51 protein-coding genes (2 of these 51 cut by a window edge) are annotated in these 56,346 nt (G+C 69.3%); 25 read left to right on the forward strand and 26 right to left on the reverse strand.

The features are described 5' to 3' along the window. The 5 genes from ACFV9C_RS16400 to ACFV9C_RS16420 all read right to left on the reverse strand — a co-directional run. Positions 1-921 carry the 5' portion of an ABC transporter permease gene (locus tag ACFV9C_RS16400; protein ID WP_380194391.1) on the reverse strand. The gene continues 90 nt to the left of window position 1, outside the view, so 921 of the gene's 1,011 nt are visible here — the first part of the coding sequence; its start codon is at positions 919-921; its stop codon lies beyond the left edge, outside the window. After that, the gene (locus ACFV9C_RS16405) at positions 921-1,901 is read right to left on the reverse strand and encodes an ABC transporter permease (RefSeq protein WP_380194392.1); all 981 of its coding nucleotides are present in this window, start codon (positions 1,899-1,901) and stop codon (positions 921-923) included. Before ACFV9C_RS16405 ends, ACFV9C_RS16400 begins: the two co-directional genes overlap by 1 nt. Beyond that, complete coding sequence (locus ACFV9C_RS16410) at positions 1,898-2,914, reverse strand: ABC transporter ATP-binding protein (RefSeq protein ID WP_380194394.1); 1,017 nt, start codon at positions 2,912-2,914, stop codon at positions 1,898-1,900. The genes ACFV9C_RS16405 and ACFV9C_RS16410 overlap by 4 nt, the downstream gene beginning before the upstream one ends. After that, positions 2,911-4,593, reverse strand: a complete 1,683-nt coding sequence (locus ACFV9C_RS16415; RefSeq protein WP_380194396.1) for an ABC transporter substrate-binding protein — start codon at positions 4,591-4,593, stop codon at positions 2,911-2,913. The genes ACFV9C_RS16410 and ACFV9C_RS16415 overlap by 4 nt, the downstream gene beginning before the upstream one ends. 151 nt (positions 4,594-4,744) lie before the next feature. Beyond that, positions 4,745-5,758 (reverse strand): LacI family DNA-binding transcriptional regulator, encoded by a 1,014-nt coding sequence (locus tag ACFV9C_RS16420; RefSeq protein WP_380194398.1) that lies wholly within the window; start codon positions 5,756-5,758, stop codon positions 4,745-4,747. A 224-nt stretch (positions 5,759-5,982) separates the two neighbouring features. Here ACFV9C_RS16420 and ACFV9C_RS16425 point away from each other — a divergent pair, with 224 nt between their 5' ends. After that, positions 5,983-7,164 (forward strand): ROK family transcriptional regulator, encoded by a 1,182-nt coding sequence (locus ACFV9C_RS16425; RefSeq protein ID WP_380194399.1) that lies wholly within the window; start codon positions 5,983-5,985, stop codon positions 7,162-7,164. Positions 7,165-7,192: 28 nt separating this feature from the next. On the opposite strand, the gene ACFV9C_RS16430 is transcribed toward ACFV9C_RS16425, so the two are convergent. Continuing rightward, complete coding sequence (locus ACFV9C_RS16430) at positions 7,193-8,419, reverse strand: ricin-type beta-trefoil lectin domain protein (RefSeq protein WP_380194401.1); 1,227 nt, start codon at positions 8,417-8,419, stop codon at positions 7,193-7,195. Between the two features lie 224 nt (positions 8,420-8,643). On the opposite strand from ACFV9C_RS16430, the gene ACFV9C_RS16435 reads away from it, so the two are divergent. The 4 genes from ACFV9C_RS16435 to ACFV9C_RS16450 are packed head-to-tail and all read left to right on the forward strand — an operon-like array spanning position 8,644 to position 13,075. After that, the gene (locus ACFV9C_RS16435; RefSeq protein ID WP_380194402.1) at positions 8,644-10,500 is read left to right on the forward strand and encodes a ricin-type beta-trefoil lectin domain protein; all 1,857 of its coding nucleotides are present in this window, start codon (positions 8,644-8,646) and stop codon (positions 10,498-10,500) included. Continuing rightward, the gene (locus tag ACFV9C_RS16440; RefSeq protein WP_380194404.1) at positions 10,497-11,858 is read left to right on the forward strand and encodes a lectin; all 1,362 of its coding nucleotides are present in this window, start codon (positions 10,497-10,499) and stop codon (positions 11,856-11,858) included. Before ACFV9C_RS16435 ends, ACFV9C_RS16440 begins: the two co-directional genes overlap by 4 nt. Before the next feature lie 38 nt (positions 11,859-11,896). Beyond that, positions 11,897-12,712 carry a MerR family transcriptional regulator gene (locus ACFV9C_RS16445; RefSeq protein WP_380194405.1) on the forward strand — a complete coding sequence of 272 codons (816 nt, stop codon included), beginning with the start codon at positions 11,897-11,899 and terminating at the stop codon, positions 12,710-12,712. Positions 12,713-12,718: 6 nt separating this feature from the next. Further along, complete coding sequence (locus ACFV9C_RS16450) at positions 12,719-13,075, forward strand: VOC family protein (RefSeq protein WP_380194407.1); 357 nt, start codon at positions 12,719-12,721, stop codon at positions 13,073-13,075. Here ACFV9C_RS16450 and ACFV9C_RS16455 read toward each other — a convergent pair. Continuing rightward, the gene (locus ACFV9C_RS16455; RefSeq protein WP_380194408.1) at positions 13,063-13,614 is read right to left on the reverse strand and encodes a TetR/AcrR family transcriptional regulator; all 552 of its coding nucleotides are present in this window, start codon (positions 13,612-13,614) and stop codon (positions 13,063-13,065) included. The two genes, ACFV9C_RS16450 and ACFV9C_RS16455, sit on opposite strands and share 13 nt — an antisense overlap. Positions 13,615-13,647: 33 nt before the next feature. Here ACFV9C_RS16455 and ACFV9C_RS16460 point away from each other — a divergent pair, with 33 nt between their 5' ends. Further along, on the forward strand, positions 13,648-14,385 hold the full coding sequence (locus ACFV9C_RS16460) for an SDR family NAD(P)-dependent oxidoreductase (RefSeq protein WP_380194410.1): 738 nt from the start codon (positions 13,648-13,650) through the stop codon (positions 14,383-14,385). Here ACFV9C_RS16460 and ACFV9C_RS16465 read toward each other — a convergent pair. Then, positions 14,365-15,087: a 6-phosphogluconolactonase gene (locus ACFV9C_RS16465; RefSeq protein WP_380194411.1), complete on the reverse strand. Its 723-nt coding sequence runs from the start codon at positions 15,085-15,087 to the stop codon at positions 14,365-14,367. The two genes, ACFV9C_RS16460 and ACFV9C_RS16465, sit on opposite strands and share 21 nt — an antisense overlap. Positions 15,088-15,200: 113 nt before the next feature. On the opposite strand from ACFV9C_RS16465, the gene ACFV9C_RS16470 reads away from it, so the two are divergent. Then, a complete protein-coding gene (locus tag ACFV9C_RS16470) occupies positions 15,201-15,779 on the forward strand; it encodes an NADPH-dependent FMN reductase (protein WP_380194413.1) in 579 nt (192 codons plus the stop codon). Here the strand turns inward: ACFV9C_RS16470 and ACFV9C_RS16475 are convergent. The 3 genes from ACFV9C_RS16475 to ACFV9C_RS16485 all read right to left on the reverse strand — a co-directional run bounded on the left by ACFV9C_RS16475 (position 15,776) and on the right by ACFV9C_RS16485 (position 19,901). Next, positions 15,776-18,442 (reverse strand): ABC transporter permease, encoded by a 2,667-nt coding sequence (locus ACFV9C_RS16475; RefSeq protein WP_380194415.1) that lies wholly within the window; start codon positions 18,440-18,442, stop codon positions 15,776-15,778. The genes ACFV9C_RS16470 and ACFV9C_RS16475 overlap by 4 nt on opposite strands. Then, entirely contained in the window at positions 18,439-19,224 is a 786-nt protein-coding gene (locus ACFV9C_RS16480; RefSeq protein WP_380194416.1) for an ABC transporter ATP-binding protein, read from the reverse strand. The genes ACFV9C_RS16475 and ACFV9C_RS16480 overlap by 4 nt, the downstream gene beginning before the upstream one ends. An 80-nt stretch (positions 19,225-19,304) precedes the next feature. Beyond that, positions 19,305-19,901: a TetR/AcrR family transcriptional regulator gene (locus tag ACFV9C_RS16485; RefSeq protein ID WP_380194418.1), complete on the reverse strand. Its 597-nt coding sequence runs from the start codon at positions 19,899-19,901 to the stop codon at positions 19,305-19,307. Positions 19,902-20,006: 105 nt separating this feature from the next. On the opposite strand from ACFV9C_RS16485, the gene ACFV9C_RS16490 reads away from it, so the two are divergent. The 4 genes from ACFV9C_RS16490 (at position 20,007) to ACFV9C_RS16505 (ending at position 24,365) form a co-directional block, all read left to right on the forward strand. Continuing rightward, positions 20,007-21,008, forward strand: coding sequence for a hypothetical protein (locus ACFV9C_RS16490; protein ID WP_380194419.1), 1,002 nt, complete (start codon positions 20,007-20,009; stop codon positions 21,006-21,008). Positions 21,009-21,201: 193 nt separating this feature from the next. After that, positions 21,202-22,599, forward strand: a complete 1,398-nt coding sequence (locus ACFV9C_RS16495) for an extracellular solute-binding protein (protein WP_380194421.1) — start codon at positions 21,202-21,204, stop codon at positions 22,597-22,599. A gap of 18 nt (positions 22,600-22,617) precedes the next feature. Then, a complete protein-coding gene (locus tag ACFV9C_RS16500; RefSeq protein WP_380194423.1) occupies positions 22,618-23,541 on the forward strand; it encodes a carbohydrate ABC transporter permease in 924 nt (307 codons plus the stop codon). Further along, on the forward strand, positions 23,538-24,365 hold the full coding sequence (locus ACFV9C_RS16505) for a carbohydrate ABC transporter permease (protein WP_380194425.1): 828 nt from the start codon (positions 23,538-23,540) through the stop codon (positions 24,363-24,365). Before ACFV9C_RS16500 ends, ACFV9C_RS16505 begins: the two co-directional genes overlap by 4 nt. 1,099 nt (positions 24,366-25,464) lie before the next feature. Here the strand turns inward: ACFV9C_RS16505 and ACFV9C_RS16510 are convergent. Next, on the reverse strand, positions 25,465-27,234 hold the full coding sequence (locus ACFV9C_RS16510) for a DUF222 domain-containing protein (RefSeq protein ID WP_380194426.1): 1,770 nt from the start codon (positions 27,232-27,234) through the stop codon (positions 25,465-25,467). A gap of 55 nt (positions 27,235-27,289) precedes the next feature. Then, positions 27,290-27,859, reverse strand: coding sequence for a CGNR zinc finger domain-containing protein (locus ACFV9C_RS16515; RefSeq protein WP_380194428.1), 570 nt, complete (start codon positions 27,857-27,859; stop codon positions 27,290-27,292). Between the two features lie 90 nt (positions 27,860-27,949). On the opposite strand from ACFV9C_RS16515, the gene ACFV9C_RS16520 reads away from it, so the two are divergent. Next, positions 27,950-29,101, forward strand: coding sequence for an epoxide hydrolase family protein (locus tag ACFV9C_RS16520; RefSeq protein ID WP_380194430.1), 1,152 nt, complete (start codon positions 27,950-27,952; stop codon positions 29,099-29,101). Here the strand turns inward: ACFV9C_RS16520 and ACFV9C_RS16525 are convergent. After that, positions 29,094-29,732: a hypothetical protein gene (locus ACFV9C_RS16525; protein WP_380194432.1), complete on the reverse strand. Its 639-nt coding sequence runs from the start codon at positions 29,730-29,732 to the stop codon at positions 29,094-29,096. The genes ACFV9C_RS16520 and ACFV9C_RS16525 overlap by 8 nt on opposite strands. Continuing rightward, complete coding sequence (locus ACFV9C_RS16530; RefSeq protein ID WP_380194434.1) at positions 29,729-30,940, reverse strand: MFS transporter; 1,212 nt, start codon at positions 30,938-30,940, stop codon at positions 29,729-29,731. The genes ACFV9C_RS16525 and ACFV9C_RS16530 overlap by 4 nt, the downstream gene beginning before the upstream one ends. A gap of 149 nt (positions 30,941-31,089) precedes the next feature. Between ACFV9C_RS16530 and ACFV9C_RS16535 the strand changes: the two genes are divergently transcribed. From ACFV9C_RS16535 to ACFV9C_RS16545, 3 genes are all read left to right on the forward strand, one after another. After that, positions 31,090-32,379 carry a sensor histidine kinase gene (locus tag ACFV9C_RS16535; protein WP_380194436.1) on the forward strand — a complete coding sequence of 430 codons (1,290 nt, stop codon included), beginning with the start codon at positions 31,090-31,092 and terminating at the stop codon, positions 32,377-32,379. After that, positions 32,373-33,020, forward strand: a complete 648-nt coding sequence (locus tag ACFV9C_RS16540) for a response regulator (RefSeq protein WP_380194438.1) — start codon at positions 32,373-32,375, stop codon at positions 33,018-33,020. Before ACFV9C_RS16535 ends, ACFV9C_RS16540 begins: the two co-directional genes overlap by 7 nt. Before the next feature lie 247 nt (positions 33,021-33,267). Beyond that, on the forward strand, positions 33,268-33,693 hold the full coding sequence (locus tag ACFV9C_RS16545) for a CBS domain-containing protein (protein WP_380194440.1): 426 nt from the start codon (positions 33,268-33,270) through the stop codon (positions 33,691-33,693). Between the two features lie 42 nt (positions 33,694-33,735). On the opposite strand, the gene ACFV9C_RS16550 is transcribed toward ACFV9C_RS16545, so the two are convergent. Genes ACFV9C_RS16550 through hisN form a run of 3 tightly spaced genes read right to left on the reverse strand, consistent with a single transcriptional unit; the run spans position 33,736 to position 37,165 of the window. Then, positions 33,736-35,082 (reverse strand): M16 family metallopeptidase, encoded by a 1,347-nt coding sequence (locus ACFV9C_RS16550; RefSeq protein ID WP_380194442.1) that lies wholly within the window; start codon positions 35,080-35,082, stop codon positions 33,736-33,738. Continuing rightward, complete coding sequence (locus ACFV9C_RS16555) at positions 35,079-36,362, reverse strand: M16 family metallopeptidase (protein WP_380194444.1); 1,284 nt, start codon at positions 36,360-36,362, stop codon at positions 35,079-35,081. The genes ACFV9C_RS16550 and ACFV9C_RS16555 overlap by 4 nt, the downstream gene beginning before the upstream one ends. A 23-nt stretch (positions 36,363-36,385) precedes the next feature. Next, entirely contained in the window at positions 36,386-37,165 is a 780-nt protein-coding gene (hisN, locus tag ACFV9C_RS16560; protein WP_380194446.1) for a histidinol-phosphatase, read from the reverse strand. Between the two features lie 134 nt (positions 37,166-37,299). On the opposite strand from hisN, the gene ACFV9C_RS16565 reads away from it, so the two are divergent. Further along, a complete protein-coding gene (locus tag ACFV9C_RS16565; protein ID WP_380194448.1) occupies positions 37,300-37,779 on the forward strand; it encodes a DUF2231 domain-containing protein in 480 nt (159 codons plus the stop codon). Here the strand turns inward: ACFV9C_RS16565 and rsgA are convergent, their stop codons facing one another. The 5 genes from rsgA to ACFV9C_RS16590 are packed head-to-tail and all read right to left on the reverse strand — an operon-like array spanning position 37,780 to position 42,581. Further along, positions 37,780-38,763: a ribosome small subunit-dependent GTPase A gene (gene rsgA / locus ACFV9C_RS16570; RefSeq protein WP_380194449.1), complete on the reverse strand. Its 984-nt coding sequence runs from the start codon at positions 38,761-38,763 to the stop codon at positions 37,780-37,782. Continuing rightward, entirely contained in the window at positions 38,763-40,034 is a 1,272-nt protein-coding gene (gene aroA, locus ACFV9C_RS16575; protein ID WP_380194451.1) for a 3-phosphoshikimate 1-carboxyvinyltransferase, read from the reverse strand. Before aroA ends, rsgA begins: the two co-directional genes overlap by 1 nt. A gap of 40 nt (positions 40,035-40,074) precedes the next feature. Further along, positions 40,075-41,229 (reverse strand): hypothetical protein, encoded by a 1,155-nt coding sequence (locus tag ACFV9C_RS16580; protein WP_380194452.1) that lies wholly within the window; start codon positions 41,227-41,229, stop codon positions 40,075-40,077. A 31-nt stretch (positions 41,230-41,260) separates the two neighbouring features. Further along, the gene (locus tag ACFV9C_RS16585) at positions 41,261-41,833 is read right to left on the reverse strand and encodes a DoxX family protein (RefSeq protein WP_380194454.1); all 573 of its coding nucleotides are present in this window, start codon (positions 41,831-41,833) and stop codon (positions 41,261-41,263) included. A gap of 19 nt (positions 41,834-41,852) precedes the next feature. After that, on the reverse strand, positions 41,853-42,581 hold the full coding sequence (locus ACFV9C_RS16590) for a DsbA family protein (protein WP_380194455.1): 729 nt from the start codon (positions 42,579-42,581) through the stop codon (positions 41,853-41,855). 82 nt (positions 42,582-42,663) lie between these two features. On the opposite strand from ACFV9C_RS16590, the gene ACFV9C_RS16595 reads away from it, so the two are divergent. The 5 genes from ACFV9C_RS16595 to ACFV9C_RS16615 all read left to right on the forward strand — a co-directional run bounded on the left by ACFV9C_RS16595 (position 42,664) and on the right by ACFV9C_RS16615 (position 48,487). Next, the gene (locus tag ACFV9C_RS16595) at positions 42,664-43,620 is read left to right on the forward strand and encodes an aminoglycoside phosphotransferase family protein (protein WP_380194457.1); all 957 of its coding nucleotides are present in this window, start codon (positions 42,664-42,666) and stop codon (positions 43,618-43,620) included. Between the two features lie 25 nt (positions 43,621-43,645). After that, entirely contained in the window at positions 43,646-45,931 is a 2,286-nt protein-coding gene (locus ACFV9C_RS16600) for an ATP-binding protein (RefSeq protein ID WP_380194459.1), read from the forward strand. Between the two features lie 93 nt (positions 45,932-46,024). Next, on the forward strand, positions 46,025-46,468 hold the full coding sequence (locus ACFV9C_RS16605; protein WP_380194461.1) for a hypothetical protein: 444 nt from the start codon (positions 46,025-46,027) through the stop codon (positions 46,466-46,468). A 114-nt stretch (positions 46,469-46,582) separates the two neighbouring features. Further along, positions 46,583-47,245, forward strand: a complete 663-nt coding sequence (locus ACFV9C_RS16610) for a DUF4097 family beta strand repeat-containing protein (protein ID WP_380194463.1) — start codon at positions 46,583-46,585, stop codon at positions 47,243-47,245. A gap of 18 nt (positions 47,246-47,263) precedes the next feature. Beyond that, positions 47,264-48,487, forward strand: a complete 1,224-nt coding sequence (locus ACFV9C_RS16615) for a serine hydrolase domain-containing protein (protein WP_380194465.1) — start codon at positions 47,264-47,266, stop codon at positions 48,485-48,487. A 44-nt stretch (positions 48,488-48,531) separates the two neighbouring features. Here ACFV9C_RS16615 and ACFV9C_RS16620 read toward each other — a convergent pair whose 3' ends face one another. From ACFV9C_RS16620 to ACFV9C_RS16630, 3 genes are all read right to left on the reverse strand, one after another. Next, positions 48,532-49,239 carry an alpha/beta hydrolase gene (locus ACFV9C_RS16620; protein WP_380194467.1) on the reverse strand — a complete coding sequence of 236 codons (708 nt, stop codon included), beginning with the start codon at positions 49,237-49,239 and terminating at the stop codon, positions 48,532-48,534. A 114-nt stretch (positions 49,240-49,353) separates the two neighbouring features. Next, entirely contained in the window at positions 49,354-51,888 is a 2,535-nt protein-coding gene (locus tag ACFV9C_RS16625) for an ATP-binding protein (RefSeq protein WP_380194469.1), read from the reverse strand. Positions 51,889-51,900: 12 nt separating this feature from the next. Continuing rightward, positions 51,901-53,124 (reverse strand): ArgE/DapE family deacylase, encoded by a 1,224-nt coding sequence (locus ACFV9C_RS16630; protein ID WP_380194471.1) that lies wholly within the window; start codon positions 53,122-53,124, stop codon positions 51,901-51,903. A 123-nt stretch (positions 53,125-53,247) separates the two neighbouring features. On the opposite strand from ACFV9C_RS16630, the gene ACFV9C_RS16635 reads away from it, so the two are divergent. The 4 genes from ACFV9C_RS16635 to ACFV9C_RS16650 form a co-directional block, all read left to right on the forward strand. Then, positions 53,248-53,685 (forward strand): hypothetical protein, encoded by a 438-nt coding sequence (locus ACFV9C_RS16635; protein WP_380194472.1) that lies wholly within the window; start codon positions 53,248-53,250, stop codon positions 53,683-53,685. 102 nt (positions 53,686-53,787) lie between these two features. Beyond that, positions 53,788-54,897 (forward strand): hypothetical protein, encoded by a 1,110-nt coding sequence (locus ACFV9C_RS16640; protein WP_380194474.1) that lies wholly within the window; start codon positions 53,788-53,790, stop codon positions 54,895-54,897. Between the two features lie 2 nt (positions 54,898-54,899). Continuing rightward, entirely contained in the window at positions 54,900-55,988 is a 1,089-nt protein-coding gene (locus ACFV9C_RS16645) for a hypothetical protein (protein ID WP_380194476.1), read from the forward strand. Beyond that, a protein-coding gene (locus tag ACFV9C_RS16650) for a hypothetical protein (RefSeq protein ID WP_380194478.1) crosses the window boundary here: on the forward strand, positions 55,988-56,346 show its 5' end (the start). The gene runs 1,042 nt beyond the window's last position; 359 of the gene's 1,401 nt are visible here — the first part of the coding sequence; the start codon lies at positions 55,988-55,990; the stop codon falls past the right edge of the window. Before ACFV9C_RS16645 ends, ACFV9C_RS16650 begins: the two co-directional genes overlap by 1 nt.

Below are 56,346 nucleotides of genomic sequence, written 5' to 3' on the forward strand. Positions count from 1 at the left end.
TACCGACCGCCCGTCCTTCGTCTTGACGCGGGTATGACCGCTCGACCGCAGCCGCGGACTGACGAACTCGTCGATGCCGAAGTTGACCAGCGACAACGCCGTACCGAGCACCGCGATCGCGAGCCCGGCCGGGACGAACCACCACCACGCGCCCTGCGCGAGGGCCTGCTGGGACTGCGCCCAGAACAGGATCGTGCCCCAGTTCCACTCGGAGATCGTCGAGATGCCGATGAACGCCAGCGTGATCTCGGACATCACCGCGAAGATCACCGTGCCGACGAAACCGGACGCGATGATCGCGGTCAGGTTCGGCATGATCTCGAACGTGATGATCCGCCAGGTACTCTCACCGGTCGCCCGCGCCGCCTCCACATAGTCCCGCCGGCGCAGCGAGAGCGTCTGCGCCCGCAGCACCCGCGCGCCCCACGCCCACGAGGTGAACCCGATGACCAGGGCAACCATCAGGTCGCCCGCGGACGGGATCGTGGACGCGACGATGATGATCAGCGGCAACGCCGGAATCACCAGGAAGACGTTGGACAGCGCGGACAGCCCGTCGTCGGCCGCGCCGCCCAGGAAGCCCGCGCTGACGCCGATCAGGATCGACAGCGCGGTCGCGACCAGCCCGGCGAGCAGGCCGACGAACATCACCCCGCGGGTCCCGACGAGGACCTGGCTGAAGATGTCCTGCCCGAGGTGCGTGGTGCCGAACCAGTGCTTGCCGGACGGCGCCTGGATCAGGTCGTCGCTGCGCGCGGACGGGTCGTACGGCGCGATCCACGGGCCGATGATCGCGATCAGGCAGAAGAACGCGAGGACGACGAGACCGGTCGCGGCCTTCGGGTTCGCGACGAACCGCAACCGCCGGCGCTTGGCCGGTGCCGCGGCCGCGGGGGTCACCGCGGCGATCGTGGCGGTCATCAGCCCTCCTTCCGGGTGCGCGGGTCGAGGATCAGGTAGGCGACGTCGGCCAACAGGTTGGCAACGAGAACGGACAGCGTGATCACCAGGAAGACGCCCTGCATCAGCGGGTAGTCCTTGGCGCCGACGGCCTGGAACAGGTTGTAGCCGATGCCCGGATACGAGAACACGATCTCCACCAGGAGCGTGCCGCCGACGATGAAACCGAGCGACAGCGCGAAGCCGGAAACGTTCGGCAGCAACGCGTTCCGGGCCGCGTAGCTGACCATCACACGCCGCTCCGGGAGTCCCTTGGCGTGGGCGACGGTGATGTAGTCCTCGGACGCGACCGTCACCATCATGTTCCGCATCGTCAGGATCCAGCCGCTGACCGACGAGATCAGGATCGTGATCGCCGGCAACAGACTGTGCTGTATGGCGCTGCCGATGAAGCCGGAGCTCCACGACGGCACCAGCCCCGGCTCGTACCCGCCCGACGACGGGAAGAAGCTGTCCGGCCCGGCCAGCAGTGCGATCGCCAGCAGCCCGAGCCAGAAGTACGGGATCGACGAGAGGAACGTTGTCACAGGCAACAACCCGTCCATGATCGAGCCACGCCGCCAGCCTGCGATCACGCCCAGCGACGTACCGATCATGAAGCTGGCGAACGTCGTGATGCCGACCAGCGCGATCGTCCACGGCAGGCTCTGTTTGAGGATCTCCGACACCGGTGTCGGGAAGAACGTGAACGACAGCCCGAGGTCGCCGTGGAACACCTGGCCCCAGTAGTCGACGTACTGGCTCCACAGCGACGCGTTCTTGTCCAGGCCGAACAGCACGTACAGCGAGTGGATCGCGTCGGTGCTCAACTGGCCCTGGAACTTGTTGATCAGCGACGTCACCGGGTCGCCCGGAATCAGCCGCGGGATGAAGAAGTTGATGGTCAGCGCCGCCCACGCCGTGAAGACGTAGAACGCCAACCGCTGCAGCAGAAACTTCACTTCGCTGCCTCCTCCGGCGAGTAGAGCCAGCACGCGGCCCAATGACCGGCGACAGGCAATTCGAAGCGGGGCGGCAGGTCGGTCGAGCACTTCGGCATCGCGTGCACGCAGCGCGGGTTGAACCGGCAGCCGCTCGGCGGCGCGATCAGGCTCGGCGGTTCGCCGCCCGCCTGGTCCTCCCGCGTACCCAGCTGACCGAGTCGGTCGGGATCCGGCGCGCTCTCGATCAGCAGCCGCGTGTAGGGATGCGCCGCGTGCTGCGTGACGGTCTCGGAGTCACCGCCCTCGACCATCCGGCCGGCGTACATCACCAGCGTCTCGTCGGCGAAGTACCGCGCCGACGCGATGTCGTGGGTGATGTAGAGGATTGCCAGGTCGAGCCGCTCCTTCAGGTCCCGGAGCAGGTTCAGTACGCCGAGCCGGATCGACACGTCGAGCATCGACACCGGCTCGTCCGCGAGCAGCGCTTCGGGGTCGGCGCCGAGCGCCCGGGCGATCGAGACGCGTTGCCGCTGACCGCCGGACAGCTCGTGCGGGAACTTGTCGAGGTAGCGCTCCGGGGGAGTGAGCTGGACCTGCTCCAGCAACGCGCGCAGGTTCTCCTCGAGATCACCCGCACGCCCGTGGATCCTGAGCGAGCGGGTCAGGTGGTACCGCACGGTGTGCGTCGGGTTCAGCGAGGCGAACGGGTCCTGGAAGATCAGCTGCACCTTGCGCGCGTACGCCCGGAACTTCCGGCCGCCGCGAACCGTGACCGGTTCGCCGTGCAGCCGGATCTCCCCGGCGGTCCGCCCGTACAGCTGGGCCAGCAGCCGCGCGACGGTCGACTTGCCCGAACCGGACTCGCCGACCAGCGCGGTGACCCGCCCCCGGCGGAGCGTGAGCTCGACGTCGTCGACCGCGTGCACAGCCTTGTGCTCGCGGCTGAGCAGGTCGCGCACGCCCCGCCGTACCGTGAAGTGCTTGGTGAGACCTTCGGCTTCCAGCACCACCTCGGTCTCGGTGACCGTCATTGGCCGCCGGCCGGCTTCAGGCTGAGGATGATCTGCAGAGCGTTCTGCTGGGTCGGCTGCGCCGGCCCGTACTGGTTCTGCTCGTCCGGCCAGCCGACCCAGTTCTTGGTGCTGTACAGACCGCCGACGTTGGACGCCGAGGTCGGGATCATCGGCATCTGCTCGACCATGATCTTCTGCAGCGTGTTCAGCGCGGTGGTCCGGGTCGCGTCGTCCGCGGCGTTCGCGTACTGGTCCAGCGCCTTGGTCGCCTCCGGGCTGTTGAACCGCCCATAGTTCCCGCTCACGCCACCCTTGCCGACCGGCTTGAGGATCTTGCCGTCCATGATGTTCTGGTAGATGTCGTACGGCGTCGCGCCGCCGTTGGTCCAGTGCATCGCGGCGTCGAAGTTGCCGGTGTCGATGTTCTTGAACCAGGCGTCCTGGTTGGCCTTGTCGACGGTCGCCTTGATGCCGATCTGGGACAGGTTGTCCTTGATGATCTCCAGGTCGGTGATGTAGTCCGACCAGCCGGCCGGGTCGGTCAGCGTGATCGTCACCGGCTTGCCGGTCGGGTCCTTCAGCGTGTCGCCGTCGAGCTTGAAGCCGGCGTCGGTGAGCTCCTTCTTCGCGGCGTCGGCGTCGACCGCGTGGTTCTTGCCCTTGTACTCCGGCGCGATGAACGACTCACCGGCCGGGGTCGGGATGCCGGTCACCGACTCGACCTTCGGGTAGAAGTACCCGGCCTCACCCTGCTTGAAGATGTCGTCGCGGTTGACCACCAGGTTCATCGCGCGGCGCAGCGCCGGGTTGTCGAACGGCTTCCGGGTGGTGTTGATCCACAGCCCGTGGATGCCGAGGTTCGCCGGGAACCAGAGCTTGTGGTTCTTCGGGTCCTTGTCCTGGTAGACGGCCTTCACGTTCGGGACGAACACAAAGCTCCACTCGGACGAGCCGTTCGCCAGCGCGGTGGTCTGCGCGTTGTTGTCGTTGTACGACGTGTACCGCAGCTCCTTGACCTTCGGGAGGTCCTGCCAGTACGAGTCCCGCAGCGTCAGCGTGGTGGTCTGCGGGGTGAACGACTTGACCGTGTACGGGCCGGTGCCGATCGGGTTCTTCAGGGTGTCCTGGGTCGGGTCCGCGATCGTCGACCACTGGTGCTTCGGGACCACGAACACGGTCAGGATCTTGTTCTGGTTGGTGAACTGGGACCGGGTGAAGGTCAGGTCCACCTTGTTGCCGGAGGCAGTGATCGTGCCGTAAGGGATCGCGTCGGTGTTCAGTGCGTCGTGGTCCTTGCGCAGCTGGAACGAGTACGCCACGTCGTCCGCGGTGAGCGGCTTTCCGTCGGACCACTTCACGCCGTCGCGGATCGTGAACGACAGCTTGGTGTAGTTGGCGTCCCACTTCCACTCGGTCGCCAGCCACGGCTTGCCGGGCTCGGTCGGCTTGATCCCGTTGATCATCACCAGCGGCTCGTAGATCATCCACCGGTAGCCGAGCGAGGCACCCGCGGAGGAGCCGAGGAACGGGTTGTTGTTCTCGGTCTGCGGACCGTTCGGCATGCCGATGTTCAGTACGGTCGCGCCGCTGCCCGAGCTGCTGCCGGCGGCCTTCCCGTCCCCGTTACTGCAAGCAGCCAGGGTGGCTGCGGCGAGCAGGCCCGTGAGGGCCAGCGCGACGGTGCGTCGTGCTCGCATCGGTTCCTCCTGTGTTCCGTTGGCGGATGGCCCACCCTGAGCCGGTGGGCCAGTGCATAGTGGCGTGAAAGCGCTCTCATGGGAAGAGCTCACACCGTTCGATCGAGTCCGCCGGCGACGGAGCAGGGGCAGCCGCCCCGCCGCCGGAGTTCTAGTGGGACGTGAGTTTCGGGGCGGTTGAACTGCGGACGATCAGCGTCGTCGGCAGTACTTGCGGGGCGTCCGGCAGCGGCGTACCGCCGAAGTACCCCATCAGCATCCGGGCGGCGGCCTGACCCATCTGGCGCATCGGCTGATGCACCGTGGTCAGCGGCGGCTCGGTGTGCCCGGCGTACGGGATGTCGTCGAAGCCGACCACGGACACGTCGCTCGGCACGTTCCGTCCGGTCTCCCGGATTGCCTGGATCGCGCCGCCGGCCGACAGGTCGTTGTGCGCGAACACCGCGTCGAACTCGAGGCGTTCGCCGAGGGCCTGCTGGACGCCGCGGCGCCCGCTCTCGTAGGTGAAGTCGCCCTCGGACACGAGTCTCGGGTCGAGCTCGATCCCGGCCGCCGCGTAGGTGTCGCGGAAACCGTCCAGGCGTTCGCGGGTGCAGCCGAAGCGTTCGACGCCGGTGATCACCAGCGGCCGGCGGCGGCCGAGCTCCAGCAGGTGCCGGGCGGCGGACTCGCCGCCGGCGTAGTTGGTGGTGGCGACGGACGGGAACTGCGGGCGGTGGTCGCGGTCGTCGATGAGCACGACCGGCAGACCACGCGCGTGGAGTTGCTCGATGTAGGTGAGCGTGCCCTCGGGCTCGATCACCAGCAGGCCGTCGAAGGACTGCGACGAGACCTGGGAGGCGAACTGCTGCATGGATTCGGCACCCCGGTTGAAGGTGAACAGCAGCAGCCCGTAGCCCTCGCTCTCGACCACGTCGACGGCGCCCTGCAGTACCTCGCCCATCCACGGCCAGGTCAGCGAGGGGACCAGCATCCCGACGATCCGGGTCCGGCCGCGGGCCAGCCCGACGGCGCGGGCGCTCGGGACGTACCCGAGCTCCTCGATCACCTGCCGGACGCGTTCGGCGGTCCGCAGGTCCAGCTCGCCCTTGCCGTTCAGGACGCGCGACACCGTGGTCTTGCTGACGCCGGCTCTGGCGGCGACGTCGGCGATCGTGATGGACACGCTGAAGCTCCCCTCGGGCGGTCGGGGCCGGTACGTCGGAACCGGTTTCGGAAGCGGTTCCGTAGATGAAAGCCGAGCCGGACGGGGGTCGTCAATCACGGAGCGGTAACGAATCGCGTCTTAGTTCACGATCTGGAGGAAGGGGGATCTTCCGCCACCGGGGGCGACGTGATGAACTCGGGGACGAGCGGCCCGCGCGGGGCCCGGGCAGGGTGAGGTCGAGGATGGAAGTACGCCGGACCACGGTGCGCGACATGCGCCGGTCCAACCGCTCGGTGATCCTCACCGGCATCTATCGCGAGGGTCCGCTGAGCCGCCAGGAGCTGACCGTCCGGACGTCGCTGAGTGCCGCGAGCGTGAGCAACCTGGTCGCGGAGCTGATCGCCGAGGGCGTGGTCGAGGAGGCCGGCTCGGTCGAGTCCGAGGGCGGCCGGCCCCGCGTTCTGTTGCGGGTGGCACCGACCTTCCGGTACGTCGTGGGCGCCGAGGTCGGGGAGACCCGGGTCCGGGTCGAGCTGTTCGACCTGGCGATGAACGTGCTCGCCCGGGCGGACCAGCCGATCAGCTCGCCGACGCCCGAAGAGGTCGTGAAGCACGTCCTGGCAGGGCTTTCGACCGTGATCGCGAGTTCCGGCGTACGCTCCGGGCAGGTCCTCGGACTGGGGGTCGCGGTCTCCGGGGTGGTCGAGGACAACGCGGTCGTCGACGCGCAGACGCTCGGCTGGGACGCCGTACCGCTCGCGGCGATGCTTGCCGAGGGCACCGATATTCCGGTGCACGTGGACAACGGTGCGAACATGCTCGGGCAGGCGGAGATGTGGTTCGGCGCGGGTCGCGGCGCGTCCGACGCGGTGGTCGCGCTGGTCGGCTCCGGCGTCGGATCCGCCTTGGTGGCGGGCGGATCCAGCTACCGCGGCGCCCGCAGCAGCGCGGGCGAGTGGGGCCACATGACGATCGTGTACGGCGGCCGCCAGTGCCGCTGCGGCGCACTGGGCTGCCTCGAGGCGTACGTCGGCGCCGAGGGCGTGCTGGACCGGTACCGGGAGGCCGGCGGGCTGGTCGAGGGTGACGAGGAGGCCGCCTTCGTCGAGCTGCTGGCGTCGGAGAAGGAGCCTGCGGCAACGGTCATGGCCGACACCGTCGGCTACCTGGCGGCCGGTTTCGCGAACCTGGTGAACCTGGTGAACCCCGAGCGGATCGTGCTCGGCGGCTGGGCCGGGCTGTTGCTGGGCGAGAAGTACCTGGACGAACTGCGCGTCGAAGCCGCGAAACACGCGCTCCGGCGGCCGTACGCGCAGGTGTCGATCGTGCTGTGCGAACTGGGCCGCGACGCCGTGGCTCTCGGCGCCGCGACCCTCCCGGTGGTGCGTCTACTCCGTGACGGAGGCGTGCTTCCCGGAAACTAATCGCCGTATGGCGACGAATAGTTTCCGCTCAGACGGTCCACTTCTGGTTGGCCGTGCCGGCGCAGGTCCAGAGTTGGGTTGGCGTGCCGTTCGCGGAGTTGTTGCCGGTGACGTCGAGGCACTTGTTCGCCTGCGGATTCACGAGGTCGTGCGCGGAGCTGTACGTCCACTGTTGTGCTCCGCTGCCGTTGCAGGTCCAGAGTTGCACCTTTGCGCCGTCGGCCAGCGAGCCGGCGTTCACGTCGAGGCATTTGCCCAGCGCACGGATCGTGCCGTCGCCGGGGCGGGTCCACTGCTGGGCGTTCGTACCGTTGCAGTCGTACAGCTGGACCGGCGTACCGTCGGCGGAGTTGGCGGCGGCGACGTCCAGGCACTTACCGGCCAGGCCGGTGATCTGGGAGCCGCTGCCGCCGGAGCTGCCGAGGGTCGTGACGCGGACGTAGTCGACCGTCATGGTCTGCGGCATCTGGGTGGACCCGTCCGGGTTGCCCGGCCAGCCGCCGCCGACCGCGACGTTCATGATCATGAAGAACGGGTGGTTGAAGACCCACTGGTTGCCGTTCAGATCGGCCGGCGTACGGCGTTCGTACTGCACGCCGTCGACCGACCAGGTGATCGAGTCCGGCGCCCAGTCGACCGCGAACGTGTGGAAGTCGTCGGCGAACGACCAGCCGTTCGGATGGTTGTACGCGGCACCTATTCCGCCGGCGCCGGAGTAGCCCGGGCCGTGGATCGTGCCGTGCACGGTGGCCGGCTCCTTGCCGATGTTCTCCATGATGTCGATCTCGCCGTCGTTCGGCCAGTTGCCGCCGCCCAGCATCCAGAACGCGGGCCAGAGTCCCTGGCCGCGCGGGATCTTGATCCTGGCCTCGAACCGGCCGTACGTCTGGGTGAAGGTCTGCGACGTCAGCAGCCGTGCCGACGTGTACTGGCACGGTCCGTACCAGCAGTTGAAGCCGCCGCTCTCCTGCCGGGCGGTGATCACCAGGTTGCCGTTGCCGTCCAGCGCCGAGTTGCGGGTCGAGTTGGTGTAGTACTCCAGTTCGTTGTTGCCCCAGCCGCCACCGCCGATGTCGTACCGCCACTTGGCGGGATCGGGGGCCTGGCCGGCCGGGCCGTCGAAGTTGTCCTCCCAGACCGTCGCCGTCTGCGCGGCGGAGGCCTGCTGGTGGCCGCTGGCGGCCGGCTGGAGGAGGGCGGTGCCGACTGCGACGGCACCGATCGCGACGAGCGCGAGGACGCGGGAACGCTTCATGAGTACCTCATTTCCGGGGGCGTCTGAATGAGGGCAGTGATTGGGCGTGAGCGTGCCGTGAGAACGCTCCCACGTCAAGTCCTGGACTAATTCAACGACTTGAAAAAAGTGTCCGCGGGCCGTTGACACCGGTATGCACGGATGGTTATCTCGTGGTGACCACCAGTTGCGGCGCGGGCAGGCGCCGTCATGAACTTCCTTTGAAACAAGGGAGAACCGCCCCCATGAAACGCTTCCTGCCACCGGTCGTCGCCGCGCTCTGCGTGGCCGCCGCCGGCCTCGGCTTCGGAACCGCTGCACCGGCCCAGGCCGCCGGTGAGCAGGTCAACGTCTGGCTGACCACCACCAACGACTCCGGCGGCCGTACCGTGACCCGCGGGCTGCAGCAGCAGACCCCGGTGAACTTCGGCCCGGCCGGCGGCTCCGCCGACCAGACCGTGACGGTCGACGAGAACACGACGTACCAGTCCTTCGAGGGCGGCGGTGCGTCGTTCGCCGACAGTTCGGCGTGGCTGCTGAACAGCAGCGGCGTGATCTCGGCCGCCACTCGGGACCAGGTGATGAAGGACCTGTTCGACCCGGTGAACGGGATCGGCCTGTCGTTCGTCCGGAACCCGATGGGCGCGTCCGATCTGGCCCGGTTCAACTACTCCTACGACGACACCTGCTGCGACCTGAACGACTTCAGCATCCAGCACGACCTGGCGGACGTCGTACCGCTGACCAAACAGGCCCGGGCGCTGAACCCCAATCTGAAGGTGATGGGTTCGCCGTGGAGCGCACCCGCCTGGATGAAGGACAACAACGACTTCGTGCACCGCGGCTGGCTGAAGTGGGAGTACGCGCCGATGTACGCGCAGTACTTCGTGAAGTACCTGCAGCAGAACGAGGCGCAGGGCAACCATATCGACTACGTCTCGGTGCAGAACGAGCCGACCTGCTGCGGTACCGACAGCACCGGGTACGCGTCGATGAACTGGAACGGCTCCGGGCTGCTCGAGTTCACCAAGAACAACCTGCTGCCCGCGCTGCACGCCGCCGGACTCACCACGAAGGTGCTGATCCTCGACTACAACTGGGGCAACTACAACGACCTCGGCTCGGTCCCGCTGGCGGATTCCGCTCTGCGCAGCGACCCGAACTTCGGCGGGATCGCCTGGCACGGGTACGGCGGTGACGTGAACCTGCAGACGCAGATCCACAACCAGTACCCGTCGGTGAACGCGTACATGACCGAGCACTCCGGCGGGACCTGGATCGGGAACCAGCAGACCGAGGACATGAACAACCTGATCGACTACACCCGCAACTGGGACAAGTCGTGGGTCAAGTGGGGCATCGCCCTCGACGAGGACCACCTGCCGTACGTCGGTGCCGGGTGCAACGTCTGTACCGGGCTCGTCACCGTGCACCGCAACGACAGCCAGCGCGGACAGGTCACCAAGACCGTCGAGTACTACACGATGGGCCATCTGACGAAGTTCGTGAAGCCGGGGGCGTTGCGGATCGACTCCACCGCGAACAGCTCGGTCAAGAACGTGGCGTGGAAGAACCCGGACGGCTCGAAGGCCCTGATCGCGTACAACACCACGGGCAGCTCGCAGTCGGTACGGGTCAACTGGGGCTCGCAGTCGTTCGTCTACACGCTGCCTACGCAGACGTCTGCGACGTTCACGTGGTCTGGCTCGCAGAGCACTGGTAGTGCCGGGCAGATCACGGGTCTGGCGGGCAAGTGCATGGATGTTGCCGGTGCTGCGAGCGCTGATGGTACGGCGGTTCAGCTGTACGACTGCAACGGTACGACGGCGCAGCAGTGGCAGCGTCCTGGTGACGGGACCGTGCGGGCGTTGGGGAAGTGCCTGGACGTTTCTGGTGGTTCTGTCGCCAACGGTGCACGAGTGCAGCTGTGGACGTGTAACGGGTCGGCGGCTCAGCAATGGACCTATACGAGCGGGAGAGATCTGGTGAATCCACAGGCGAACAAGTGCCTCGATGTCACGGGCAACGTCTCCACCAACAGCACACCGCTCCAGCTGTGGAGCTGCACTGGTGCGGCCAACCAGAAGTGGACCGTGTCGTGAAGCGGCTGCTGGTAGGGGGTGCGGTGCTCGCACTCGGGCTGACGCTGGCTACACCGGCACAGGCAGCCACAGGTGCTGTCACGGGGTTGGCCGGGAAGTGCATGGACGTGGCGGCGGCTGCGACTGCTGACGGCACGGCGGTTCAGCTGTACGACTGCAACGGGACCGGTGCTCAGCAGTGGTCGCGGTCGAGCGACGGGACGCTGCGGGCGTTGGGGAAGTGCCTGGATGTTTCTGGTGGTTCTGTCGCGAACGGCGCACGGGTGCAGCTGTGGACGTGTAACGGGTCGGCTGCGCAGCAGTGGACGTACACGTCCGGGCGTGACCTCGTGAACCCACAGGCGAACAAGTGCCTCGATGTCACGGGCAACAACTCCGCCAACGGCACACCGCTCCAGCTGTGGACGTGCGCGGGTACCGCCAACCAGAAATGGAACGTGCCGGCGGCCGACGGTGGCGGTACGGGTGCTGCGCCGATGGCGGCCGCGCCGTACCTGTACGAAGGCTGGGGCGACCCGCCGAACCCGGCGACCGTGATGAACGCGACCGGAGTGAAGTGGTTCACGATGGCGTTCATCCTGTCCAACGGGTACTGCAACCCGCAGTGGGACGGCGGCCGGCCGCTGACCGGTGGTGCCGACCAGCAGGCGATCACCACGATCCGTTCGAACGGCGGCGACGTGGTGGTGTCGTTCGGCGGCTGGTCCGGGAACAAGCTCGGGCAGAGCTGCGGTACGGCGACCGAGCTGGCCGCGGCGTACCAGAAGGTGATCGACGCGCTGTCGCTGAAGGCGATCGACATCGACATCGAGGACCAGGAGATGGCGCAGCCGGCCGTCCGGCAGAAGGTGGTCGACGCGCTGAAGATCGTGGAGCAGAACAACGCCGGGATCACGACGTACCTGACGTTCGGGACCACGCAGTCCGGGCCGGACGGCGACGGGCAGGACCTGATCCACCGGGGTGCGGCGTCCGGGCTGGACCTGGACGGCTGGGTGATCATGCCGTTCGACTTCGGCGGCGGGTCGACGAACATGGGTACGCTGACGCAGCAGGCGGCGGACGGGCTGAAGAACGCGGTCAAGGCGGCGTACGGGCTGAGCGACGACGCGGCGTACCGGAAGATCGGCATCTCGTCGATGAACGGCCTCACCGACAACGCCGGCGAACGCGTCAACCTGTCCGACTTCGAGTCGAACCTCGCCTACGCGTCCGCCCACCACCTGGCCCGCTTCACCTTCTGGTCCGCCAACCGCGACCGCCCCTGCGGCTCCGGCGGAGCCGGCGACGACACCTGCTCCGGGATCCCCCAGAACGCCTGGGACTTCAGCAAGGTGATCGGAAGGTATCGCGGATGATTTGACCCTCCTGTTACCGGAGGGTGGAAGCTTGTTGCATGACGGCGACGGTGACGGTGGGTGAGTTCTCGCGACTCACCCACCTGAGTGTGAAGACCCTGCATCACTACCACGAGATCGGCCTGCTCGCGCCGGTCTCGGTGGACTCCTCGTCCGGTTACCGGAGGTACGGGACGAGCCAGGTGGAGACCGCGCAGCTGATCCGCCGGCTCCGCGAGTTGCGGATGCCGTTGCCGGACGTCCGTGCCGTCGTCGAAGCAGGCGACGGCGCGGCCCGCGAGGAGACGCTGCGGGCGCACCTCGAGCGGATGGAGCAGGAGCTCGCGCACACCCGCGACGTCGTCACCTCACTCCGCGAGTTGCTCTCCCCGGGCCGCCCGCTGTTCGACATCCAGTACCGCTTCATCCCGCCGTTCCGTGCGTACGGCGTCCGCGGTCAGGTGCTGCGCTCGGGGATCGGTCCGTGGTGCGAGTTCGCGTACGGGCGGCTCGGCGAGGTCGCCGGCCAGATCAGCGGCACCTCCGGCGCGACGTACAGCGACGAGTTCTTCACCGAGGACGAGGGCGAGGTGGTCGCCTTCCACCCGGTCCCGCTCGACCAGCCGGCGGCCGACGGCGTCGAGCTCGTCGACCTGCCCGGCGGGTACTTCGCGATCGCCGTGCACGCCGGCCACATGACCGACTTCGACCTGACGTACGGCGCCCTCGGCAGCCACGTCGCGGAGTACTGCGAGATCGCGCCCGGCCCGATCCGCGAGCTGTATCCCATCGGCCCGGGGGACGTCCCCGACCCGGCCGACTACCGCACCGAGGTCTGCTGGCCGATCCAGCGGATCCCTGTCCTGAAAGGCTGAACACCTATGTCGATCACCCTCGAGAACATCGCCGTCGACTGCGCGGACGCGAAGACCCTGGCAACCTTCTGGGCCAACGTGCTGTCGGCCGAGGTAGCTGCCGACGCCAACGAGTTCTTCGCCAGGATCCAGACCGCGGCGGGCCCGACCCTGATGTTCCTGCAGGTCCCCGAGCCGCGCAACGGCAAGAACCGCCTGCACCTCGATCTCGCCACCGCCGACTGGTCCGCCGAGGTCGACCGCCTCGTCGATCTCGGCGCCAAACGCCTCGACGAGCACACCGAGTACGGCGCCCACTGGATCACCCTTGCCGACCCGGAAGGCAACGTCTTCGACCTCGCCGAGCACGCTCAGAGCGCGTGACCGAAGACCGATCCGAAGGCCTCTCGGAAGAGGTCCGGGAGGTTGTCCTCGCCGCTGCCGGCTGCCCAGCGGAGTAGGGCGGTGTGAGTCACTCCGAGTACGGCGCTCGCGGCTGCGCGGGCGGCGTACTCGTGGGTGGGGTCCAGTGCGCCGACGAACGCTTCCTGCAGGCGGAACTGGCTGTCCAGGTGCCGGGCCTGCAGGGCCGGAGTGGTGATCATCAGCCGCAGGCGGGCGAGCAGGAGGTCGTTCGCCGAGCGGTCGAGGATCGCCAGGACGGTGCGGCCGATGCGGTCGGTGAGGGAGCCGTCCGCGGGGAGTTCCACGATCGTCGCCGCGGTCTGCTGGTCGAAGTCGTCGTACAGGACCAGGTCTTCCTTGGTCGGGAAGTTCCGGTAGACGGTCATCGCGGAGACGCCGGCCGCGTCGGCGACGTCGTTCACCGTGGTCGCGTCGTACCCGCGGTCGGTGAACAGGCGGAGCGCCTGCCGCTGGATGCGCTGCCGCGTGTCCGCGCGCTGGCGGTCCCTCAGACTCATGTGGTAGATACTAACAACATGATAGTTTCTAACATGAATGGCACGGTGGCGTTGGTGACCGGTGCCTCGCGGGGCATCGGGCGGGCGATCGCTGAGCGGCTGGCCGCGGCGGGGGCCGAGGTTGCGGTGCATTACCACCGGGACAAGGCCGGCGCCGAGGAGACCCTGGAGCGGATCGGTGGGCGCGGATTCGTCGTTGGCGCCGAGCTTGAGGGTGATGTCTCAGCCCTGGTCGAGCAGGTGACCGCAGGATTGGCCGGACGGCAGTTGGACGTGCTGGTGAACAACGCCGCGGCAGCACCCGCCGGGCCGATCGGCGCCGACACCGAGGAGGCTTTCGACCGGTTGATGGCGGTGAATGTCCGGGCGCCGTACTTCCTCATCCAGCGGCTGCTGCCGGTGCTGGCCGACGGCGGGCGGATCGTGTCGGTCTCGTCGGTCGCGACCCGGATGGCGAACCCGGCGCAGACCTCGTTCGCGATGACGAAGGGCGCGCTCGAGACGATGACGCGGACGCTCGCCCAGGAGTTCGGCGGGCGCGGGATCACCGTGAACGCCGTCGCTCCTGGTGCGACCCGCCATGAGGAGAACGGCGCGGTCTTCGAAGCTCCCGGGTTGGAGGAGTTGATCGTGGCGCAGACCGCGCTCGGCCGGCTGGGCAGTGCGGACGATGTCGCCGAGGTGGTCGCGTTCCTCGCCTCACCCGCGGCGCGGTGGATCACCGGCCAGGTCGTGGACGCGTCCGGCGGGCTACACCTCGGGGTCGGATAGCGCGTCGAGGAACAGGTGTACGTCGGGGTGCGTGCGGAGCGCCGTACCGGGGTGATTCGGGCCGATCGGCTGCGTGAGCGTGTCGTGGACTGCCTGGCGTTTGACGGCGCCGGGGACGGAGCCGATCAGCGTGTGGGCGTTGAGGAGCCGGGGGATCGTGACCGTGACGGCGTGGGTCGGTACGTCGGCGAGCGTCGGGAAGTTGCCCTCGTCGACCTGCTGCCGACGGCTGGTCTCGTCCAGTGCGACGCGCTTGGTCGCGTGCGGGTCGTCGAAGTCCGCGGGCGGATCGTTGAAGGCGAGATGGCCGTTCACGCCGAGACCGAACAGCACGAGATCGAACGGTTCCGCGCCCATCGGGTAGCTGTCGGCGTCCGGGTCCAGCGGGTGGAAGGTTGCCTGCGGCACCTTGTCGAGGAAGGTCCGGCGCAGCCAGTTCCGGAACGACTGCGGCGCGTCCGGGCTCAGGCCGACGTACTCGTCCATGTGGAAACAGACGACCTTGCTCCAGTCGAGGTCCGGCTCGGCGGCGAGTGCCGTCAGCGTCGCGGTCTGGCTCGGCGCGGCCGCGAGCATCACGCGCGCCTGACCCGTCTCGGCGATCGCCTTCCGGAGCCGTACGGCGGCCTCGGCGGCAGCGGCGCGGCCGAGCGCGTCCCGGTCCGGAGCGGTCGTGACCCGTGGGGCGTGCTCAACAGTCATGGGAGAAGGCTCGCACAGGTCACGACCGCATGCTGAGAAAGTCAAGTAGCGGGATCGACTTTGACTACGCTTCGACGGAGGAGTTGCTGCCGAGGTTTCAGGAGATGGGTCAGATGTCCACAGTCGGGTTGGAGTGGCCGCAGTCCGTGGTCACGGTGGTCGGGAATCCGCGCGCCGGTTCGCGGACGGCGGCCGCCGCGGCGTCGGTCGCGGAACTGCTCGCCTCCGAGCTCGGTACGCCGTACCGGATCGACGAGCTGATCGACCTGGTGACGTTCGCGCCGGCGATCTTCCAGGGCGAGCAGGCGGGCGCCGAGGCGCTGGCCAAGGCGATCGACCAGGTGTCGTCGGCCTCGGTGATCGTCGTCGCGACGCCCGTCTACAAAGGCAGCTACACCGGACTGCTGAAGAGTTTCCTCGACGTACTGCGGCCATCGGCGCTGGCCGGCTCGGTGGTGATCCCGGTGACGGTGTCCGCCGCCCCGAGTCACAAGCTCCTCGCCGACCAGCACCTGCGCCCGGTCCTCGCCGAGCTGGGTGCGAGCGTCCCGGTCCCCGGCGTGATCCTGGAGGAGCGCGACCTGGAGGATCTGCAGGTCGTCCTCTCCACCTGGATCCGCGAGAACGCCGGCATCGTCCAGGCCACCACCATCGCCCTCCAGCCGGTGGCCGCGCCGACGCCCGCGCACTAGTCCGTGTTGCTCGGCTGGGTGGGGGAGTGCCGGAGGGCGGCGGTGGCAGGGACGAGCGTGGACCCGAACGTGAGTACGGCGGCCGCGCCCGCGATGGCCAGGTAGATCCAGACCGGACCGGTGGGGATCGCGCTGCCCGAGACCTTGGACGAGAACGGCAGCAGGCAAGCGAGCGCCACCGCCGTACCGAGGGTGATGCCGATCAGCGTGATCAGCGTGCTCTCGGTGGTGAGCATCCGGAGTACCTGGAGGCGGGTCGAGCCGGTCAGCCGTTGCAGCGCGAACTCGCGACGGCGGCGCAGGGTCGTCGACACCAGCGTGTTGACGACTGAGACCGCCGTGTACGCGATCAGCATGCCGACGAGCATGTAGTTGACCCATGCCTGCGTCTGTAGGTCCTCGACGTTCGTGGCGACGAGCGCGCTGCGGTCCGCGACCTGGACGCCCGGGTGGGCGGCCGCGAGTTTGGCGAGGGCCGGTCGTACGTCGGCACCGGGTGCGGCGCGGACCAGTAGTTGCCGGGTGAGACCGTCCGTCGTGTGCGCGGCCACCAGCGACGCGGGCAGCATGATCGTTTCGTACCCGCGTTCGGCCGCGAACGTCGCGACGACCCGGAGCTTCACGGTCGTCCCGTCGCCGAGCGTCATCGTGATGTCCGACCCGACGCCGCGCCCGGTCTTGCTCGCCATGGACTCCGGTACGGCGGCCGTCAGCCCGGTCAGGCCCTGGAGAGAACCCGCGGTCAGCCGGACAGGCGCCGTACCGTCGGCACCCTGGGCGTCGACGCCGACCACCGGCGCGCCGTCCTCGTCCCACGGGGCGTTGCGCGGGTCGTCGACGGCGCCCATGCTGCGGACGTACGACGAGGCGCTCGCGACGCCCGGTACCGCGCGGACCTGCTGGAGGAGCTTCGACGAGAGGCCGGCGTCCGAGATGAGGACGGCGTCGGCGCGGAGGTCCCGGGTGAACGCCTCGGAGGAGGCGTGGACCTGGGTGGTCTGCATGTACAGGTTCGCGGTCGAGATGCCGACGGCAAGCATCACCGGTACGACGGCGGCCGAGAGGGCGACCGATCGGGCTGAGAGGTTGCGGATCGCGAGGCGTCCGTTGACGCGGGTCAGCGCCTGGATCGGCCAGCGCCAGAACGCCAGGACGGCCTTGGTCCAGAACGGGCCGAGCAGGGCGACGCCGATCGCCCAGCACAGGACCGACGGGCCGGCGGTGGAGGCGGCGAGTGGTCCGCTCATCACGGTGGCGGTGACGATCAGCAGGGCGAGGCCGCCGCCGAGGGCGACCAGGCCGAAGAACAGGCGGATCCAGGAGAACCACCTGCGCTGCAGCGACGCCTCGGCGAGGGCTTCGACCGGGCGGATCTTCGCGGACTTCCGGGCCGCGATCAGGGCCGCGCCGATGGCGGCGAGTACGGCGGCACCGGCGCCGGCGGCAAACGGGATCCAGCCCTGGGAGAACTCGACGACCGGGGATGCGACGCCGTGGGCGCCGAGCTGGTCGAACAGGAAGCGGCCGAGGAAGATGCCGGGAAGACAGCCGAGGACGACGGCCGGGAGGGAGACCAGGAGGGCCTCGCCGAGGATCATCCGGCGTACCTGGCCGGGGGTGGTGCCGATGCCGCGGAGCAGGGCGAACTCGCGCTCGCGGTGCTGGGCGGCGAGGGCCAGCGTGGAGGCGACGACGAACATCATCGTCATGGCCGCGATCCCGCCGAACGAGCCGGCGATCGCGATCAGTGCGGTGCGGTGGGACTCGGCGTCGGGGTGCTCGGCGAGGCCGCGGTCGATGCCGGTGGTGACTGTCAGGTTGCCGAGTTGCTGGAGTTGCTTGCGGACGGCATCGAGGTCGGTGCCGGGGGCAACTTGTACGCCGATGTCGGCGAAGCGGCCGGGGTTGCGGACGAGCTGAGCGGCGTCGCTGTCGTTGAAGAAGGCGTGGCCTTCGGGGCCTTTCGCCAGACCGCTGATGGTGAAGGTGCGCGGCTCGCCGCTGATCAGGAAGGTCAGCTGCTGGCCTACCGTCCCCGACGAAACCACTACCTGACCCGCCCGCGGCGCACGCCCAGAACTGAGGTGGTAAGGCGCAAGCACCGCCGAAGACCAGTTGTGGCCCTCAGCAACCACCGGCACGCCACCCGCCGCGCCGCCCGCGCCGGCCGTGCCGGCTGCTCCTGTGCCGGCCGTGCCGGCTGCTCCTGTGCCGGCCGTGCCGGCTGCTCCTGCGCCGCCCGTGCTGCCCGTGCCGGCCGATCCTGTGCCGCCTGCAGCGCCGCCACCGCCGCTCGTCCCGCCGCCTCCGGTGCCCGTGCCGCCGTCAGTGGCGGTGGGGGTCGTGATTGCGGTGAAGGTGTAGTCGCCGATGGCGGTGGTTACGCCTTGTACGGAACGGATTTGGGGGAGGAGGTCGATCGGGACGCCGACGCGTTCGGGGAGGGGGGTGGCGTCTTCGGTGTCGGGGCGGAGGTGGGATTGTTTGCCGGTGATGACGAGGGCGGAGCCGGCGAGGCGCTGCGGTTCGACGTTCGAGCGGATGCCGGTTTCCATCAGGCCGCCGCACGCCATCACGATCGCCGTACCGAAGACGACCGCGACGAACGTCGCCAGGAACCCGCTCTTGCGGTAGCGCAGCGTGCGCAGAGCGAGGCGCATCATCCCGCCACCACCTGCAGGTTCGAGCGCGCGCCGAGGTGCGTCATCCGGTCGGCGACCTGCTCCGCGGTGGGCGCGCTCAGGCTGCCGGCGAGTACACCGTCGGCGAGGAACACCACCTGGTCGGCGTACGACGCGGCGACCGGGTCGTGCGTGACCATCACCACGGTCTGGCCCTGCGTACGGACCGGCTCGCGGAGCAGCTCAAGTACGTCGGCCGCCGTCTGCGTGTCGAGCGCACCGGTCGGCTCGTCCGCGAAGATCACCGCCGGACGCGCGACCAGCGCCCGCGCGATCGCGACCCGCTGCTGCTGACCGCCGGACAGCTCACCTGGGCGGTGCTTGTACCGGTCCCCGAGCCCGACCCGGTCCAGCACCTGCCGTACGGCGGCCTTGTTCGGGCGGCGGCCGTCGAGCTCCTGCGGCAGGCAGACGTTCTGCCAGACGTTCAACGTGGGCAGCAGATTGAAGGACTGGAAGACGAACCCGATCCGCTCCCGCCGCAGCTCCGTCAGCTTCCGCTCGCTGAGCCCGGCCAGCGGCTGTCCGTCGATGTACACGCTGCCCGACGTCGGCCGGTCCAGCCCGGCGGCGCAGTGCAGGAAGGTGCTCTTGCCGGACCCGGACGGCCCCATCACCGCGGTGAACGTCCCGGGCGCGAACTTCATCGAGATCCCGTTCAGCGCCGTCACCGTGTTCCCGCCGCGGCCGTACACCCGTCGTACCTCCTGCAGGACGACCGAGTACCCGGTCCCGTCGACTGCTTCCTGCGCACGTTTCCTCATGCCGTCGACGCTACGGAGCAACGGCGTACCGGCCGAGGGTGCTGGACCGCCGGACGAGGTGGGTGAAAGTCCACCCCGCGCTACGAACGCAGCAGCGCCCGCAGCCCCTCGACGTAGCTCTCGGGCGTGACGTCCCCGATCAGCAGCCGCTGGATGATGAACCCGGGTAGCGTGCCGAACAGCACCTGCGCGATGTGCTCCGGGTCCGCCTCGGCGTCGACCGTGCCGTCGGCCTGCGCACGCCGGGCGACCGCCACGAAGTGCTCGCGCAGTTGGGTGTACTTCGACACCGCGGTCGCCTTCACCGCCGGGTTGCGCAATGACTCGGCCCAGGCCTGCACCGCCACCCGGGTGACGTCGCCGCCGGGCCGTTCCGCGATCACCACGACGTGCTTGAGCGCGGCCTCCAGCGCGGTCAGCGGAGTCAGCGGCCCCTCGGAGGCGAGGATCGTCTCGAAGAGCTCGTCGATCGCGCTGAGCGCGTCCTCGGCGATCGCCCCGACGATCTCCTCCTTGCTCTTGAAGTACCCGTAGACGGCGCCCGCGGACAGCCCGGACGCGCGGATCACGTCCGCCATCGTCGTCTTGTGGAAGCCCTCCTCGAGCACGCACGTACGGGCCGCCGCGACGATCTGCGCACGGCGCGCCAGCCGGTGTTCCTCGGTGACCTTGGGCACGTCCGCAACATAAAACGAATGTCCGTTCTTGACAAGCCGGAGACGCGTTGCCAGGCTCATAAAGAACGATCATTCGGTTTTATTTGCCCGAGGGAGAGTCCCGCCATGACCACCGAAGCGCACGCGGCCGACCGTCGCCGGCCGCCTCTCATCGCCGTCATCGTGCTGCTGACCGCGGTTCTCACGGTGTTCCTGATCGCGTTCGCCTGGCCGTCCGCCCGGTCCGAACCGCGCGACGTACCGCTCGCGGTGGCCGGCCCGGCGCCCGCGGTCGCCCAGGTGCGGACAGCCCTCGACCAGGCGCTGCCGGGCGGCATCGCGCTCACCGCCGTACCGGATCGGCAGGCGGCCGTGCAGCGGATCAAGGACCGGGACGCGTACGGCGCGATCGTGCTCGACGGGCCGCAGCCCGAGGTACTGACCGCGTCGGCGGCCGGCCCCGCGGTCGCGCAGGTCCTCACGCAGCTAGCGGGGCGGATGCACCCGGACGGCGCGGCCAAGGTCACCGACGTCGTACCGCTGCCGAAGGACGACCCGCGCGGTGCGGGTCTGGCCGCCGGCGCGTTGCCGCTCGTACTCGGCGGGATCATCGCGGCCGGGGCGCTGACCCAGCTGGTGCGGTCCGGCCCGAAGCGGATGATCGGCGCGGTCACGTTCGCCGTCACCGGCGGGCTCGCGCTGGCCGCCGTACTGCAGTACTGGCTGGGCTCGTTCGAGGGCAGCTACCTCGGCAACGCGGGCGTGATCGCGATGTCGATCGCGGCCATCAGCCTCACCCTGCTCGGCCTCGAGTGGCTGCTCGGTACGGCGGGACTCGCACTCGGCGGCGCCGTGATGATGCTGCTCGGCAACCCGCTGTCCGGGATGACCAGTGCCCCGGAGATGCTGCCGAGCGGCTGGGGCACGCTGGGCCAGCTGCTGCCGCCGGGCGCCGCGGGCACGGCGTTGCGCTCGGTGAGCTTCTTCGACGGCGCGGGGATCGGCCGGCCGCTCGTCGTACTGAGCTGCTGGCTGGTCGCCGGGCTGCTGTTCTGCGGACTCGGCGCACTCCGCGGCCGGCGACGCGCCGTACCGGCCCGGCAGGAGGCGCGAGCTGTCGCGGCCTGACAAAGTCGGGGTATGGCAACGCGGTGACCGGATCGTTACGTTCCGGTTACCGCGTGACCGGGTACCGGGAACGACAACGTTGTCTGTCAAGCATTGACTTCCTTCGACGGGGACTCCTACGGTCGCGGAAAAGCCCGCTGGGCTTGGGTCGTGGGACCGGGATGACAACGATTGCCCGAAGGTGGACCTGATGATGTCAAGGAAGTATTTCAAGGTGGCGGCGGTCGCCTCGGCGCTGCTGCTCGCGGTGTCGGCCTGCAGTCAGGGCTCGACGACCAAGAAGCCGGACGCCGGCAGCTCGCAGAGTGCCGGGCCCGCGCACATCAAGATCGCGTATCAGCAGTGGGGCCCGGGCGTGGTGATGAAGAACTTCCTCACCGGCGTGAAGTCCGAGTACGAGGCCGCGCACCCCGGCTCCCAGGTCGAGATCGTCCCGGTCGTCGCCAGTGAGAACGACTACTACACCAAGATCCAGTTGATGATGCGGTCGGCGAACACCGCGCCGGACATCGTCTACGAGGACACCTTCCTGATCAACTCCGACATCACCGCGGGGTACCTGAAGCCGCTCGACGACTACATCAAGAACTGGGACCAGTGGAGCCAGTTCGAGGACACCGCCAAGGGCGCGGCGCGCGGCCAGGACGGCAAGACGTACGGCGTTCCGGACGGCACCGACACGCGGGCGCTCTGGTACAACAAGCAGATCTTCGCCAAGGCCGGACTCCCGGCGGACTGGCAGCCGAAGACCTGGGACGACGTGTTGAGCGCGGCCCGCACCATCAAGCAGAAGGTGCCGGGTGTCATCCCGTTCAACATGTACTCCGGCAAGCCGATGGGTGAAGCTTCGGCCATGCAGGGCTTCGAGATGCTGCTGTACGGCACGAAGGACACGCTGTACAACTACGACTCGAAGAAGTGGGTCGTCGGCAGCCAGGGCTTCAAGGACTCGCTGAACTTCGTCAAGACCGTCTTCTCCGAGGGCCTGGCGCCGTCGCCGAAGGACGCGCTGAACCCGAACATGGGCAGCAAGGTCGGCACCGAGCTGCTGCCGCAGGGCAAGCTCGCGATCGACCTCGACGGGTCGTGGGTCTACAACAACTGGCTGAAGTCCGGCGCCAAGCCGTGGCCGCAGTGGAGCACGGTGCTCGGCCAGACCGCGATGCCGACCCAGGACGGCAGCGGCAAGGGCAAGGTCAGCCTCTCCGGCGGCTGGACCTGGGCGATCCCGGCCAAGGCCAAGTCACCCGAGGCGGCCTGGGACTTCATCAAGACCCTGCAGACGCAGAAGAACGCGGCGAAGTACGCCACCGACGGCGCGCAGATCGCCGTACGCAAGGACGTCGCCGACGACGCGGCGTACAAGACGTCGTCGGCCAGCACGAAGTTCTTCACCGACCTGGTCTCGGTGACCGTGTACCGCCCGGCGCTGCCGGAGTACCCGAAGGTGTCGAACGAGATCATCACCGCGATGGAGTCGGTGATGACCGGGCAGTCCTCGCCGGACGACGCCGCGAAGCAGTACGACCAGAACGTCGAGGGCATCGTCGGCGGCAAGGACAGTACGACGACGAAGAGCACTGGCCAGTAGGCCGGAGGTTTCTCCCCTGTGACGACGACTGTCGCGCCCACCGCGGCCGCTGCCTCTACTCCGGGCAAGCGGCCGCGGGGGCCCAAACTCGTGCGGATGCTGCCGCTCTCGCCGGCCATCGTGCTGATGCTGGTCTTCCTGGCCGGCCCGATCATCTACTGCGTGTACGCCGCGTTCACGAACATGGCGCTCACCGGGCCCGGCGCGGCGAACGTGAAGTTCGTCGGGCTGGACAACTTCCGGAAAGCCTTCAGCAGCAGCGCGTTCACGAACTCGATCTGGCTGACGCTGGTGTTCACGCTGATCTCCGCGATCATCGGCCAGAACACCCTCGGCCTCGGCCTCGCGCTGCTGATGCGCAAGTCGACGAAGGTGGTCCGGAATTTCGTCGGTACGGCGGTGATCGGCGCGTGGGTGCTGCCCGAAGTGGTCGCGGCGTACCTGCTGAGCGCGTTCTTCAACGATGACGGCACGCTGAACGTGATGCTGCACGCGGTCGGCCTGCCCGGCCAGGACTGGTTGTACGGGGCACCGATCATCGCGGTGTCACTGGCCAACATCTGGCGCGGTACGGCGTTCTCGATGCTCGTGTACTCCGCCGCGTTGAGCGAGATCCCGCGCGAGATCGAGGAGTCGGCCGAGATGGACGGCGCCGGCGGCTGGCGGCGGCTCGTGTTCGTGACCGTACCGATGATCACCCGCGCGATCATGACCAACCTGATGCTGATCACGCTGCAGACGCTGAGCGTCTTCGGCCTGATCTACGCGATGACCCGCGGCGGGCCTGGCACCAAGAGCCAGACGTTGCCGCTGTACATGTACGAGCAGGCGTTCAGCTTCTCCCAGATCGGCTACGGTACGGCGATCGCGCTGGTGATGCTGGCGATCGGCGCGATCTTCTCGCTGATCTACCTGCGTGGACTCAACTCGGAGGCAGCGTGATCGCCCGGGACAAGATGAGCAAGCTGGCCTCGAACCTGGTCCTGCTCGCCATCGGCGTACTCTTCGTTCTCCCGCTGCTGTGGGTGCTGTTCGCGTCGATCAACCGGACGGCGGGGCTGCGGGTCGAGTTCCCGACGCATCCGACGTTCCAGAACTTCAAGGCGGTGCTGAACACCGACACGACGTACCGCCCGGTGTTGAACGGGATCGTGTTGTGTGGTGGGGCCGCGTTGCTCACGATGGTTTGCGCGGTGCTGGCGGCCTATCCGTTGTCGCGGTTCCGGACTCGGTTCAACCGGCCGTTCCTGCTGACCGTGTTGTTCTGTACCGGGTTGCCGATCACCGCGGTGATGGTGCCGGTCTACGGGCTCTTCGTCCAGTTGAACCTGGTGGACACCCTTGGCGGGACCATCATGTTCATGGCGACCGCGGCGTTGCCGTTCGCGATCTGGCTGACGAAGACGTTCATGGACGGGGTGCCGATCTCCTTGGAAGAGGCCGCCTGGGTCGACGGTGCCGGGAACATGCGCGCACTCTGGGCGATCGTGCTGCCGCTGATGTGGCCGGGGATCGCGGTCGTGCTGATCTTCACGTTCATCGGCATGTGGGGGAACTTCTTCGTCCCGTTCATGCTGCTGCTCTCACCCGAACGGCTGCCGGCGTCGGTGAGCATCTTCACCTTCTTCGGCCAGTACGGCGAACCCAACTACGGCCAGCTCGCGGCGTACTCCCTCATCTACACCACCCCTGTCCTCCTCCTCTACCTCCTCCTCAGCCGCAAACTAGGCGGCGCCTTCGCCCTAGGCGGCGCCATCAAGGGCTGACCCCCACCACCACCCACCCACAAAGGCCCCCGGCTCCGCGGCGCCTATCTGTTGCCTTCGGCGGGGTCCGCGGTGGGTGGTGATGTGCGGAGGTGGACGGCGCCGGGTGCTGGGGTGACGGCGCAGGTGAGGTAAAAGGTCACCGCTTCGCGGTGGCTGTTTTGTTGCCGCCTGCGGCGGGGCGCGGTGGGCGGTGCCGCGCGGAGGTTGACGGCGCCGGGGTGTGATGACTCGGCGGTGGAGTGTCCGGCGGTGTAGGAGTTCCGCCCTACTGCGAGCGGGTCCTGCGCGCTGGGGCCGCATGCGGTGGCGCGGCGGGTGGGTGGCTGGGCCGGGTGGCGTGTTGCGGGGTGGGGTGGACGGCGAGCTCACGTCGCTTCGGCTGCTTGTTCGCAACTGTGGTGGGTGTTCGGCGGGAGGTGCTGCGCGGAGGTTGACGGCGCCGGGCGCTGCGATGACTGGATGGGAGAACACGAGGCGGTGTAGGAGTACCGACGTACTCCGGCCGGGTCGCGCGATGCGGTGGATGAGGTGGGCCGCGTGGGCGTGGATGGCTCGTGTGCTGTGGTCGTCTGGTGGAGGTGGCGATGGAGTCGCTGCTCGACGGTGGTGTCGTGCCGCTTCGGCGGGGTGTATGACGTGGCCTGTGGGGGGATCGTCACGGGCGCTCTGGGGACGGAGCGGGTGGAGTGGCGCTCACCGGCTTCGGCGGCTGTGTGCTGCAGTCTTCGTGGGCGGACGGGCGGACGGGCGGACGGGCGGACGGGCGGACGGGCGGACGGGCGGGCGGACGGGCGGACGGGCGGACGGGCAGACGGACGGGCAGACGGACGGGCAGACGGACGGGCAGACGGACGGGCAGACGGACGGGCAGACGGACGGGCGGACGGGCAGACGGACGGGCGGACGGGCAGACGGGCAGACGGGCAGACGGGCAGACGGGCAGACGGGCAGACGGGCGGACGGGCGGACGGGCGGACGGGTGGGCGTGGGCGGGGGAGGTCGCCTGGCGGTTGGAGGCGTGCGGGTTTGTCGGACGCGGGGGTTGGGTGCCTGCGTCCGACGGGTTGGTGACGCCTTTGCGCGATCTGGCGCGGGGTCAGATGGTGGCGAAGGGGGGTGGGCCGGTGGCGGGCTCGGTGGGCGTGCGGTTTCCCCAGACGGCGAAGTGGGTTGCGGCGGTGAGGGTTGCTTCGTCGGCTGTCCAGCGGTTGGTTCGTGGGGTGGGTGGGTCGGTGTCGCCCCAGGGGTTGAGCGTTGGGGGCGGGTCGCCGGGACGTCTGGGCGCAGGCCCTGGTGAATCGGGGCAGGCGGGTACGACGCCCGGCGGCTCGGGGTAGGCGGGTGCGGTGCCTGGTGAATCGGGGCGGGCGGGTACGCCCGGCGGCTCGGGGCAGGTGGGGGCGGCGGCTGGTGGCTCGGGGCAGGTGGGGGCGGCGGCTGGTGGCTCGGGGCAGGTGGGGGCGGCGGCTGGTGGCTCGGGGCAGGTGGGGGCGACGTCCGGTGGCTCGGGGGAGGCGGACGCGGCGACCGGTGGCGTGGGTGTCTTGGGGGTGTTGCGGTGTGATCTGCTGGGTGGGGGTTCTGCGTGCGCCAAGCCTGCGCCTGGTGGATTCATGGCGGGTGTAGTGATTGGGTCGGCCCACGCTGGGCGGGCTACGTGGACCTTGCCGTTGGTGATGGTGATGTGCCAGCGGTCGTTGTGGAGGTCGACGTGGTGCCGTCGGCACAAGAGCGCGAGGTTGGTCAGGGCCGTGGCTCCGCCGTCGATCCAGTGCGTGAGGTGGTGGGCGTCGCACATTACCGGCGGCGCTGCACACACCACGCAGCCCCGGTCGCGGGCGATCAGGGCGTGGCGGATGTGTCTGGTGACGAGGCGTTCGCGGCGTCCGACGTCCAGGGGTTCGGAGTTCGAGCCCAGGACCAGCGGGATGACGTTGGCGTCGCACGCCAGGCGCCGGATGGTGGCGGCGGAGAGGTCGTCGCCGTAGACGGTTTGGCCGGTCGCGTGGGCGGTGGCTGACGTCAGGTCGTCGCCGTGGACGGTTTGGCCGGTCGCGTGGGCGGTGGCTGACTTCAGGTCGTCGAGGTCGATGGTGACGGTGATGTTCGCCTTCGCGCCGTGCCCGGCGGTGTCGGTGTCCCAGGCGTTCGCGGCCACCGTCAACGCGGTGGTCAGCGCGTCGGCCTGACGCTTGTCGCGGGGGCGGGGGTCGTGTTCGCCGTCGACGGTCTTGTGGGGGCGGGCCCCGGCGTGGACGATCGCGCGCAGCAACTCGGCGTTCTCGTTGGCGAGATAGCCGCGGAACTTCACCCCGTTCTCGGCGGTGCTCAACGTCAACGACTCGCGCTGATAGGCCTTGTGTTCTTCGGGTTCGGGGCCGTCGGCGTCGATCCGGTCGCAGAGGTGTTTGGCGGCGGTGCGGAGTTCTTGGGGGGTGTGGGTGGGGACGAGGCCGACCAGTTGCTGCTCGGTGACGTCGAGGGTTTCGGTCGGGACGCGGTCACGGACGCGTTCGAGTTCGGTGATGATCGCGGCCGCGTGGCCGATCTGCATCTGGTGGACCGTGCCGTCGGCCGACTCGATGCCGCCGGTCAGGGCGTCGTTCACGGCCTGGTACTTGGGCAGCGCGCGGGCGAGGCGGACGTCGCGCCAGACCTCGGCGCGGTCGCGGCGGTGGCGGACGGTGAGGAGTTCGACGGTGTCGCGGGCGCCGAGCTCCTGGGCGAGGCCGTCGGTCTCGGAGCGGGCGATGAGTTGCAACTCGACGGATCGCAGGCGGGCGATCTGGGTACGGACCTTGTCCAGGGCAGGCAGCACCTCGTGGTTGCCGATAGCAACCACTGTGCGTCCGCCGAGAATGTCCATGAACAGACTCTAGCTGGCGCCTCCGACAGTTTTCAAAGCCGGGAACCCCTTATTTTCAAGGGAAATAGTTATCCACAGATTTGCGGTGGGTGGCGTTGAAGCGGGCCTTCTTTTGGCGGTTGCCGCAGGTGTTCATGTCGCACCAGCGGCGGGTGCGGCTTTGGCTGGTGTCGAAGAAGGCTGCCTGGCAGGTGGGGGAGGCGCAGAGGGCGAGCTTTCCGTCTCGTTCGCCGGAGATGATGGTGATGGCGTCGGCGGCTATGACGGTGAGGGCGTCTTCGATGCTGGCGGTTGTGAGGTGCCATTCGCGCCGGCCGGCGGGGGTGAGGACGGGGGCCGCTCGGCCTTGGGTGCTGCAGGTGTTGATGACCTGCAGGGCGGCGCGTGGGAGAACGTCATGCAGTGCGGCGGCTGTGGCGGCGGCATGGATCGACTCGCGGAGGTCGCGGGCCTGGTCGAGTTGGGCCGGGGTGCAGGAGTTGACCGGTAGGCCGCTCACGGCCAGCCAGTCGACGAGGCGTTCGGCGGTGGGGATGCGTTCCACGGGTTCGCCGCGGCGTTCGGTCAGGGTCGCCGTGAAGCTGGTTGCCAGCACGGTGCCGAGGCGGAAGTCGAGGAAGCGCATGGAACCACCTTAGCCGGTTGCCTAGGCGGACAGAGGCATGTTAGAACCGTCTTAGCCGGTTCAAGGAGGCCCAATGTTCAAGGAGGCCTAATGTCAGTGCAAGCCTTTGAAGCTCATGCACCCCAAGCTGACCTCGACGATCTGCGGGCGCGCTTGGCCAACGCGCGGCTGCCCGAGGTCGAGACGGTGTATCGCGCCGGGCCGGATCCGCGGCGCTGGGATCAGGGCGTGCCGCTCGCGGATCTTGTCGAGCTCGTGGAGTACTGGCGTACCGCGTACGACTGGAGAGCCTTCGAAGAGCGGCTCAACGGACGGCAGTTCCGTACGACGATCGACGGGCTGGGGATCCACTTCCTGCATCGGCGATCCGCGCGTACCGATGCCACTCCGCTGATCCTGACGCACGGCTGGCCGGGCAGTGTTGCCGAGTTCGTCGATGTCGTGGACGAACTGGCGGATCCGCAGGATGACGGCGTACCGGCGTTCCATGTGGTGGTGCCGTCGCTGCCTGGGTTCGGGTACAGCGACAAGCCGGCGACGACCGGGTGGGGGACCGAGAAGATCGCGGCGGCGTGGGTGGAGCTGATGGGACGGCTCGGGTACGGCGAGTTCGTCGCGCACGGTGGTGACTGGGGCGGGAACATCACGACCGTTCTCGGCGGGAGGTTTCCGGAGCACGTGCTCGGGATCCACTCGACGTTCGCGGAGGGGCCGCCGGGGTTGACGACGGACGGGCTGACGGCGGACGAGCGGCGGTGGACCGAGGAGACGTACGACTTCTGGCACCACCGGGCGGCGTACGCGAAGCAGCAGGCGACGCGGCCGCAGACGATCGGGTACTCGCTGGTGGATTCGCCCGTCGGGCTGCTGGCGTGGCTGGTGGACAAGTTCGCGGAGTGGTCGGACACCGAGGACAGCCCGTTCGAGACGATCTCCAGGGATCGGGTCCTGGACGACGTCACGCTGTACTGGCTGACGCGCAGTGGGGCGTCGGCGGCGCGGATCTACTACGAGAGTCACAACTCGCTGGATCCGGAGCTCCGGGTCGACGTGCCGGCGGCGATCAGCGTTTACCCGCGGGACATCGAGAAGTATCCGCGGCCGTGGGCGGAGCAGCGGTACCGGCGGATCGTCCGCTGGGGGTCGCCGGAGCGTGGCGGGCACTTCCCGTCGCTCGAGGTCCCGGAGTACTTCGTCCGCGACGTCCAGGAGGGCCTTGCGGCAGTGCTGGCGCTCAGGTGAGGGCTTGCCGCCAGGATTCCAGCTTCTCGGCGAACGACTCGGCCCACTGGGGGTCGGGGATTGCCTGGGTGTAGCGGGCCAGCGCCTGGGGGACGAGGGCGGCCGCGGAGGGGGAGGCTTCGAGGGCCACCGCGAGGCGGATGACTAGGGTGGAGATGCGGGTGAGGCGGTCGTGGTCGGGCGTCCCGGACAGTTCCTTCAGCTGGGTGCGGAGCTGTTTCAGGGTCCGTACGGCGGTTCGGTGGGACCCGGCGTCCAGGTCGTCGGACGGGATGCCGAGAAGTTCACAAGCTTCCGCGGTGGGTTCGGCGACCGCGGTGGGCTTGCCGAAGAGGCGGGGTTTGCCGAGGCGGCCGGTGATCTCGGCGAGCAGCGTGTCCAGGGCTTCGACGACGGCGGGTACGGCGCGGTCAGCGGTCTTGCGGCGGTTGGTGTCGAGCGCGGTGAGGCGGGTGTGTTCGGCCTCGATCGCCGTACGCACGGAGTCCGGGAAGATATCGAGGCCGGTCAGCTGCTCCTGGCGGGGCGCGGACGGGCTGAGGGCGCTCGCGTCCAGCGGCTTGGCGCCGGAGCGGGCCGCGGTGATTTCTTCCTCGAGCTTCTTCTTCGGACCCGGAACGATTGAGCTCACACGTCCACCCTACGCAGGTTCCAGACCGACGGGACCACAAGCGTCGCCACGGTGATCAGGACGAACAAGGCAGCGCCGTACAGCTCGACGGCCTTCGCGCTGATCGCGACCGCGACGTACCCGACGGTGAGCTGGCCGACCGGGCCGGCGATGAACGAGCCGAGCATGTCGTACGACGAGACGCGGGACAGCTTGTCGATCGGGATCTGCTGGCCGAGCGCGGTCTCCCAGCTGATCCCGAAGATGTCGAAGCCGACGCCGAGCACGAACGCCGCGATCGCCATCGCCCACAGCTGTGGCAGCAACGCGAGGCAGAGCATCACCGGGACCGTGCACAGCATGCCGATCATCCCGGTACGCAGCGGCCGCCGCGGTTTGAGCCGCAGCATGATGATGCCGCTGGCAACGAGTCCGGCGCCGAAGCACGCGCTCACCACACCCCAGCCGGCCCGGCCGAAGGTGCGGTCGGCGATCACCGGGCCGAGGACCTGGAAGCAGGCGGTGTAGATCAGGTTCAGCAAGGCGAAGGCCAGCACGATCACCCACACCCACTGCCGGGAGACGAACTCGCGCCAGCCCTCGCGCAGGTCGGTCAGCACCGAACTGGCGGCCCGTTCGATCCGCGGGATCGTCAACCGGGACAGCAGCAGCGCGCCGGCCAGGAACGTCACGCCGTCGACCGCGAGCCCTACCCCGGGCCCGGTGAGGCCGACGATCACGCCGGCCACCGCGCCGCCGCCGATCATCGCGGCCGAGCGGGCAAACCCGGCGATCGCGTTCGCCTGCGGGAGTTCGGCCCGGTCCACGATCGACGGCAGGATCCCGGTCATCGCCGGCATCACGAACGCGGACGCGATCCCGTTCACGGCCTCGATCGACGCGAGCTGCCAGATCGTCGCGTGCCCGCTGAGCACGAGCGCCGCGGCCAGCCCCTGGGTGAGGCCGCTGACCGTGTTCGCGGTGACCAGGACCAGGTGCCGCGGCAACCGGTCCGCGATCACGCCGCCGAGCAGCAGGAACACGATGTTCGGGATGCTCCGCGCCGCGAGCACGATCCCGACCGCGCTCGCCGAGTCCGAGATGTCCAGTACGGCGAACACCAGCGCCACCGGGGCGATCGACGAGCCGAGGATCGAGATGAACCGCGCGGACACGAACACCCGGACGTCGCGATGCCGCAGTACGGCCAGATCCTGCCGGAAGCCCACCCGAAACCCCTCTCGCCAAACCCGGGGAGCCTATCGGACCATGGCAGCTGCGATCCTCCGATTAACCCATCAGCAGAAAAGGAGAGGTACGGTCGGTGATTGTGGGGAGGCAGCGGGTGGTGGGGGGTCTGTGGGCGGCACGGGGAAGCGTGGCGCTCGTGGTCGTCGTGGCCTGCCTGGTCGCGGTCGCGCTCGCCGAGGGAAAGCTCGGGAGTCAAAGCGCCGCCGCGCACCTCGTGCTCGAAACCGTCAATACCTGTGTGGCGTTGCTGCTGGCGTTCCTGGTCTATGGGCGCTTCCGGCGCACCAACACGTGGCAGGACCTGCTGTTACTTCAAGGACTGGTCGTTCTCGGTACGGCGAACGCGCTGCTCAGCGTCACACTCATCAGGGGCCAGGTCGGGCCGTTCGGCAGCTGGCTCCCGCCGTCCTTGCGGATCGTGGGGACGCTGCTGATCGCTACGTCCGCTCTTGTACCGGCTAAGCGGGCTAGGCGTCTTGGCTGGCGGCACTGGGCGCTTGCACCAGCTGTCGTCGGCATGCTCCTGCTCAGCGCGCTCCTGTACTGGTGGAGGAGCGCACTGCCCGGTGTGGTGACGTCGAGTGGGCTCCTGGTTCCACAGATCCTGACGATGGTTTTCCTCGCAGTAGCCGCCGTAGCGTTCACACTGCAGGCTCGCAGCCGCGACGACGTACTCCTGCGCTGGCTGGGACCTTCCTGCGCAGTAGGGGCATTCGCTCGCCTGAACTATCTCCTGTTTCCACCGGACCGTCCCGACTGGCTGTACTCCGGTGACGTACTGAGAACCGTGTCCTACCTCCTCCTACTGATCGCGGCGGGCCGTGAGATCAGCCGGCACTGGGCAGTGCAGGCGGAGATGGCCGTCGTCGAGGACCGTCGACGGCTCGCCCGCGAGATGCACGACGGCGTACTGCAGGAGCTCGGCTACATCCGGTCCGAGATCGCCACGTTCGACGGTCCGCGCGGCGACCGGATCCTCGCCGCGAGCGACCGGGCGCTGGACGAGGCGCGGCAGCTGCTCGAAGCACTCGGCCGTTCGGACGACGAGCCGCTCGGGACCGTACTGCGCCGCGCTCTCGATCAGCTGGCCCAGCGGTACGACGTGACGCTCGACCTCGAGCTGGACGAGTCGATCGCGGTCGACCGCCCGCAGCGGCACGCGCTGGTACGGATCGCGCGGGAAGCGGTGCTGAACGCCGTACGGCATGCCAAGGCGGACCGGGTGCGCGTCGAGCTGAGCCAGGACGGCGACGGGAGCCGGCTGCGGATCACCGACGACGGGCCCGGGTTCGACCCGGACGGGCGGCACAGCGGGTTCGGGCTGATCAGCATGCGCGAGCGCGCGGAGGCGCTGCCCGGTACCTTCGTACTGACGACGCGGCCGGGCGAGGGAACAACGGTGGTGGTCAGGTGGTGACAGGCGAAGCGCTCCGGGTGGTGATGGCCGACGATCATCCGCAGCTCCGGGCGCACATCCGGCAGGCGCTGGAGGTCGGCGGGTTCGAGGTCTGCGGCGAGGCGGCGACCGGTCCGCAGGCGGTCCGGCTGGCCGAGGAGCACCAGCCGGACGTCGTACTGCTCGACATCCACATGCCCGGCGGCGGGATCCGCGCCGCGGCGGAGATCTCCCGGCTGCTGCCGGACATCGCGATCGTGATGCTGACCGTGTCCCGCGACGACAACGACCTGTTCGACTCGCTGCGCGCCGGGGCGTCCGGCTACCTGCTCAAGGACACCGATCCGGCCCGGTTGCCCGAGGCCCTGCGCGGTGTGCTGTCCGGCGAGGCGGCGATCCCGCGGTCGCTGGTGGCGCGGATCCTGGACGAGTTCCGGGAGCCGGGCCGGCGCCGTCCGGCGCGGCGGTCGAAGGCGGGCCTGCTCACCTCCCGCGAGTGGGAGGTGATGGGCCTGCTGGCCGACGGCCTGAGCACGGACGAGGTCGCGCAACGGCTGTTCCTGTCGCCGACCACGATCCGCGTGCACATCTCCTCCGTACTGCGCAAGCTCCGGGTCAAGGACCGCCAGGCGGCCATCGACCTGCTCCGCGACGAGAGCTGAACCGATCGTGCGGGAGGTCCCCCTCCTCACCGCCCGCACGATCGGTCCCGCGAGGTGCCGTGCACGATCCCCCCTCGCCCACGGCCTACAGTCACGGTAAGTAGCGACGGCTCGCGGTGCCAGACCTTTGAGCGTTCAAACAGCTAAACGCCCTGGGGCGGCCGCGTTTGTCCGTCGTTGTCACTGGGGGTGATCGCGGGATTGCCGTTACCGTGGGGTATTGGTCCTTCGATCTGCAGGAGGCTCCGTGAAGATCAACGACGTACTGCGCGGCAAGGGCAACCAGGTCGTCACCATCTCCCCAGAAGCCACTGTCACCGAGCTGCTCGCCCTGCTGGCCGAACACAACATCGGCGCGGTGGTGGTGAGCGCGGACGGATCGTCGGTGTCCGGGATCGTGTCCGAGCGCGACATCGTGCGGCTCTGGAACGGTACGCCGGACGCGGGCGACGTCCGGGTCAGCGCGATCATGACGGCCGAGGTGCACACCTGCACGCCGGACGACCTGATCGACAACCTGATGCGGATGATGACCGACCGCCGGATCCGGCACGTCCCGGTCGTTGTCGACGGCAACCTGGCCGGCCTGGTCAGCATCGGTGACGTGGTGAAGTCCCGGATCGGCGAACTCGAGTTCGAGCGGGAGCAACTGTCCAACTACATCACGAGCTGACCGGAGACCGCCCCCGAGCGGATCAGGGGCGGCCCGGTCGGTCTACAGCTCGATGAGTTCGCCCAGGTCGAGGCCGTCGAGCTGGGGACGCACGTCCTTGGCCTCGCCGACCACGACCACGAGCAGGCCGTCGGTGCCGACGTACCGGCGGTAGGCGTCGGTCGCCTCGGCCGCGGTGGTGGCGGCGATGTTCGCGAGGTACGTGTCGGCGAAGTCGATCGGTACGCCGTTCGCGATGTTGCTGCCGACCTGCTGGGCGACCGAGTCGGCCTGCTCGTAGCGCAGCGGAGCGGTCCGGATCAGGCTGTCCTTCGCCTCCTGCACCTCCTGCTCGGTCAGGCCGTCGCGGGCCTCGCGCAGGATCCGCAGCGCGTCGGTGATCGCGGCGCCGGTGACCTCGGTCCGTACGGCGCCGCCGAGGCTGAACGTGCCGCCCTTGCGCGGCGCCGAGAAGCTCGTACGGGTGCCGTACGTGTAGCCCTTCTCCTCGCGCAGCACGGTGTCCACGCGGGAGGTGATCGTCCCGCCGACCACGTGGTTCGCGACGGCGGCCGCGCCCCACGCCGGGTCGCGGCGGTCCGGTCCGGCGCAGCCGATCAGCAGCTGGCTCTGCACCGAGCCCGGCCGGTCCACCAGGACGATCCGGTTCCCGGGCAGGTAGATCGGCTCCGGCGTCTCCACCGCCGCACCGGCCGACGAGGTCCAGCCGCCGAACGCCGCCTCGATGATCCCGGCGACGTCCACCCCGGTGGCGTCCCCGGCGAACAGGATCTGCGCCCGCTCCGGGCCGATGTTGTTCCGGTAGAACTCGGCGACCTCGACGTTCGTCAAGGGCCGGATCGTGTCCGGCGTGCCGGCGGTCGGCCGGGACCGTCGTGTCGCCGGGCCGAACAGGTGCGCCGCGAACGCCTCACGCGCCCGGTAACCGGCGTTCGCCCGCTCCTGGTTGATCTCGCCGAGCCGGATCGTCACGTGCCGCCCGACGTCGGCCTGGTTGAAGGCCGGCTTGGTGATCGCCTCGGCCAGTAGCTCGACCGCCGGCGCCAGGTGCGACACCGGCACCGAGATCTCCACGTGCAGCGCGTCCGAGCTGACGTCGACGCCGTACGCCGCGCCGTGCCGCTCCAGGGCGGCCGCGAACTCGTTGGCCGAGTGCAGCTCGGTGCCCTCGTCGAGGGTCCGCGACATGATCGTCGCGACCCCTTCGAGCTCCCGCGGCTCGGCGATCAGCGGCATCGCGATCGTCACCCGCACGGTGGCGACGTACTGCCCGGGGCGGTCGAACACGTGTACCGGCGTACCGGCGCCGATCCGGGTCGTGACGGCCTCGGGGAACTTCCACGGCCGCGGCGCACCGACGGCGGGCGGGGTGGTCAGAACCTGGTTCATGCCTGCTCTCCCGAGGTGTTGCGGCGGTAGGTCACCTGGACACGGCCCGCGGCCCGGATCCACTGCTGCGCCGCGGCCTGCACCTGCTCGACCGTGACCGCCTGGACCTGGTCGATCCGGGTGTTGATCCGGTCCGGGTCGCCGAACAGCAGCGCGTGGTGCGAGATCTCGTCCGCACGCCCCGCGCAGGTCGCCAGCTGCTCCAGCCAGTCGCGTTCCGCCTGGGCCTGGACCGTCGCCAGTTCCTCGGCCGTGACTCCCTCGACAGCGAGCTTCTCGATCTCCTCGAGCAGCGCGTCCTCGACCTTCTGCAGGTCCACACCGTCCGACGCGATCCCGGTCAGCGTCCCGAACGACACCCCGCCGATCAGCGGCAGCGCGCCGCCGGACACCGACTGCGCGATCTGCTCGTCGCGGACCAGCCGCCGGTTCAGCCGGCCGCTCTGCCCGGCGGCGAGGATGTCGAGCGCCAGCCCGGCCGCGTCCAGCTCCGGCGTACCGTCGACCGGCAGCCGGAACATCATCGTGACCAGGTCGGACGGTACGTCGGACGTGACGTCGTCGCGCTGTACGTCGGTCATCGGCCCGATCGTGCCGTCCGGCGCGGGCGGCGGCGTCGGGATCGCCGGCAGGTGGCCGAAGTACCGCTTGGCGGCGTCGAACGCGTCCGCCTCGGACACGTCGCCGACGATCGTCAGGACCGCGTTGTTGGGCCCGTAGTACTTGCGGAAGAACGCGTGCACGTCCTCCAGCGACGCGGCGTCCAGGTCGGCCATCGAGCCGATCGTCATGTGCGCGTACGGGTGGCCCTCGGGGAACGCGAGCTTCACCAGCCGCTCGTACGAGTCGCCGTACGGGCGGTTGTCGTAGCTCTGCCGCTTCTCCTCCTTGACCACGTCGCGCTGGTTGTCCAGGTTCTCCTGGTTGACCGCGTCGAGCAGGTAGCCCATCCGGTCCGCCTCGAGCCAGAGCGCGAGGTCCAGGCCGCCGCTGGGCAGCGACTCGAAGTAGTTCGTCCGGTCGAAGAACGTCGACGCGTTCAGGCTGGCGCCGGCCGTCTCCAGCAGGCTGAAGTGCTGACCGGACGCGACGTTGCGGGACCCCTGGAACATCAGGTGCTCGAAGAGGTGCGCGAACCCGGTCAGGCCCGGCGGTTCGTGGCGCGAGCCCACGTCGTACCAGAGGTTGACGGCGACGATCGGGACGGCGCGGTCCGAGCTGACGACGACGCGGAGGCCGTTGTCCAGCGTCTGCTCCGCGATGGGGTAGTCCAAGGGCATACCGGCCACCATACGTGGTCGGTTCACGCCAAGCGCTTGAGTACTTCGTCGTGCAGCCGGCCGTTGGTGGCGACGGCGTTCGGGCCGTTCGGGCCCGGCGCACCGTCGACGGACGTGAACGTACCGCCGGCCTCCTCGACGACGATCGCCAGCGCGGCCATGTCGTACAGGTTCAGCTCCGGCTCGGCGGCGATGTCGACCGCCCCTTCGGCGACCAGCATGTACGACCAGAAGTCGCCGTACGCGCGGGTCCGCCAGACCGAGTCCATCAGTTCGGCCCACTGGTTCTTCTTGCCGATCTTCTCCCAGCCTTTGAGCGACGCGTACGACAGCGACGCGTCCTCGATCCTGCTCACGTCGCTGACCCGGCAGGGCTGCGACGAGTGCAGCGCGCGGCCGGTCCAGGCGCCGTCGCCGTACGACGCCCACCAGCGCTTCCCGAGCGCGGGCGCCGAGACCACGCCGACGACGACCTGGTCCTCGATCATCAGGCTGATCAGCGTCGCCCAGACCGGGACGCCGCGGATGTAGTTCTTGGTGCCGTCGATCGGGTCCACCACCCAGCGCCGGACGCCCCAGCCCGACGTACCGTCCTCCTCGCCCACGAACGCGTCCCGCGGCCGGGCCCGGGCGAGCGTCTTGCGCATCACGTCCTCGACCTTCTTGTCCGACTCGCTCACCGGAGTCAGGTCGGGCTTGGTGGCCACGTGCAGGTCGAGCGCCTTGTAGCGGTCCATCGTGGTCGAGTCCGCGTCGTCGGCCAGGATGTGGGCGAGCCGCAGGTCATCCGTGTGCGAAGGCATGCCGGAAGGCTAGCCTGAACTGCTCCCGAGCGCGCTGGGTGTCCGGGACGAGTTGTCGCGGGATTGAACCGAATCGGGTCGCCGACCGTGCCATTGGTGTCCGACCACGACCTCAAGACTGCCGGGAGGCGTCAATGTTCGAGCGCTTCGGGGACCTGCCGCTGCATGTGCTGGTGATTCACCTCGCGGTGGTGGTGCTGCCGCTGAGCGCCCTCACCGCGATCGCCTTCGTCGCGGTGCCGAAATGGCGCTCGTTCCTGCGCTGGCCGGCGCTGGTGCTCGGCGCCGGTGCGCTCGTCTGCGCGTTCGTCGCGAAGAAGAGCGGGGACGCGTTCGTGGCGGCGCTGCCGCAGTTGCGGCAACTGGTCGCCGTGCACCGGTCGCGCGGGAACCTGCTGCTCTGGTTCGTGCTGGCGTTCACGATCCTGGTCGTCGCCGCGTTCCTGTTGCTGCCGACAACGGGACGGGGTGCGGTGGCAATCAACAGCCGCCCGCTCCAGCTGCTCGTGACCGCGGCCGTCGTGGTGATGGCCGTCGTCGTCATCTACCAGACCATCCGCACCGGCGACGCCGGAGCCCGCGCGGTCTGGGGCGGCACGCTGCCGAAGAAGTAGCTAGCTTGTTGTCCGGCTGGCGAGCAGTCGGCGGAACGACGCGACCCGGTCGGCGTCGGCGCGGCCGTCCGCGACCGCCTCGTCGAGGGCGCAGTCCGGTGCGTCCTCGGTGTGCGTGCAGCCGCGCGGGCAGTCCTCCGCGAGCTCGGCCAGGTCCGGGAACGCGTGGATCAGCTGGTCCGGATCCACATGCGCCAGCCCGAACGAGCGGATGCCAGGCGTGTCGATCAGCCAGCCGCCGTCCGGCAGCCGCAGTACGACAGTATTCGTGGAGGTGTGCCGCCCGCGGCCAGTGACCTCGTTGACGATGCCGGTGGCCCGGCCGGCGCCGGGGATGATGCCGTTCACCAGCGTGGACTTGCCGACGCCGGAGTGGCCGACCAGCACGCTCGTCCGGTCGTGCAACTGTTCGCGGAGCTCGGTCAGGTCGCCGCCCTGCTGGGTCGCCACCGACTCGACGCCGAGCGGGCGGTAGATCGACAGCAGCGGGTCCGGGTCGGCGAGGTCGGTCTTGGTCAGGCAGAGCAGCGGCCGCATGCCGGCGTCGTACGCCGCGACCAGGAAGCGGTCGATCAACCCGGTGCGGGGCTCCGGGTTCGCGACCGCGACGACGATCACCAACTGGTCCGCGTTCGCCACCAGCGGACGCTCGACCGGGTCGTCGTCATCAGCGGACCGGAGCAGCAGCGTCTTCCGCGGGACGACCTCGACGATCCGGGCGAGGGTGCCCTCGTCGCCGCTCGCGTCGCCGTCGAGCTTGACCCGGTCCCCGACGATCACACCCTTCCGGCCGAGCTGCCGGGCCTTCATCGCGGTGACCTCGCGGCCGCTGCCGGTGGTGCCGACCCAGCACGTGTACCGCCCGCGGTCGCGGGTGATCACGACCGCTTCGGCGGCGTCGTCGTACGACGGGCGGTCCTTGGTCCGCGGCCGGGTCCGGCGCTTCGGCCGGTCGAACCGGGCCTCCTCGTCGTACCGCGACATCAGCGCACGAGTCCGGACCACATGTCGGGGAACTCGGGCAAGGTTTTCGCGGTGGTGCCGATGTTCTCGATCCGCAGGTCGTCGACGAGCAGGCCGAGGACGGCGGCGGCGTGCGCCATCCGGTGGTCGTCGTAGGTGTGGAAAAGCCCGCCCCGCAAGGGTTTCGGGCGGATCGCCAGGCCGTCCTCGAGCTGCGTCACGTCGCCGCCGAGCGCGTTGAGCTCGGCCTCCAGCGCCGCCAGCCGGTCGGTCTCGTGGTTGCGCAGGTGGGCGATGCCACGCAGGTACGACGGCCCGTCGGCGAAGGCGGCGACCGCCGCGATCACCGGGGACAGCTCGCCGACCTCGCTCAGGTCGAGGTCGACCGCGGGAATCCGACCGGTACCGCGCACGGTCAGGTCGCCGTCCGCCAGCGTGACCGACGCGCCGAGCCGGGTGAAGATCTCGGGCAGCTGACCGCCCGGCTGCGTGGTCTCCGCCGGCCAGCCGGTCACCGTGACGGAGCCGCCGGTGACGACGGCCGCGGCCAGGAACGGCGCGGCGTTCGACAGGTCCGGCTCGATCGCGGTGTCCAGCGCCCGAACGGGGCCGGGGGCAACGACCCAGCGGTTCGGCTCGGCGTCGTCGACGTGTACGCCGCGCTCGCGCAGCATCGCCACCGACATGTCCAGGTGCGGCTGCGACGGCACCGGCTTGCCGTCGTGCCGGAGGTCGACGCCCTCGTCGTACCGCGCGCCCGCCAGCAGCAGCGCGGAGACGAACTGGCTCGACCCGGACGCGTCCAGCGTCACCGTGCCGCCGCGGACCGAGCCGGTGCCGGACACGGAGTACGGCATCCGCCCGGTGCCGCCGTCGTCGATCTGTACGCCGAGGGTCCGGAGTGCGCCGAGGATGACGTCCATCGGCCGTTCGCGCGCGTACTCGTCGCCGTCGAACGCGACCACGCCGTCGGCGAGCGCCGCGACCGGCGGGACGAAACGCATCACGGTGCCGGCCAGACCACAGTCGACCGCGGCCGGTCCCTTGAGTGAGCCCGGGGTGACGGTGACCGTCGTACCGCTCTCGCTGATGCCCACGCCGAGCGAGACCAGCGCGGACCGCATCAGGGAGGTGTCGCGGGCCTTGAGCAGGCCGGTCAGGTGCGACGGGCCGTCGGCGAGCGCGGCAAGAATGAGCGCACGGTTGCTGATCGACTTCGACCCGGGCACGGTGACCCGTCCGCTGACCGCACCTGCGGCCAGCGGTGCCGGCCAGCCCTGATCCTCGCTCATGCCACTCCCTAGGCTCGTCATCTCGAGCCTGAGCCTATCGCTACTGCACCTTCCAGCCCTGTGGCAGCAGCAGCGACAGGTACTGCGGGGAGTTGTTCAGCACCGGCGCCGGCAGCGTCTTGGGGAATGTGTAGTTGACCACCTGGATACCGGGCGCCGGGATCGCCGCGCCGCCGTTGTAGGCCGGTGCGCCGATGCCCTTCTCGAACGTCGCGACCGGCAGCAGGGTCTTGGCGTCCAGGTAGTAGACGGCGTGGATGCCGACGCCGAGCGGGTAGGGGTTCGACCAGGGCCACGTCACCGGGTCGAGTCCGGCGTCCCGGAACGCCCACATCGAGATCGCCGTACCGCCGTAGCCGACGTCGGTCAGGACGACAGGTTTGAAGTCGACGACCTGCCGCACGTAGGTCCGGCCGCCGGCCGAGAGCAGGGTTGGCTTCGCCGGATTCACGTACCCGGAGTAACTCCGCAGCTTCGCCAGCACCGTGTCGGCCTGGCCCGGGGTCAGGCCGCTCGAGAACAGGCCGTCGCCGGTGTTGAAGGACTGCTTCTTGTAGCACTCCGGGCTGTCGAACGGGACGACCTGCCACTTCTTGAGGATGTGGTTCCAGCTGTAGCTCTTCCCGCCTTTGCAGATGGCGCTGGTCGGCTCGTTGTCGTTGGCATTGGCGCGGGACGTCGTGGCGAAGTAGAACTTGTCCGTCTTGTGGTCGATGACCGAGTCGGTGATCGTCCACGAGTCGTCCCGGGCCAGGAACTTCCGCGGGCTCTCGAAGTACGACACCTTGAGCCGCCCGAGCGGCTGGGTCATCTGCCGCTTGGCCACACCCTCGAAGAACGTCGCGGGATCGACCTCACCCAGAGTCTGGGCCGTCACAGGCTGACCGGGCTCGATCGTCTTGCCGTGCGGTGCTCCGGCCGTACCGTCGTCCTTCTTGGACAGCGCACGCCAGCCGAAGATGCCGACCGGTACGGCGATCACCAGCAGGACCGCCGCGACGACTGCCCAGATCACACCGCGACGTTTACGCGGCGGCTTCGGATAGCCCGGCGGCTGCGGCGCCGGGCGCGGCGCCTGCTCAGGAGGCGGGTAGAGCGCCTGCTGCTGGGGTGCTTGCTGGGGCGGGAGAGTCGAGATCGGCTGCCAGGAGCGGCCGTCCCACCACCACTGGCCATCGTCGCTGTACGTAGGCACCGATCTAGACTAGAACGATGTAGGCGGCAGATCAGCTCAGCTCGGCTTTGGCGAGTCGGGCCGCGTGCTTGGCCTCGCGGGCCAGTTGCTTGGCTTCGCGCTTGGCCGCCTTCGCGCCGCGCTTGGTCTCGCGCTTCGCTGCCTTCGCACCGTGCGTGGCGCGCCAGGCGACACCCGGCTTGCCCTCGGTGTCGACCGCGGCGAGCAGCAGCCCGCCCAGCAGCCCGAGGTTCTTCATGAACTGGATGCGCTGCTGGTTGCGCACCATCTTGTCCTTCTCCTGCCAGAACGCGTGACCCGCGAGCGTCGTCGGTACGAGCGACGCCGCCAGCAGCGACGCGCCGAGCCGGCGGCCCTTCCCGCTGGCCAGCGCTACACCGCCGAGCACCTGCGCCGCGCCGTTCAGCCGGACCAGGTTCGCCGTGGTGTCCGGGATGCGCTCGCTGACCTGCGGCGGCGCGACCTTCTTCACCATCGGCACGAACCGATCAGTGATCGGTTGCGCCTTCGGGACCAGCGGTTCGGGGTTGCGGATCGCGTTGGCGCCCTGCACGACGAAGATGACGGACAGCAACGGCCTGGCCAGTGCGCGCACGACAGTCATGCCTCTTTAATACCACTTTTCAGATGGGACATCCGTCCGGCCCGCACGCGGCGTCACCGTCGGTCGCACCCGGCGCGGTGATCAGCGTCACCGGCTTACGGTCCGCGTTCGCGCGCCGCAAGGCCTCCTGGAACACCTCCACCGGCTGTGCGCCGCTCACGCCGTACTTCTCGTCGATGACGAAGAACGGTACGCCGTTGGCGCCGTACGCCAGGGCCTGCGCCTGGTCGGCCGCGACCTCGTCGGTGTACGTCGTACCCGCCAGCACCTCGCGCACCCGCTCGGCGGGGAGGCCTACCTCGGTGGCCAGGTCCGTCAGGGTGGCGTGGTCACCGACCGGGAGACCGTCGGTGAAGTACGCCTTCAAGAGGCGCTCCTTGAGACGGCCCTGCGTGTCTGCGGGAACCTCACCGGACTCGGCCAGCTCACGGGCCAGGTGCAGGACGCGGTGGGCGTCGACGGTGTTGGCCGGCTTCGCCTTCTCCAGGTGGTACTCCAGGCCGTCCTCAGCGGCGACCTCGGTGACCTGGGCGTTCGCCTGCAGGCCCCACTCGCGGCCGCGGCCGTACTTCTCGCCCAGACGGGTCGCCAGGTCCCGCGGGTCGTCGTTCGTCGACGACGGGTCGAGCTGGAAGCTGTGCCAGACCACCGTTGCCTCGTCGCCGCTGGTCGCAAGAGCCTCTTCGAGCCGGCGCTTGCCGATGTAGCACCACGGGCAGACGACGTCGGACCACACATCAATGCGCATAACTGTGGGCAACTGACCACTCCGTGGACCTATTCCCAACCAGCCGCTGGTGTGACGCGTCTGACGGTCCATGAGCTCCGAAATGGACGAAGAACTCGTACGGACCCTGTTGAAAGAGCAGCATCCGGACCTGGCCGACCTGGAGCTCGAGGAGGTGGACGGCGGCTGGGGCAACCAGATGTGGCGGCTCGGCGACGACCTGGCGTTGCGCATCCCTCGCCACGACCCCACCTCCGACCCGATCCTCCGCGAACACCGTTGGCTCCCGGAGATCGCGGCCCGGGTTCCGTTGCCGGTCCCCACGCCGGTGCGGCTCGGTCAGCCGTCGGAGCGCTTCCCCAAGGCCTGGCTGGTCACTACCTGGGTTGCCGGGGAGCCGGCCGACCGTACGCCGATCACCTCGCCGCGGGCCGCCGATACCTTGGCTGCTTTCCTGCAGGCGCTGCACACCGAGGCCCCCGCTGACGCGCCGCGGGCCGCGGGCCGTGGTGACGGGCTGGGCGGTCACACCGAGGGCTTCGAGAAGTGGGCGGACGAGTTCGCCGTCGAGGACGCCGTACGGGCGGTGTGGGCCGACGGGGTCGCGGCGCCGGTGTATGCGGGTCCGCCGGTGTGGCTGCACAGCGACCTGCATCCCGCGAACGTGGTCGTTGCCGACGGCACCCTCGCAGGCGTGGTCGACTTCGGCGACCTGTCCCACGGCGACCCGGCCACGGACCTGTCAGCCGCCTGGCTGCTGCTCCCCGACGGCTCGGTCGACCGCTTCTTCGACGCCTACCCGGTCGACGACGCCACCTACCGCCGCGCCCGCGCCTGGGCCGCCGCCCGAGCCCTCTCCTTGATCGCCATCGGCACCGCCGGAGTAAAACGCCACCCCGGCGGCAAACCAACCTGGCTCCCAGCCGGAACCGCCGCAATGCACCGCATCGTCTCGGCGCCACCGCACTCCACCCCGCCCCGTAGCGAGCCCGGCTCCACCTCACGCACGCCCGCCCCGGAGCGAAGCGGAGGGGCGGGGGTGGTTGACGGCGGGTTCTAGACTCGGCCCGCTGAGAGGAGGGGGTATGCGGGACGAGTTGGCTGGGCAGTTGTCGCAGCTGCGGGATCTGACCGGCCGGAGTCTGCGGGAGCTTGCCCGTGACATCAACGCCAGCAGTTCCTCGCTCTCGCGGTACTTCTCCGGCCAGGCCGCACCACCGTGGCCAACAGTCGTAGCCTTGTGCAAGGCCGCCGGCCGTGACCCGCGTCCGCTCCGGGAGGTATGGGAGCGTGCCAAGAGCGACGGGCCGCGGGCAGAGCCGGCCCGACAAGTACGCAACGACCTCCCACACGACGTCGTCGCGTTCACAGGTCGACGTACTGAGCTGGAAACGCTCCTGGAAGCAGCACGCAGTACGGCGGTCGTGGCGATCGACGGTATGGGTGGTGTGGGCAAGTCCGCGCTGGCCGTGCACGCCGCGCACCTGCTGACCACGGACTACCCCGACGGGCAGCTCTACCAGGACCTACACGGGTTCACGCCCGGGCGGGAGCCTGTCGAGCCGGCCGAGGCGCTCCGGGTGCTGCTGACCGCTCTCGGTCTGTCACCGGCCCGGATTCCGGACGGACTCGTCGAGCGGGCCGCGCTCTGGCGGTCCGAGCTGGCGACCCGGCGGGCGATCGTGGTGCTGGACAACGCCGCCGACGCCGAGCACGTCCGGGACCTGCTGCCCGGTGCCGGCCAGAGCTTCGTCGTGATCACCAGTCGCCGCCGGCTGGTGGAGCTGGACGGAGTACGGCCGGTATCGCTGGACGTCCTGCCGAGCGAGGACGCCGTACAGCTGCTGATCGAGTCCGCCGGTGGCACGCGAGCCGGCGACATCGACGAGGTACTGCGGCGTTGCGGGAACCTGCCGCTCGCGATCCGGGTCGCGGCCGCCCGGCTGCGGCACCGTCCGGCGTGGACGCTCGACACGCTGGTGGAGCGGCTCCGGGAGGGCGAGCTGGCGGTGGGGGACGTGTTCGAGATGTCGCTGCGGCAGCTCGACCCGGCGCAGCGGCGGATGTTCCAGCTGCTCGGGCAGGTGCCGGGCGACGATATCGACGCGTACGGCGCTGCCGCGCTGGCCGGGATCCCGTTGGGGAACGCCCGCTCGCTGCTGGAGGACCTGGTCGACGCACACCTGGTCCAGGAGCCGGCTGTGGGCCGCTACCGCATGCACGACCTGCTCCGCCAGGCTGCTCGCGCTGACGATCCTGCCGCGGACCCAGTGCCCGCGATCGCCAGGCTGGGTGACTATTACTTGACCTGCCTGATCGCTGTGAAGCAGCTGATCAGAATCGTCGTCCCGCTCCCGGTCACGGTGTCACACCCACCGACTGAGCTGCCCGATCTGTCCAGCCACGACAGTGGCACCAGCTGGATGGACAGCGAGTGGGACAACCTGCTGGCCACGTTTGGGCTCGCTGTACAGCTCCGGATCGACACGCTCGCCGTCGGGCTCGGACAGCTCGTCACGATCGATCAAGGTCGTCGTGGTGGGTCAGGGTTGTTGCGAGACGTTCTCGAGGCCAGCATGCCTGCCGTCGAACGGCTCGGTGATCGCCGCATGCTCGGCTCGCACCGGTACCTGCTGGGCATCCAATTGAGGCGGAGGGGCCGCCTCGCCGAAGGGGCCCGGGAGCTCGAAGCTGCCTGCGCACTGATGGATGGCGACCCTGTCGGCGAGGCCATGGCGCTCTTCCAGCTCGGAGAGACGTACGAGCACAGTGACACCGCACGGGCCTTGGACCTCATGGAGCAGGCCGTGGCTGTCCTCCCGCCAGAAGAGGCGGTTGTCCGGCCGCGGGTGCGCACCACCCTCGCTCACGCGCTCATCCGTCTGGGGAAGCACGCTGCCGCCCGTGACCTCGCGGCCGAGATACTCGAGTCCGTCCGGGACAGGGACCCGCAGACGGCGCGCATGTGCCTGGATGTGCTCAGCAGCGCCGCCCTGCGACTTGGGGATCTCCACGGGGCGCTCGACTACGCCGAGCAGTCTGTCGCGATCAGCCAGGCGACGCAGCACGCGATCTTCGAAGCGAACAGCCTCACCGACGTAGCCGTGGCCATGCTCCATCTTGGACGCCGGGAGGAGGCAGCGGCTCAGCAGGCCGAGGCTGTCCGCATTCTTGAACTGGCCGGGGAGCCGGACCGGCTGGTGCGTGGTCTCCTGCCGTACGCCGACGCGTGCCTGGCCACCGGCGACCCGGAAACGGCCACACGGAGCTTCCAAGCGGCGTTGGACGTCGCCACGGCGCACGGCCTCGACTACCTGGTTCCCGTAGCGCGTGCGGGACTGTCCCGTCCCGTCCCGGGACACCAGTCCTAGACGTACGAATCCGCAGGTCAGCCCCGGCGACTCCTGTCCCAGGAGCCTGGCGCTTGATTGTCCCGGCCTGACACAGCGTCGAAGCTTCCGGGCATGGACGAACCCGCACTCTGGGCAGTAGACGGAACAGTCGCCATGCCACCAGCCGCCGTGGCTGGGCTGTTGCTGGCTGTTTCCGAAGGCCGTGTCGGTCACGACAACCTGCTGGTCTTGGCCGGCGCCTCCGCAGCCCGTCGAGGTGCCATGACCGTCGTCGGCGGACCCAACGTCTACCGAGCCGAGCTGGCCGGACCGGTCGAACCGGTCGAGATCCGCGTCGACCCCAGCAACTCCACCCTGGCGGTGCAGAGCTGGTACGCCGGGATCTACACCGTCACTGCCTGCCGTGCCGGCGCCTTGGTCACGCACCAGGTGCACCGGGTCGTCCCGCGCCATCCGGGTTTCGCGGACGGGATCGCCGACCTCGGTCTGCGGGTCCGGATGCGCCGGGACCTGGACGCCGTACTGGGTGTCATCGCCGACCGGCTCGGCTGCTGACACGTCACTGCACCGCGACCGGCGCCGTGTCAGTGCGACGGCGGTCCGGTGTCAGGACGGTCTTCCAGAGTGGTCACAACAACAAAAGTTCGCAACCGTCAGAGAGGCAACACCATGTCTACCTTCACCACCCCCGAGGCCATCTCCGCAGTCCTGAACATCCCCGCCGGCCGGATCAGCTTCACCGCCTCCGAGCGGACCGACACCGCCGTCCAGGTGCGGCCCGTCGACCCGTCGAAGGGCCGGGACGTGAAGGCGGCCGAGGCGACGCAGGTCGAGTACGCGGACGGTGTACTGCGGATCACGGTCGTCACCAAGAACCAGTACTTCGGCCCGTCTGGCTCCGTCGCGGTGCAGGTCGAACTGCCCGCCGGGTCCGCGGTCGAGGTCAAGGCGGCCAGCGCCGAACTGCGCACCACCGGATCGCTCGGTGCCGTCGTCGTCGAGAGCTCGCACGGCTCGATCGACCTCGCCGACGTGGCGAGCGCCCGGGTCACCACCGTCGCCGGGGACGTCGCGATCGGCCACCTGAACGGGCCGGCCGAGGTCCGCACCAGCAAGGGCGACATCCGGATCGCCGAGGCCGCGCAGGGTGCGCTCGAGCTGCGCACCGACGTCGGCGAGATCGAGGTCGGCGCCGCTCCCGGTGTCTCGGCCACGCTGGACGCCGGCACCACCACCGGCCGGATCAACAACTCGCTGAAGAACTCCGAGGCCGCCCAGCTCACCATCCGGGCGACCACCACCGTCGGCGACATCGTCGCCCACAGCCTCTGACCGGAAGGAACACCAAGAATGTCAACGAACGCAATCTCCGCGGCCGGCGAGAAGCGACTGCACGAGGTCCTGTCCGCGTACGTCGACTCCGGGAAGATTCCCGGGGTCGTCGCCCTGGTCGGCCGCGGCGACGCCGAGCCGTACGTCGAGACGCTCGGGACCACGCGCCACGACGGCGGGCCGCCGATGCGGCGGGACACCATCTTCCGGATGGCGTCCACGTCCAAGCCGGTCACGGTCGCGGCCGCGATGGTGCTGCTGGACGACTGCCGGATCCGGCTCGACGACCTGGTCGAGACCTGGCTGCCGGAGCTCGCCGACCGCAAGGTGCTCCGGACGATCAACTCCGAGCTGGACGACACGGTGCCGGCCAAGCGGCCGATCACCGTCCGGGACGTGCTCACCTCGACGTTCGGGCTCGGCATGGACATGACCTCGCTCGGTACGCCGATCATGAACGAGGTCTTCGCCAAGGGCCTCACGCCGAACCTGCCCGAGCCGATGCCAGAGCAGGACGAGTGGATGCGCCGGCTCGGGACGCTGCCGCTGATGCACCAGCCCGGTGAGCTGTGGCAGTACCAGATCAGCAGCGACCTGCTCGGCGTACTGGTCTCCCGGGTCTCCGGCCAGTCGTACGGCGACTTCCTGCGGGAGCGGGTCTTCGGGCCGCTCGGGATGAAGGACACCGGGTTCTTCGTACCCCAGGACGACCTGCACCGGCTGCCGCCGCTGTACGTGCCGGACCCGGCGACCGGGGAGTTCCACGTGTGGGATGAGGTCGAGGGCGGCCGGCACAGTACGCCGCCGGCGTTCCAGGGCGGAGGCGGCGGCCTGAACTCGACCGTCGACGACTATTACTCGTACTTCCGGATGCTGCTGAACCAGGGCACCCACCAGGGCGAGCGGATCCTGTCCCGGCCGGCGGTGGAGCTGATGACCACCAACCGGCTCACGGCGGAGCAGCTGGCCTGGCGGGAGGCGATGGCGCGGGACAACGTGCACATCTCGTTCGGCCAGGGCCAGCACGGCGGCTGGGGTTTCGGGATGGCGGTGCGCACGTACCGCGGCGACTACGCCCCGGTCGGCCAGTTCGGCTGGGACGGCGGCTCGGGTACGTCGACGTACGCCGACCCGGCCAACCAGGTCGTCGGCATCCTGCTGACCCAGGTCGGCGCGTCCACCGCGACGCCGATGCAGCTGATGCAGGACTTCTGGACCACGATCTACCAGGCGCTCGACTGACAGCACGGTCCGGCTCAGGTGACACTGAGCCGGACCGTCTCGTGTCAGCGGGTGAGGGCCTGCGCGATGAAGTCGGCGACGGCCTTCGGCTGGGAGACCGCGACGGCGTGCGAGCCGTCGACCTCGACGGTGGTCGCGTTCGCGCGGGCGGCCATCGTCCGCTGCCCGTCCGGGTGGATCGCCTCGTCGTGGGTGGCGATCAGGTCGTAGACCGGGAGGCGCTTCCAGGTCGCCGTACCGGACTTCTCGTCGAAGGCCGCGGCGGCGATCGGGCGCTGGGTCCGGCCGAGCAGCTCGGCGTCCTCGACGTCGGCCGCGAACAGCGCCTGGAACTTGGCCAGGTCGATGCTCAGCCAGGTCTCCTCGCCGCCGTCGCCGGTCGGCAGCTGGTGCGGGACCAGGCCGGAGGCGAAGTCGTTCGCGGGGAAGCTGCCGAGCAGATCCTGCAGGCTTTCGCCCTCCTCCGGTACGAACGCCGCGACGTACACCAGTGCGGACACGTTGTCGGCCTGGGCCGCGGCGGCGGTGATCACGGCACCGCCGTAGGAGTGCCCCACCAGCACGACCGGGCCGTCGATCTCCCGGACCTGGGAGGCCACCCGGCTGCCGTCGAGCGCCGGCCCGCGCAGCTCGTTGGCGACCGCGATCGCCGGGATGCCCCGGCTGGTCAGCTCGGCGATCACACCGGCCCAGCTGCCGTTCTCCGCAAACGCACCGTGCACCAGGACGACGGTGGGGGTCTTGTCAGTCATCTCGCGTTCCCTTCGTGGTTGCTTGGTAGAAGGAAACCGCGGAAGCCCGCTCCGGCGGATCGGGTGATCACATGAACCTGCTCCGGGCGCCCGCGCCCGCGGTGCACCCGAATCTCATGCGTTCGGGGGAGGGGCGAACCGTTCCAGCACCAGCCGGGTCAGCTGCACCCGTGAGTTCACCCCGAGCTTGCCGAACACGGCCCGCAGATGCGTCCCGACCGTGCTGACCGACACCACCAGCTCCTCCGCCGCCGAGCGGTTCGTATGACCGTCCGCGACCAGCAGCGCCACCCGTCGCTCCATCGGAGTCAGCGACTCCCACCCCTGCTGAGCCCGCGGCGGTACGGCGGCCCAGCGGCGTCGACGTACTCCGGCTGCCTGCAGCACCGCCTGGATCCGCCCGGCCGGAGCCGTCGCGCCCAGAGCGGCCAGGCTGTCGAGGGCTCGCTCCAGCGCTGGTACGCCGGTCTTACGGTCACCCGCTTCCAGAGCGGCCCGTCCGTACCTCTCCTCGGCCTGTGCGACCAGCAGTGGCCGGTGCGTCGTACGGACGACCTCTACCGCCGCGGCCAGGTGCTCGACGTCGTTGCCAGCGGCTACTACCGCCAGCGCGCCACGGCTGGCTGCTGACGGCGGCAGCTGCTCCAGCTCTGGTCGTGCGTTGGCCTGCAACAGGATGCCTATGCGCTCCGGGAAGTCGTATGGGGTGGCAGTCAGGCGCTCTACCGCGTGTAGGTCGCCGTCGGCGACAGCCAGCAAGGCGTTGATGGTCGGGTCGTTACCGGCCAGCTTCCGTGCCTGGCTGAGGTGCCCGCGAAGCAGAGCGATCAGCGCCAGGACCTGGTCCGCAGCAGGAGCGAGGGTGTGGTCGTGCAGCTGGTCCATCCAGCGCAGACCGGACTGTGCGGCGTCTTCAGCCTCCTGCAGGTTGCCAGACGCGTACTCGAGTCGCGCACGCAGCACGGCGAGCTGTGGAGCGGCCCAGGAGTCACCTGCGGTCAACAGCTCCCACACCCGCTCCAACGCAGCAGGCAGGTCGTCCGTCTCCGCACGGCAGTACAACTCACCCACCTCAACCTGCGAAGCCGGCAAACTCCCCAGCCCCACCGGCGCCGTCCGCGCCGCCGCGTACAGCTCCCGCGCTTCTCCGAACCGACCCGCCGCACGCGCCCGCTCAGCCTCAGCCACACGCTGTAGTCCCTGGGCAATCGGGTCGGTTGCTTCACCCGGAGCTTCCGCACCCGTGAGTGCGCGGTGGCCGGCCAGACGTTCGGCGAGCTGAGCTGCAGCTCCAGGAACCGTCAGGTCGCGCACGTCGAGGCGGCGGAAGGGCGCCAGCTGCAGCCGCAGCGTCGCCTGCAGGTCCGCCGTCGCACCGGGTAGCAATTCGTCCGCAAACGCCTTGGCCCGGTCGTACTGCCAAGCGGCCAGGAGAACACTCACCACCTCCACCCCGACCTCAGCCCGCAGCGGATCGCCAACAGGCGTCAGTTCGAACGCCTGCTGGATCACCTCAGCCGCCGTGGTCGACATCGTCGCCAAGAGGTCCCGCGCCGCCTGCCGAAGCGTCGCAACAGCCGCCACGTCACCCGGCTGCGCCACCGCCAGCACATGCGGCGCAGCAGCCGCCGCACCACGCCCGGCAGCCATCAACTGGTCCGCTATCGCCCCGTGCAGCGCCCGCTGAGCAGACGGCGGTACGTCGGCCAACGCCGCGGAGCGCAGTAGCTCGTGCCGGAAGCGCAGTACCGAACCGCCGTCAGCCAGCAGCCCTGCCTGGATCGCCTCGTCCAACGGCGCCGCCAGCCGCGCTACGGGCGCAGCCATCAGTACGGCGACGTCCTCCAGCCGGAACTCGCTCCCGAAGACAGCCGCCGTCCGTACGAGCTCCCGGCTGGTCTCGGACAGCTCAGCCGTACGCCGACGTACACCCTCGACCAGCCCCGCGGACAGGTCGTTGTCGCTCAGGTACAACCCGGCGATGAGCTGCTCGGCCAGGAACGGGATGCCCTGCACACCAGCCAGCTGTACGGCGAGCGACGGGTCGACGGCGTGGTTCAACCGGTCCGCGGCGAGGTCCTGGATCGCCTCCGTGGTCAACGGCGCCAGCGGGAGGCTGTGCACCGGTACGTTGACCGCCTGCACCAACTGGTCCGTCGTACCACCAGGAGACGAGCGGGTAGCCAGCAGCCACAGCACCTGCGCCGCCGGGAGCCTGTCGATCACGACCCGCAGTACGAACGCCGTGAGCGGGTCCGACCACTGTGCGTCGTCCAGCACGATCAACGCGCGTACTCCGGCCAGCCGGCGCCCTATGAGGTCCGCCAACCGTTCAGCCAGCCACAAGGGCTGCGTGTTGAGACCAGCCAGCTCCAGGAACTGGTCCGTGTCGATCAGCGGCTCCGCGCCGCTGCGGAGCGCAGGAGCGAGCGAGGCGAGCGGGCTGATGTTGTCGGTCTGTGGGGCAACCGCACTCGCCACCAGGAACCCCTGCCGCTCAGCCTGCTCCACAGCAGCCGCCAGCAACGCTGACTTGCCGATGCCCGGTTCACCGCTGACCACTGCTAGCGAGACCCGGCCATTGCCTGCCGCGCGCAGGGCGTCCAGGAGCTTGCCCAGCTCCTCGGAGCGTCCCCGCAGCGGCACCATGGTGGATTTGTATCAACCGCAGCGCCGGACAGCCAGCAGGGCATACACCCGGGCAGCTTGCAGTACGTCGGCCAGTACGACGTGCTCGTCCGCCGCATGCGCGTACCGGACGTCACCCGGGCCGTACTGCAACGTCGGAATGCCCACCGCTGCGTACTGCCGCAGGTCCGATCCGTACGGCGCTCCCTGCACCGCCGGCGTCCCCCCAAGAACGTCAGCAACGGCCTGCACCGTGTCAGCAAGCAACGGGTCCCCGTCCGGCAGCATCCCCGACGCGAACTCACCACCCGGCCAACTCACCCGCACCGGGTGCTCCCGCAACCAGTCATCCTTCGCGGACGCGTCCGCCACAGCTGTCTCGAACGCGGCCCGCGCATCCGCAAGAGCTTCACCCAGGCGTACGCCGTACCGGCCCTCCGCCACCAGCCGGTCCGGGACCGTGCTCGCCCAGTCGCCGGCGGCGATCGTGCCGACCGACAGCGGATTCGCCAGGTCGAGGTGGGCGAGGAGCGGATGTGGATCCCGGTTGCGGTCGCGTTCGAGGTCCCGCAGGGCGGCCTGGATCACGGTGAACTTCTCGATCGCGTTCACCCCGCGGCTGCGCGTCGAGCCGTGCGTCGCGAGCCCCGGCACCTCCAGCCGGAACGTCAGCGAGCCCGCGTTCGCCGGGATCACCGTGCCCGCGGTCGGTTCCGCGATCAGGCAGGCGGCGCCGCGATGCCCGCGCCGCAAGGTCGCGAACGTACCGGCGCCGCCGTCCTCCTCGCCGATCACCGTGTGCACGGCCAGCGGTCTCCGCAGTTCGATGCCCGCGGCAACGATCGCGGCGACCGCGCCGAGGATCGCCGCGACACCACCCTTCATGTCACACGTGCCGCGACCCCACATCACGCCGTCCTCGACCCGCGCCTCGAACGCCGTACCCGGCACGACGTCCACATGCCCGTTGAGGATCAGCCCAGGCGTCGCCGTACCACCGAGAACGCCGACGCACCCCCACGCCTCGGCCCGCTCGACCTCCATGCCGGGGAACGCCGGATCGTCCACCGGCAGCTCGAGCGGCCAGTGGTCCACGGTCATCCCGAGCGCCCGCAAGCGCTCGGCACACCACGCCTGTACGTCGACCTCGGCGGCGGTCCCGTCAACGCTCGGGATCCGCACCAGCTCCCGCAGTTCGCCGACGATCCGGTGGTCGTCGACCGCCGCCAGAACGGCCTGCTCAGTCTCGGAATTCACAGCACCTGAATACCACCGATCGGCCGACAAGAACTGACCGATCGCCCGACAGACGGGGCGTCACGTTGCTGACAGCCTTCCGGGAGACGGCCCACTGGGGGTCGGGGGGAAAGGGAAACCGCCATGCACCGCAAGAAGAAGATCATCATCGCCGCAGCCGCAACCCTCGTCATCGGCGCCGGCAGCGCCTTCGCGTACTGGAGCACCACCGGCTCCGGCACCGGCTCGGCGGCGACCGCCGGGGCGAACGGCACCGTCACGCTGCACGCGAGCTTCGCGGCCGGTCTGACGCCGGGCGGCAGCACGCCCGTGACGTTCACGGCGGACAACGCCGGTTCGTCCAGCCTGCAGGTCGGCACGGTGACCTCGGTCGTCACCGCCTCCGGAACCTGTGACGCGACCTGGTTCACCATCGCGCCGGTGGCCGAGAACCAGACCATCGCGGCCGGCGCGTCCGGCGTCCAGCTGGCGACCAAGGGCACGCTGAGCTTCGCCGACACCGCGACCAACCAGGACTCCTGCAAGGGCGCGACGATCACGCTGACGCTGTCCAGCAACTAGTTCGCCGTCGCGGTTTCCCGGGTTCCCGGGCGGGGTGCTTCATCGACCCAGCGCCTCGTCCGGGCCGGGGCCGCAGCAGTTCTCGGGGGGAGTGAGCAACAGATGCGAGGCACGCGTACGGCGCCGCGCCGGGTGATCAGGTTCGTGATCGCCGGGCTGTGCCTGCTGCTCGCCGTGGCCGGCCTGGCGTACGCCACCCAGCCGCCGAAACCAGGCCTGACGCTGGGCCTCACACCGGCCAGCCAGTCCGTGACCCGCGGCCAGTCGGCGACGTACACGATCAGCGTCACCTCGACCGGCGGCTTCACCGGCACGGTGTCACTCACCACCACCGGCCTGCCGAGCGGAGCCTCGTCCACGTTCAGTCCGCCATCGGTGACCCTCACCTCCGGCAGTACGGCGCAGACAACGCTGACCGTGAACACCGCAACCACGACACCGACCGGCTCGTTCACCGTCACGGTCCAGGGCACCAGCGGCAAGGTCAGCGGGTCCGTACCGGCCGGCCTGACCGTCAACGCGCCGCTCTCGAGTTCGCTCGCCTTGTCCGCGACTCCCGCGTCGGTCACCCTCGCACCCGGATCTGTCGCGGTGTACACCCTGCAGCTGATCCGCACGAACTTCCCAGGCCCGATCACCTTCGGCCTGATCGGTGGCCTGCCCGCCGGCGCGACCGCGGTCTTCACACCGAATCCGGCCACCGGCACCTCGTCGACGCTGCAGCTCACCACGCCCGCCTCGGCCGACGACGGCACGTACACGCTCAACCTCGTCGCGTCCGGTACCACCCCGGCCGGACTCACGCAGTACGCGTACGCCTCCGTCCAGCTGGTCCTGCTCACCAGTGGCAAACCGTTCACGATCAGCGGCAACCTGAGTGGCCAGCTGGCCCCGGGCATCTCGCGCCCACTCGACCTGACACTGACCAACCCGAACAAGAAGCCGGTCTCCGTAACGAACCTGACCGTCGCGATCACCTCGATCACGCGCACGCCGTACGCGATCAGCCACAACCAGCCGTGTGGCTCCGCTGACTACAAGATCACGCAGTACTCCGGCACGTACCCGCTGAGCATCCCGGCCAACGCCACTGCGACATTGCCCACCGGCTCCGCCCCGCAGGTCGCCATGCTCGACACCGCGACCAACCAGGACGGCTGCAAGGGCGCCACGATCGCCCTCGCCTACTCAGGCTCCGGACAGGGGAGCTGACCATGACTCGACGCGTCTTGCTCATGCTCGGCATCGTCCTGCTCGTCCTGTCCGGCGGTGGAGTCGCCTGGGCCTTCTGGACCGCGGCCGGCGCCGGCACCGGTAGTGCCACAACAGGCACGCTCGACTCGCCGGCCAACGTCAGCGCGGTGGCTACCGCAGGTCTCGGCACGGTCCAGCTCAACTGGGCTGCATCCGCGCAGGCGACCGGGTACTACGTGACCCGAGTGCGGAACAGCGATAGTACGACGGCCGCCGCGTGCGGCACGTCTCCGGCACAGCCGACGACCGGTACGTCGTGCGCCGACCCGGGTGTGGCCGACGGCACCTACCACTACACGGTGACCGCCGTACTGGCTACTTGGACGGCTACGAGCGCGCCGAGTGCGAACGTCACGGTCAACAACACGCGGCCGTCGGTCACGGTCAACCAGGCCGCCGGCCAGGCCGATCCGACCTCGGCCGCGACGATCAACTTCACCGCTGTGTTCAGCGAGGCGGTGAGCGACTTCACCAGCTCGGACGTGACCGTGTCCCCGGTCGGCGCGACGGCAACGGTCACCGGCAGCGGGACGACGTACAACATCGCCGTCAGCGGACTGACCACCACCGGCACGGTCACCGTGTCGCTCGCCGCTGACGTCGCCCACGACGCGGCAGGTGCCGGCAACACCGCCTCGACCAGCATCGACAACACGGTCCTGTACGACGTGACCGCGCCGGTAGCGCCCGCGCCGAATGCCAGTGCCGCGGTCACCTTCGGCACCTTCGTCGGGAACGAGGTCGTCACCGTGACCGACGCCGCCACCGACGCGAACTCCGCCGTCAAGTCGGTCGCCTACTTCTACTGCGCGGGAGCCACCGGCAACTGCACCAGCGCCACCTGGACCCAGCTCGGCTCGTCGACCGCGGCGACCACCAGCTTCCCGGTCAACTCGGCCGCACCCTTCGCCACCGACGGCCCGTACCGAATCGTCGCCGTCGCAACGGATGCCGCAGGCAACCTCAGCACCCCGAGCGCCGCCACCCAACTGACCGTCGACACCACACCACCAACCGTCTCCCGCCCGACCGTGAACGGACACCAGTGATGACGCTGAAACGAGCCTGGCTGATCGCCTTCACCGCCGTTCTGATCGCTGTGGGCGTCATCAAGGGTCCCGCTGCCTTCGCAGCCGGCGGGCTCAGCGGCGTGACGTTCTCCGGGTCACCTCAGACCGGCGGTGCGACGGCAACCTGGACCGTAGGATTCACGACCAGTTCAGGGCAGGCAGGAGCGCTTGGCGCCGGCGACACGATCACCGTCACCTTCAACTCTGCCTTCGGTGTCAATGGTGTAGCCGTCTCGCCGGGAAGCGGCTTGGCCGGTTGCACCGCGACCGCGTCCACTGCCGGGGCCACCATCACGATCACACTCGCCGGCAGCACCTGCACTCACCTCAAGGGCAC

Origin of the sequence: Kribbella sp. NPDC059898, from assembly GCF_042730855.1 — a bacterium.
Taxonomy (GTDB): domain Bacteria; phylum Actinomycetota; class Actinomycetes; order Propionibacteriales; family Kribbellaceae; genus Kribbella.

Bases quoted from the DNA above. Each gene is read 5' to 3' on its own strand.
- ACFV9C_RS16555 (WP_380194444.1), bottom strand. From the start codon at position 36,362: ATGCCCTTGGACTACCCCATCGCGGAGCAGACGCTGGACAACGGCCTC.
- ACFV9C_RS16645 (WP_380194476.1), top strand. From the start codon at position 54,900: ATGACTCGACGCGTCTTGCTCATGCTCGGCATCGTCCTGCTCGTCCTG.
- ACFV9C_RS16475 (WP_380194415.1), bottom strand. From the start codon at position 18,442: ATGATGCGCCTCGCTCTGCGCACGCTGCGCTACCGCAAGAGCGGGTTC.
- ACFV9C_RS16410 (WP_380194394.1), bottom strand. From the start codon at position 2,914: ATGACGGTCACCGAGACCGAGGTGGTGCTGGAAGCCGAAGGTCTCACC.
- ACFV9C_RS16635 (WP_380194472.1), top strand. From the start codon at position 53,248: ATGCACCGCAAGAAGAAGATCATCATCGCCGCAGCCGCAACCCTCGTC.
- ACFV9C_RS16445 (WP_380194405.1), top strand. From the start codon at position 11,897: ATGACGGCGACGGTGACGGTGGGTGAGTTCTCGCGACTCACCCACCTG.
- ACFV9C_RS16425 (WP_380194399.1), top strand. From the start codon at position 5,983: ATGGAAGTACGCCGGACCACGGTGCGCGACATGCGCCGGTCCAACCGC.
- ACFV9C_RS16615 (WP_380194465.1), top strand. From the start codon at position 47,264: ATGTCAACGAACGCAATCTCCGCGGCCGGCGAGAAGCGACTGCACGAG.
- ACFV9C_RS16435 (WP_380194402.1), top strand. From the start codon at position 8,644: ATGAAACGCTTCCTGCCACCGGTCGTCGCCGCGCTCTGCGTGGCCGCC.
- ACFV9C_RS16430 (WP_380194401.1), bottom strand. From the start codon at position 8,419: ATGAAGCGTTCCCGCGTCCTCGCGCTCGTCGCGATCGGTGCCGTCGCA.
- ACFV9C_RS16465 (WP_380194411.1), bottom strand. From the start codon at position 15,087: ATGACTGTTGAGCACGCCCCACGGGTCACGACCGCTCCGGACCGGGAC.
- ACFV9C_RS16495 (WP_380194421.1), top strand. From the start codon at position 21,202: ATGTCAAGGAAGTATTTCAAGGTGGCGGCGGTCGCCTCGGCGCTGCTG.
- ACFV9C_RS16620 (WP_380194467.1), bottom strand. From the start codon at position 49,239: ATGACTGACAAGACCCCCACCGTCGTCCTGGTGCACGGTGCGTTTGCG.
- ACFV9C_RS16450 (WP_380194407.1), top strand. From the start codon at position 12,719: ATGTCGATCACCCTCGAGAACATCGCCGTCGACTGCGCGGACGCGAAG.
- ACFV9C_RS16455 (WP_380194408.1), bottom strand. From the start codon at position 13,614: ATGAGTCTGAGGGACCGCCAGCGCGCGGACACGCGGCAGCGCATCCAG.
- ACFV9C_RS16550 (WP_380194442.1), bottom strand. From the start codon at position 35,082: ATGAACCAGGTTCTGACCACCCCGCCCGCCGTCGGTGCGCCGCGGCCG.
- ACFV9C_RS16520 (WP_380194430.1), top strand. From the start codon at position 27,950: ATGTCAGTGCAAGCCTTTGAAGCTCATGCACCCCAAGCTGACCTCGAC.
- aroA (WP_380194451.1), bottom strand. From the start codon at position 40,034: ATGAGCGAGGATCAGGGCTGGCCGGCACCGCTGGCCGCAGGTGCGGTC.
- ACFV9C_RS16600 (WP_380194459.1), top strand. From the start codon at position 43,646: ATGCGGGACGAGTTGGCTGGGCAGTTGTCGCAGCTGCGGGATCTGACC.
- ACFV9C_RS16585 (WP_380194454.1), bottom strand. From the start codon at position 41,833: ATGACTGTCGTGCGCGCACTGGCCAGGCCGTTGCTGTCCGTCATCTTC.
- ACFV9C_RS16565 (WP_380194448.1), top strand. From the start codon at position 37,300: ATGTTCGAGCGCTTCGGGGACCTGCCGCTGCATGTGCTGGTGATTCAC.
- ACFV9C_RS16625 (WP_380194469.1), bottom strand. From the start codon at position 51,888: ATGGTGCCGCTGCGGGGACGCTCCGAGGAGCTGGGCAAGCTCCTGGAC.
- ACFV9C_RS16460 (WP_380194410.1), top strand. From the start codon at position 13,648: ATGAATGGCACGGTGGCGTTGGTGACCGGTGCCTCGCGGGGCATCGGG.
- rsgA (WP_380194449.1), bottom strand. From the start codon at position 38,763: ATGTCGCGGTACGACGAGGAGGCCCGGTTCGACCGGCCGAAGCGCCGG.
- hisN (WP_380194446.1), bottom strand. From the start codon at position 37,165: ATGCCTTCGCACACGGATGACCTGCGGCTCGCCCACATCCTGGCCGAC.
- ACFV9C_RS16590 (WP_380194455.1), bottom strand. From the start codon at position 42,581: ATGCGCATTGATGTGTGGTCCGACGTCGTCTGCCCGTGGTGCTACATC.
- ACFV9C_RS16480 (WP_380194416.1), bottom strand. From the start codon at position 19,224: ATGAGGAAACGTGCGCAGGAAGCAGTCGACGGGACCGGGTACTCGGTC.
- ACFV9C_RS16605 (WP_380194461.1), top strand. From the start codon at position 46,025: ATGGACGAACCCGCACTCTGGGCAGTAGACGGAACAGTCGCCATGCCA.
- ACFV9C_RS16610 (WP_380194463.1), top strand. From the start codon at position 46,583: ATGTCTACCTTCACCACCCCCGAGGCCATCTCCGCAGTCCTGAACATC.
- ACFV9C_RS16490 (WP_380194419.1), top strand. From the start codon at position 20,007: ATGACCACCGAAGCGCACGCGGCCGACCGTCGCCGGCCGCCTCTCATC.
- ACFV9C_RS16640 (WP_380194474.1), top strand. From the start codon at position 53,788: ATGCGAGGCACGCGTACGGCGCCGCGCCGGGTGATCAGGTTCGTGATC.
- ACFV9C_RS16470 (WP_380194413.1), top strand. From the start codon at position 15,201: ATGTCCACAGTCGGGTTGGAGTGGCCGCAGTCCGTGGTCACGGTGGTC.
- ACFV9C_RS16595 (WP_380194457.1), top strand. From the start codon at position 42,664: ATGGACGAAGAACTCGTACGGACCCTGTTGAAAGAGCAGCATCCGGAC.
- ACFV9C_RS16415 (WP_380194396.1), bottom strand. From the start codon at position 4,593: ATGCGAGCACGACGCACCGTCGCGCTGGCCCTCACGGGCCTGCTCGCC.
- ACFV9C_RS16510 (WP_380194426.1), bottom strand. From the start codon at position 27,234: ATGGACATTCTCGGCGGACGCACAGTGGTTGCTATCGGCAACCACGAG.
- ACFV9C_RS16515 (WP_380194428.1), bottom strand. From the start codon at position 27,859: ATGCGCTTCCTCGACTTCCGCCTCGGCACCGTGCTGGCAACCAGCTTC.